The 57,671-nt window shown below is 70.8% G+C and carries 45 protein-coding genes and 1 pseudogene (1 of these 46 running past the window's edge); 20 read left to right on the top strand and 26 right to left on the bottom strand.

Annotated elements, in window-relative coordinates; genetic code table 11:
* Nucleotides 1-840: 840 nt before the first annotated feature.
* Nucleotides 841-1,368: a GNAT family N-acetyltransferase gene (locus tag Asi02nite_RS03465; RefSeq protein ID WP_239126435.1), complete on the top strand. Its 528-nt coding sequence runs from the start codon at nucleotides 841-843 to the stop codon at nucleotides 1,366-1,368.
* Here Asi02nite_RS03465 and Asi02nite_RS03460 read toward each other — a convergent pair.
* On the bottom strand, nucleotides 1,365-2,324 hold the full coding sequence (locus Asi02nite_RS03460; protein ID WP_203710638.1) for a D-alanine--D-alanine ligase family protein: 960 nt from the start codon (nucleotides 2,322-2,324) through the stop codon (nucleotides 1,365-1,367). The two genes, Asi02nite_RS03465 and Asi02nite_RS03460, sit on opposite strands and share 4 nt — an antisense overlap.
* An 8-nt stretch (nucleotides 2,325-2,332) precedes the next feature.
* Entirely contained in the window at nucleotides 2,333-3,649 is a 1,317-nt protein-coding gene (locus tag Asi02nite_RS03455; protein WP_203710637.1) for an aminotransferase-like domain-containing protein, read from the bottom strand.
* Between the two features lie 279 nt (nucleotides 3,650-3,928).
* Here Asi02nite_RS03455 and Asi02nite_RS03450 point away from each other — a divergent pair, with 279 nt between their 5' ends.
* On the top strand, nucleotides 3,929-4,585 hold the full coding sequence (locus Asi02nite_RS03450) for a GNAT family N-acetyltransferase (RefSeq protein WP_203710693.1): 657 nt from the start codon (nucleotides 3,929-3,931) through the stop codon (nucleotides 4,583-4,585).
* A 305-nt stretch (nucleotides 4,586-4,890) separates the two neighbouring features.
* Here the strand turns inward: Asi02nite_RS03450 and Asi02nite_RS03445 are convergent, their stop codons facing one another.
* The 8 genes from Asi02nite_RS03445 to murJ all read right to left on the bottom strand — a co-directional run bounded on the left by Asi02nite_RS03445 (nucleotide 4,891) and on the right by murJ (nucleotide 13,847).
* The gene (locus Asi02nite_RS03445) at nucleotides 4,891-5,484 is read right to left on the bottom strand and encodes a GNAT family N-acetyltransferase (RefSeq protein WP_203710636.1); all 594 of its coding nucleotides are present in this window, start codon (nucleotides 5,482-5,484) and stop codon (nucleotides 4,891-4,893) included.
* Nucleotides 5,485-5,508: 24 nt separating this feature from the next.
* On the bottom strand, nucleotides 5,509-6,690 hold the full coding sequence (locus Asi02nite_RS03440) for an N-acetylmuramoyl-L-alanine amidase (protein WP_203710635.1): 1,182 nt from the start codon (nucleotides 6,688-6,690) through the stop codon (nucleotides 5,509-5,511).
* 140 nt (nucleotides 6,691-6,830) lie between these two features.
* Complete coding sequence (trxA, locus tag Asi02nite_RS03435) at nucleotides 6,831-7,154, bottom strand: thioredoxin (RefSeq protein WP_203702045.1); 324 nt, start codon at nucleotides 7,152-7,154, stop codon at nucleotides 6,831-6,833.
* A gap of 98 nt (nucleotides 7,155-7,252) precedes the next feature.
* A complete protein-coding gene (trxB, locus tag Asi02nite_RS03430) occupies nucleotides 7,253-8,206 on the bottom strand; it encodes a thioredoxin-disulfide reductase (RefSeq protein ID WP_203710634.1) in 954 nt (317 codons plus the stop codon).
* 120 nt (nucleotides 8,207-8,326) lie between these two features.
* The gene (locus Asi02nite_RS03425; protein ID WP_203710633.1) at nucleotides 8,327-9,526 is read right to left on the bottom strand and encodes an RsmA family anti-sigma factor; all 1,200 of its coding nucleotides are present in this window, start codon (nucleotides 9,524-9,526) and stop codon (nucleotides 8,327-8,329) included.
* Nucleotides 9,523-10,230 carry an RNA polymerase sigma factor SigM gene (gene sigM, locus Asi02nite_RS03420; RefSeq protein ID WP_203710632.1) on the bottom strand — a complete coding sequence of 236 codons (708 nt, stop codon included), beginning with the start codon at nucleotides 10,228-10,230 and terminating at the stop codon, nucleotides 9,523-9,525. Before sigM ends, Asi02nite_RS03425 begins: the two co-directional genes overlap by 4 nt.
* A gap of 50 nt (nucleotides 10,231-10,280) precedes the next feature.
* Entirely contained in the window at nucleotides 10,281-11,849 is a 1,569-nt protein-coding gene (locus Asi02nite_RS03415; protein ID WP_203710631.1) for a protein kinase family protein, read from the bottom strand.
* 270 nt (nucleotides 11,850-12,119) lie between these two features.
* The gene (murJ, locus tag Asi02nite_RS03410; protein WP_203710630.1) at nucleotides 12,120-13,847 is read right to left on the bottom strand and encodes a murein biosynthesis integral membrane protein MurJ; all 1,728 of its coding nucleotides are present in this window, start codon (nucleotides 13,845-13,847) and stop codon (nucleotides 12,120-12,122) included.
* Between the two features lie 100 nt (nucleotides 13,848-13,947).
* Here murJ and Asi02nite_RS03405 point away from each other — a divergent pair, with 100 nt between their 5' ends.
* The 4 genes from Asi02nite_RS03405 (at nucleotide 13,948) to Asi02nite_RS03390 (ending at nucleotide 17,532) form a co-directional block, all read left to right on the top strand.
* Nucleotides 13,948-15,402 (top strand): CCA tRNA nucleotidyltransferase, encoded by a 1,455-nt coding sequence (locus Asi02nite_RS03405; RefSeq protein WP_203710629.1) that lies wholly within the window; start codon nucleotides 13,948-13,950, stop codon nucleotides 15,400-15,402.
* A gap of 33 nt (nucleotides 15,403-15,435) precedes the next feature.
* The gene (locus Asi02nite_RS03400) at nucleotides 15,436-15,996 is read left to right on the top strand and encodes a hypothetical protein (RefSeq protein ID WP_203710628.1); all 561 of its coding nucleotides are present in this window, start codon (nucleotides 15,436-15,438) and stop codon (nucleotides 15,994-15,996) included.
* 33 nt (nucleotides 15,997-16,029) lie between these two features.
* Nucleotides 16,030-16,515 (top strand): methylated-DNA--[protein]-cysteine S-methyltransferase, encoded by a 486-nt coding sequence (locus Asi02nite_RS03395; RefSeq protein ID WP_203710627.1) that lies wholly within the window; start codon nucleotides 16,030-16,032, stop codon nucleotides 16,513-16,515.
* Between the two features lie 87 nt (nucleotides 16,516-16,602).
* Nucleotides 16,603-17,532 carry a hypothetical protein gene (locus tag Asi02nite_RS03390; RefSeq protein WP_203710626.1) on the top strand — a complete coding sequence of 310 codons (930 nt, stop codon included), beginning with the start codon at nucleotides 16,603-16,605 and terminating at the stop codon, nucleotides 17,530-17,532.
* A 63-nt stretch (nucleotides 17,533-17,595) separates the two neighbouring features.
* Here Asi02nite_RS03390 and Asi02nite_RS03385 read toward each other — a convergent pair whose 3' ends face one another.
* Both Asi02nite_RS03385 and Asi02nite_RS03380 read right to left on the bottom strand, forming a co-directional pair.
* Complete coding sequence (locus tag Asi02nite_RS03385) at nucleotides 17,596-18,675, bottom strand: inositol-3-phosphate synthase (protein ID WP_203710625.1); 1,080 nt, start codon at nucleotides 18,673-18,675, stop codon at nucleotides 17,596-17,598.
* A 19-nt stretch (nucleotides 18,676-18,694) separates the two neighbouring features.
* Nucleotides 18,695-19,336: a PadR family transcriptional regulator gene (locus Asi02nite_RS03380; protein ID WP_203710624.1), complete on the bottom strand. Its 642-nt coding sequence runs from the start codon at nucleotides 19,334-19,336 to the stop codon at nucleotides 18,695-18,697.
* A gap of 161 nt (nucleotides 19,337-19,497) precedes the next feature.
* On the opposite strand from Asi02nite_RS03380, the gene Asi02nite_RS03375 reads away from it, so the two are divergent.
* The 3 genes from Asi02nite_RS03375 to Asi02nite_RS03365 all read left to right on the top strand — a co-directional run bounded on the left by Asi02nite_RS03375 (nucleotide 19,498) and on the right by Asi02nite_RS03365 (nucleotide 25,408).
* A complete protein-coding gene (locus Asi02nite_RS03375) occupies nucleotides 19,498-19,914 on the top strand; it encodes a DUF5318 domain-containing protein (RefSeq protein ID WP_203710623.1) in 417 nt (138 codons plus the stop codon).
* Between the two features lie 185 nt (nucleotides 19,915-20,099).
* On the top strand, nucleotides 20,100-22,856 hold the full coding sequence (locus tag Asi02nite_RS03370) for a transglycosylase domain-containing protein (RefSeq protein ID WP_203710622.1): 2,757 nt from the start codon (nucleotides 20,100-20,102) through the stop codon (nucleotides 22,854-22,856).
* Nucleotides 22,857-23,965: 1,109 nt separating this feature from the next.
* A complete protein-coding gene (locus Asi02nite_RS03365) occupies nucleotides 23,966-25,408 on the top strand; it encodes a glycosyltransferase family 87 protein (RefSeq protein WP_203710621.1) in 1,443 nt (480 codons plus the stop codon).
* A gap of 52 nt (nucleotides 25,409-25,460) precedes the next feature.
* Here the strand turns inward: Asi02nite_RS03365 and Asi02nite_RS03360 are convergent, their stop codons facing one another.
* Both Asi02nite_RS03360 and Asi02nite_RS03355 read right to left on the bottom strand, forming a co-directional pair.
* On the bottom strand, nucleotides 25,461-27,353 hold the full coding sequence (locus Asi02nite_RS03360; RefSeq protein ID WP_203710701.1) for a putative glycosyltransferase family protein: 1,893 nt from the start codon (nucleotides 27,351-27,353) through the stop codon (nucleotides 25,461-25,463).
* A gap of 1,957 nt (nucleotides 27,354-29,310) precedes the next feature.
* Complete coding sequence (locus tag Asi02nite_RS03355) at nucleotides 29,311-30,081, bottom strand: deoxyribonuclease IV (RefSeq protein ID WP_203710620.1); 771 nt, start codon at nucleotides 30,079-30,081, stop codon at nucleotides 29,311-29,313.
* Nucleotides 30,082-30,256: 175 nt separating this feature from the next.
* Here Asi02nite_RS03355 and Asi02nite_RS03350 point away from each other — a divergent pair, with 175 nt between their 5' ends.
* The 5 genes from Asi02nite_RS03350 (at nucleotide 30,257) to rplI (ending at nucleotide 33,070) form a co-directional block, all read left to right on the top strand.
* Entirely contained in the window at nucleotides 30,257-31,138 is an 882-nt protein-coding gene (locus tag Asi02nite_RS03350; protein WP_203710619.1) for a hypothetical protein, read from the top strand.
* A 282-nt stretch (nucleotides 31,139-31,420) separates the two neighbouring features.
* The gene (gene rpsF / locus Asi02nite_RS03345; RefSeq protein WP_203710618.1) at nucleotides 31,421-31,711 is read left to right on the top strand and encodes a 30S ribosomal protein S6; all 291 of its coding nucleotides are present in this window, start codon (nucleotides 31,421-31,423) and stop codon (nucleotides 31,709-31,711) included.
* 82 nt (nucleotides 31,712-31,793) lie between these two features.
* A complete protein-coding gene (locus Asi02nite_RS03340; protein ID WP_203710617.1) occupies nucleotides 31,794-32,342 on the top strand; it encodes a single-stranded DNA-binding protein in 549 nt (182 codons plus the stop codon).
* Between the two features lie 24 nt (nucleotides 32,343-32,366).
* The gene (rpsR, locus tag Asi02nite_RS03335; RefSeq protein WP_089250287.1) at nucleotides 32,367-32,606 is read left to right on the top strand and encodes a 30S ribosomal protein S18; all 240 of its coding nucleotides are present in this window, start codon (nucleotides 32,367-32,369) and stop codon (nucleotides 32,604-32,606) included.
* 14 nt (nucleotides 32,607-32,620) lie between these two features.
* On the top strand, nucleotides 32,621-33,070 hold the full coding sequence (gene rplI, locus Asi02nite_RS03330) for a 50S ribosomal protein L9 (RefSeq protein WP_203710616.1): 450 nt from the start codon (nucleotides 32,621-32,623) through the stop codon (nucleotides 33,068-33,070).
* Between the two features lie 64 nt (nucleotides 33,071-33,134).
* Here the strand turns inward: rplI and Asi02nite_RS03325 are convergent, their stop codons facing one another.
* Nucleotides 33,135-36,404 (bottom strand): hypothetical protein, encoded by a 3,270-nt coding sequence (locus Asi02nite_RS03325; protein WP_203710615.1) that lies wholly within the window; start codon nucleotides 36,402-36,404, stop codon nucleotides 33,135-33,137.
* A 540-nt stretch (nucleotides 36,405-36,944) separates the two neighbouring features.
* Here Asi02nite_RS03325 and Asi02nite_RS03320 point away from each other — a divergent pair.
* Nucleotides 36,945-41,021 (top strand): replicative DNA helicase, encoded by a 4,077-nt coding sequence (locus Asi02nite_RS03320; RefSeq protein WP_373312134.1) that lies wholly within the window; start codon nucleotides 36,945-36,947, stop codon nucleotides 41,019-41,021.
* Here the strand turns inward: Asi02nite_RS03320 and Asi02nite_RS03315 are convergent.
* The 5 genes from Asi02nite_RS03315 to Asi02nite_RS03295 form a co-directional block, all read right to left on the bottom strand.
* A complete protein-coding gene (locus Asi02nite_RS03315; RefSeq protein ID WP_203710613.1) occupies nucleotides 41,018-41,695 on the bottom strand; it encodes a maleylpyruvate isomerase N-terminal domain-containing protein in 678 nt (225 codons plus the stop codon). The two genes, Asi02nite_RS03320 and Asi02nite_RS03315, sit on opposite strands and share 4 nt — an antisense overlap.
* Nucleotides 41,696-41,768: 73 nt before the next feature.
* A complete protein-coding gene (locus Asi02nite_RS03310; RefSeq protein WP_203710612.1) occupies nucleotides 41,769-42,158 on the bottom strand; it encodes a TFIIB-type zinc ribbon-containing protein in 390 nt (129 codons plus the stop codon).
* A complete protein-coding gene (locus Asi02nite_RS03305) occupies nucleotides 42,158-42,814 on the bottom strand; it encodes a phosphoribosyltransferase (RefSeq protein ID WP_203710611.1) in 657 nt (218 codons plus the stop codon). Before Asi02nite_RS03305 ends, Asi02nite_RS03310 begins: the two co-directional genes overlap by 1 nt.
* A 4-nt stretch (nucleotides 42,815-42,818) precedes the next feature.
* A complete protein-coding gene (locus Asi02nite_RS03300) occupies nucleotides 42,819-44,078 on the bottom strand; it encodes a glycosyltransferase 87 family protein (RefSeq protein ID WP_203710610.1) in 1,260 nt (419 codons plus the stop codon).
* Nucleotides 44,075-46,480, bottom strand: a complete 2,406-nt coding sequence (locus Asi02nite_RS03295) for a putative bifunctional diguanylate cyclase/phosphodiesterase (protein WP_203710609.1) — start codon at nucleotides 46,478-46,480, stop codon at nucleotides 44,075-44,077. The genes Asi02nite_RS03300 and Asi02nite_RS03295 overlap by 4 nt, the downstream gene beginning before the upstream one ends.
* Nucleotides 46,481-47,269: 789 nt before the next feature.
* Between Asi02nite_RS03295 and moaC the strand changes: the two genes are divergently transcribed.
* The 4 genes from moaC to Asi02nite_RS03275 all read left to right on the top strand — a co-directional run bounded on the left by moaC (nucleotide 47,270) and on the right by Asi02nite_RS03275 (nucleotide 49,901).
* Nucleotides 47,270-47,755 (top strand): cyclic pyranopterin monophosphate synthase MoaC, encoded by a 486-nt coding sequence (gene moaC, locus Asi02nite_RS03290; protein WP_275410253.1) that lies wholly within the window; start codon nucleotides 47,270-47,272, stop codon nucleotides 47,753-47,755.
* Nucleotides 47,752-48,237 carry a MogA/MoaB family molybdenum cofactor biosynthesis protein gene (locus Asi02nite_RS03285; protein WP_203710608.1) on the top strand — a complete coding sequence of 162 codons (486 nt, stop codon included), beginning with the start codon at nucleotides 47,752-47,754 and terminating at the stop codon, nucleotides 48,235-48,237. Before moaC ends, Asi02nite_RS03285 begins: the two co-directional genes overlap by 4 nt.
* A gap of 78 nt (nucleotides 48,238-48,315) precedes the next feature.
* The gene (locus Asi02nite_RS03280) at nucleotides 48,316-49,494 is read left to right on the top strand and encodes a molybdopterin molybdotransferase MoeA (RefSeq protein ID WP_203710691.1); all 1,179 of its coding nucleotides are present in this window, start codon (nucleotides 48,316-48,318) and stop codon (nucleotides 49,492-49,494) included.
* Nucleotides 49,491-49,901, top strand: coding sequence for a molybdenum cofactor biosynthesis protein MoaE (locus Asi02nite_RS03275; RefSeq protein WP_203710607.1), 411 nt, complete (start codon nucleotides 49,491-49,493; stop codon nucleotides 49,899-49,901). Before Asi02nite_RS03280 ends, Asi02nite_RS03275 begins: the two co-directional genes overlap by 4 nt.
* An 8-nt stretch (nucleotides 49,902-49,909) precedes the next feature.
* Here Asi02nite_RS03275 and Asi02nite_RS03270 read toward each other — a convergent pair whose 3' ends face one another.
* Nucleotides 49,910-50,332: a MarR family winged helix-turn-helix transcriptional regulator gene (locus tag Asi02nite_RS03270; RefSeq protein ID WP_203710606.1), complete on the bottom strand. Its 423-nt coding sequence runs from the start codon at nucleotides 50,330-50,332 to the stop codon at nucleotides 49,910-49,912.
* An 86-nt stretch (nucleotides 50,333-50,418) separates the two neighbouring features.
* Here Asi02nite_RS03270 and Asi02nite_RS03265 point away from each other — a divergent pair, with 86 nt between their 5' ends.
* Nucleotides 50,419-51,411: a quinone oxidoreductase family protein gene (locus Asi02nite_RS03265; protein WP_203710605.1), complete on the top strand. Its 993-nt coding sequence runs from the start codon at nucleotides 50,419-50,421 to the stop codon at nucleotides 51,409-51,411.
* Between the two features lie 89 nt (nucleotides 51,412-51,500).
* On the opposite strand, the gene Asi02nite_RS03260 is transcribed toward Asi02nite_RS03265, so the two are convergent.
* From Asi02nite_RS03260 to Asi02nite_RS42670, 5 genes and pseudogenes are all read right to left on the bottom strand, one after another.
* Entirely contained in the window at nucleotides 51,501-52,970 is a 1,470-nt protein-coding gene (locus Asi02nite_RS03260) for a glycosyltransferase 87 family protein (RefSeq protein WP_203710604.1), read from the bottom strand.
* Between the two features lie 192 nt (nucleotides 52,971-53,162).
* Nucleotides 53,163-53,771, bottom strand: a complete 609-nt coding sequence (locus Asi02nite_RS03255; protein ID WP_203710603.1) for a DoxX family protein — start codon at nucleotides 53,769-53,771, stop codon at nucleotides 53,163-53,165.
* Nucleotides 53,772-53,826: 55 nt separating this feature from the next.
* Complete coding sequence (locus Asi02nite_RS03250; RefSeq protein WP_203710602.1) at nucleotides 53,827-55,032, bottom strand: ATP-binding protein; 1,206 nt, start codon at nucleotides 55,030-55,032, stop codon at nucleotides 53,827-53,829.
* Between the two features lie 123 nt (nucleotides 55,033-55,155).
* Entirely contained in the window at nucleotides 55,156-56,088 is a 933-nt protein-coding gene (locus tag Asi02nite_RS41385) for an LppU/SCO3897 family protein (RefSeq protein WP_239126434.1), read from the bottom strand.
* Nucleotides 56,089-56,205: 117 nt separating this feature from the next.
* Nucleotides 56,206-57,671: pseudogene (locus tag Asi02nite_RS42670) on the bottom strand (ATP-dependent helicase) (its annotated part continues 316 nt past the right edge of the window); the annotation flags it as partial.

Below are 57,671 nucleotides of genomic sequence, written 5' to 3'. Positions count from 1 at the left end.
CCTCCGCCGCCGCGGCTCGCCCGGCCCAGGGGGCGCCGACGCTAGGCTCGGTGGCCTCCACTGGTTCGGGGCCGCGGCCACGCGTCGCCGGCGCCACGCGACGACGGGCTAGCGCCGCAGCCGTGTCGGCTTCGCGCCCTCGCGCCCTCGCGCCGAGGCCGCAGCCCAAGTAGTGCTGACTGAGTCCGGCAAGCCGACGATGGGCGCCGGCCAGTAACTGTTCGAACGACGAGCGCGTCTGTTCCAAGACCCCGTCGGACAGTGCTGCGGTTAGGTCTCACCGGATCAGCGGGTCAAGCCGCTGATCCGGTTGTTCGTGTCGACCATGTGTGGCCAAGAGGAGGGAGGCAGCACATGCAGCGTGCACCCTGGCTCGAGCTTGTCGCCGCTCTCCACTTCGAAGCGCGCCCCAATGCATCGCGACATGGCAATCATTAGATGTCACGGCCTTTGCTGACCGGACAACCGCCCAGACCACCTGGTCGCCGCGGGCGGCGGGCACGTACGGAGCAGCACCGGGCTACCGCGCGCTGGAGATCGGACAGCACCCGCCCAAGCCCCCTGCCCGCGCGCGACCGCACACCGCCAGCGAACCCAGCAACCACGACGCCCCCGCATGGACGCGCCAAGAACTCACCACTCCCCGACGCTGCGGGACCGCAAAGCCGCCGGTGGACTCGTCGATGGGACAGCAGAACACGCCTGCGGTCGTAACAATGCCAGCCACACACCGTCCCACCCACCCGAGCAGCCGCGACCCACCAACGCCACCGGCGCACACCCAAACCCCGCCCGGCATTCTGGTTTCACGTGAAACGAGCACCCTTCAGAATCGGAAGAGTGTTGATCCGCCGGGCGCGACCAGACGACTTCCCCACCCTGCAGAACATCGAACGCGCCGCCGGCGAGATGTTCCGCGACATCGGCATGCCAGAAATCGCTGACGACGACCCGCCGGACCTCGCCGACCTAGCCCGACACCACCAGGCCAACACCGCCTGGGTCGCCGTCACCACAACCGACCACCCAGTCGCCTACCTCATCGCCGACCCGGTCGACGGCAACCTCCACCTCGAGCAGATCACCGTCCACCCCCACCACGCCCGCCAAGGCATCGGGCGGCAACTGATCGACCATGCGGCCGAAGCCGCAAGAGAGGCCAACCAACCAGCCCTCACCCTCACCACCTTCAGGGACGTCCCCTGGAACGCCCCCTACTACGAACGCTGCGGCTTCGAAACGCTGCAGGACCACGAGATCACTCCAGGCCTACGCGACATCCAGACGAGGGAGGCCGCACACGGCCTGGACCGCTGGCCCCGCGTCGCCATGCGGCGACAACTCGGCCAAGCGACGCAAGAAGACTAAGCCGCAGCCCGCCCCGCGGCCCGCGCCACCATCTCCGCCAGCACCTTCCCGAAGTCCAACCCCGCCGCCTGAATAGCCATCGGCATCAACGACGTCTCGGTCATCCCCGGCGCCACGTTGACCTCCAACACCTGCGGCGCCCCCGACTCGTCGACAATCAAATCGACCCGGGACAGGTCGCGCAGACCCAGAGCGTTGTGCGCCGCCACGGCCACCTCCGCGACAGCCGCGGCCACCGACGGCGACAGCCGCGCCGGCGTATGCCACGTCGTCAACCCAGCCGTATACCGCGCCGCATAGTCGTACACCCCATTCCGCGGCACGATCTCCACCGCCGGCAACGCTGAGGGCCCGGAGCCCAGGTCGATCACCGTGACCGCGATGTCCTTCCCGGTCACGTACCGCTCCACCAACGCAGTCGAGCCATAAGCGAAGCAACCCACCATCGCCGCCGGCAGCGCGTTCTCGTCACGAACCACCGCAGCCCCGAGCCCGGACCCACCCTGCGCAGGCTTGACCATCAACGGCAGACCCAACCGCGACGCGATCCGCTCCAGCACCGCCACCGCACCGAGCTCCGAGAACCGGTCATGCGGCAACGCCACCCAGTCCGGCGTAGGAATCCCGTGCTCCCGCAGCACCGCCTTCGCCGACGGCTTGTCCCACGCCAGCCGCGACGACCGCGCGTCACACCCCACGTACGGCACCCCGCACAGATCGAGCACACCCCGCAGCGACCCGTCCTCGCCGGTCGCACCATGCAGCGCGATCACGACCGCGTCCGGCGGGTCGGAGCGCAGCGCCGGCAGCAGCGACACGTCCGCGTCCCGCTGTTGCGCGTCGATCCCGGCGGTGCGGAGGGCGTCGATCACCCGCCGGCCGGACTTGAGCGACACATCCCGCTCGTAGGACAGGCCACCAGCCAGGACGAGAACCCGCAGATCGGTCGTACTCATGGGTCAGATCATGCCAAGTCGGGACCCGGAGTGTCGGCTCCGGCTTGCCCACGGCGGCGACTGGCGACCGCGCTGATCGCGCCGAACACCTGCCGCATCGCCAGGTCCTGCTCCATCACGCCGGCCAGCCGGCGCACACCCTCGCGGATCCGCTCGGGCGTCGGGAACGAGAAGTTGAGCCGCATGTTGCCGCCACCGGTGCCGTCGGCATAGAAACCGGTGCCGGGCACGTACGCCACCCGCGCCGCGATCGCCCGCGGCATCATCGCCTTCGAGTCGAGCCCCGGCGGCAACGTCGCCCAGACGAACAGGCCACCGTTCGGCCTGGTCCACGTGGTGCCCGGCGGCATCAGATCGGTCAGGGCTTCGAGCAGCGCGTCCCGCCGCTCCCGATAGACCTCGCGGTAGGTCTTTATCTGCTCCCGCCACGGCATCGTCGACAGGTAGGTCGTCACCGCCGCCTGGGCGTAAGCGCTCGGGCACAGGATCTGCGACTCCGACGCGATCACCAGCTTCTCCCGCACGGCGTGCGGCGCGAGAATCCACCCCACCCGCAGCCCGGGCGCGAACGTCTTCGAGAACGTCGAAAGGTAGAACACACCTTCACGCCGCCGGGCCCGCAGCGGCAACGGCGTCTCGCCGTCGAACGACAGCTGGCCGTACGGGTCGTCCTCCACCACCAGCAGGCCCGCCCGCGAGCAGATGTCGAGCACCTCGTCACGCCGCGCATCGCTCAACGTAACGCCGGCCGGGTTCTGGTAGTTCGGGATCGTGTAGAGGAACTTGGCCCGCCGCCCCGACCGCGCCACCTCCGCGATCGCGGCCTCCAGAGCGGCCGGAATCAGCCCGTCGGAGTCCATCGCGACGTGCACGACCTGTGCCTGCGCGGACTGGAACGCACCCAGCGCCCCGACATAGGTCGGCCCCTCGGCCAGCACCACGTCACCGGGGTCGAGGAACAGCCGCGACACGAGATCGAGGGCCTGCTGGCCCCCGACGGTGACAACCACATCGTCCGGCGAAGCGCCGGCGGCCGCGTCGATGCCGGAGAGCGCCATCACCTCGCAGATCCGCTCACGCAACTCGAGCGTGCCTTGGCCGATCCCGTACTGCAGCGTGCTCGTACCATGATCAGCAGCCAGGCTCCCGAGCATCTCGCCGACCGCGTCCAGCGGCAGAGCGGCGATGTAGGGAGCCCCACCAGCGAGCGAGACGACCTCCGGGCGGCTGGCGACGGCGAACAGAGCGCGGATCTCCGACGCGGTCATGCCGCGGACCCGCCGCGCGTAGCGGTCGGTATAGTCGTCAAGCGTCGTCCCGGTCATGCCCTACCTCGCCTTCGGACGCATCGCTGGTTGGTTGATGTTAGACCGCGACCCTGACCCCCACCTTCGGGTTACCGGAGGGCGGTCCATATCGCGGAACCCGGGGGTCCCCCGGCAGGTCACACCGCGAACGCGCGATGTCCGACCTCTCCCCTCCTGCGTCGTTCCGGCGTACGATCGCTGGTTGGGGGCAAGGCGGGCAAGGCGGGCGACAAACACGACCTCCACCGTGCTCCGATAACCGTGAACTGGCAAACGAGCGGTTTTCGAGGTTCTGTGATGTCTCGTCGTCTGGTGAGTTTGACCCTCGACACCCTGGAAGACCTGCCGCGCCCATGCCGGCAATGCGTCTACTGGGAACTCGACCCGGTCTCGGCCGAGCGCGCCTGCGCCGCCGGCGATCCGGGCCTGGAGAAGGAGGCCTGGGTCTCGCAGACCCTCCTCGAATGGGGCTCCTGCGGCAAGCTGATCTACGTCGACGGCATGCCGGCCGGCTTCGTCATGTTCGCGCCGCCGGCCTACGCCCCCCGCTCGATGGCCTTCCCGACCTCACCGGTCTCGGCCGACGCGGCCCTCCTGATGAACGCCCACGTGGTCACCGCCTTCGCCGGCGGCGGCCTAGGCCGCATGCTGGTCCAGGGCGTCGCCCGCGACCTGATCAAGCGAGGCGTCAAAGCGATAGAGGCCTTCGGCGACGCGAAGTTCGGCGACGCCCCCGAGGAGCCGGGTTGCCTGGCCCCGGTCGATTTCTTCCTCTCCGTCGGCTTCAAAACGGTTCGTCCACACCCGCGCTACCCGCGCCTCCGCCTGGAGCTGCGCACGGCCCTGAGCTGGAAGTCCGACGTCGAATACGCCCTCGAAAAGCTCCTGGGTTCGATGAGCCCGGAAAACATCCTCCGGCCCGTCCGCCCAGCCACCCGAGCCAGCAACAGCTAACGAAGCCAACCCAAGCCGAAGATCAAGATCCAGCAGCGGTCCCGGGTCCGCCGGGGGCACGACCGTCGCTCCCGCCGGACACCGCTCCGCTTCGCTCCGCTGCCAGGTCCGCGACACACAAACGATCATCAACGCCACCGGCCCACCCAGCGAAGAGCCACCGGCTAGCAGACCCGCTCGGGGCCTGGATCTGAACGCTGCGCTCGGCTGGTTCGAACCGCCGTTCTATCAAGGCCCCGACGCACAGAGCGCAGGGTCACCGCCTGCCGCAATCGATGCGGGCGTGAATAGGTATCGCGACTTCGCTAGTCGGACCGCCGGTCCGCGGCGATTAGGTGTTCTGGCCGGGATGGAGACGCCGCCGGGTCGGGGTGCCACTCCCGTTCGAGCACCCCGTAGACCTCCTGATCAGCCCACTCCCCGTCCAGCCGAAGGCTCTCCCGCAGCACCCCCTCCAGGCGCATGCCGAGCCGTTCGCAGACCCGCGCCGAAGCGACGTTGCGCCGATCCACCTGAGCCCACACCCGATGCAGCCCCAGCTCCCCGAAACCGAACCCGACCAGATAGTGGGCGGCCTCCGTCGCATAGCCCCGGCCGTGGTGGGCCGGGTGGAAAACCCAACCGATCTCGCCGGAGCGGTTCCGGAGCGATGCGACCTTCAGCCGGACCTCACCGATCACGCGGCCGTCTAGTTCGACAGCGAGCAGGACCCGGTCGCCGTCCCCCGCGATCCGGGTCGCCGACGTCCGTGCGGACACGAACGGACCGATCGTCGCCGCGGTGAAGGGCGACTCCTCCAGGTAGCGACACACGTCGGCCCGGCCGCGGTACGCCAACACATCGCTCTCGTCGCCGACGCGTAGTGGGCGCAGTATCAGCCGCTCGGTGATCAGACGCACCGACCGAACCCAGCCAAACGAAGATCAGGCCGATGCCGCCGCGGCGATTGCCGCTCGTAGCTCTCGCACGTCGATCGAGCCCGTCGGCACGTCCTGGTCGATCGGGTAGTACATCCGCTGCACCGCGGCCACCACCGCCTCGACCACCTGGTCGCGGAAGCGCGGGTCTACCAGCTTCGCCCGGTCGTCCGGCGAGGTCAGGTAACCGACCTCCACCCGTACCGCCGGCATTTTGGTCAGGCGCAGCAGTTCCCAGGTCTTCGCGTGGGTCTGGCAGTTGCGCAGGCCCGTCCGCACGACGATCTCGCGCTGCACCAGACCCGCCAGCCGCTCGCCCACCGTCGACGCCGCTCCGTGGTTGGTGCCGTAGTGGTAGGTCGCCACCCCGTCCGCCAGCGGGTTGGCGTGGCCGTCGATGTGCAGCGAGATGAACAGGTCGCCGCCCAGCTCGTTGGCGAGTTGCGCCCGATCCAGGTCGGTCAGCTCCGCGGTCGGCGCCGGCCCGCGGGTCAGGTGCACCCGCATCCCGGCGGCGGCGAGCCGGCCCTCGAGCCGGGCCGCCATGTCGTACGCGAGCTCCGACTCGGTCCACCGCAAAGCCCCGTCGGGGACGACCACGCCCAGGTCGGGACCACCGTGGCCCGGGTCGACGATCACCGTCTTGCCGACCAGGTTGGGGCCGGAGTGCCGGAACGCGTCGGACTCGCGCAGCCACTGCGGGCGCCCGCCGGTGACCTTGCGGCCGAGGCGGCGCAGCGCGTGCATGGTCTGCGGCCCGCAGGCCCCGTCGGGAGCGAGCCCGACCTCCCGCTGGAACTGCGCCACGGCCCGGGCGGTGCGCGCGCCGTAGACGCTGTCGGCGCGGCCGACGTCGTACCCCATCTCCAGCAGTCGTTCCTGCAGTGTCCGCACGTCCTCGCCGGTCAGCGGGTCGGGGATGGCCTGGTAGAGCGTGCGTGAGCCGAGCCGCCAGCGCGCCGCGACCAGCGCCCGCCAGGTCTCCGCGCCGACCGCGCCGTCGACGCTGAGGCCGCGGCTCTGCTGGAACGCCCGGATCGCCTGCTCGGTCGCCTCGTCGAAGTCGCTGGACTCGAACTCCGAACCCGGTGTGGCGGCGTGCGCGCCGGGCATCAACCCGAGGCCGACGACGATGCCACGGATCTCCGTGACCGCCGGCCCACGGTCGCCACGTCGGACAACTCGCACGGACTACCTCCTACGGGTGACGCAAGCGCGCTTCCGGAGCCTATCGTGGCCGCCTGGCCAGGGCCGGAAGGATCGGGAGAGCGACAACGACAACGCCCCCGCATCCGGTGGGAAGCGGGGGCGTCGCGGGAAAGCAGGGATCAGAACGCGGCCTCGATCAGCTTGACCAGGTCGCCCTTCGGGCGGGCGCCGGCCACGGACTGCACGGGCTCGCCACCCTTGAACACGGTCAGTGTCGGCACGGACATCACACGGTACGCGCGGGCCGTCTCCGGGTTCTCGTCGATGTTGAGCTTGACGATGCGAACCTTGTCGCCCATCTCGTTGGCGATCTCCTCGAGCAGTGGCTCGACCTTGCGGCAGGGCGCGCACCACTCGGCCCAGAAGTCGACGAGCACCGGCGTGTCCGCCTGCAGAACATCGTTGACGAAGTTGGCGTCCGTCACCGACTTGGTCGCTCCCACTTGAAAACCTCCTCTGGGCCAACGTTGGCTGAAACGAGTATGTAGTTTCCGGGAAGCCCCGGCGGCATGTCGTGTCCGGACTCACGCCCGGCAGAAGATCAGACCTCGAGGGCCGCGATGAACCGCTCGGCGTCGAGGGCCGCCGACGTGCCGGTGCCGGCGGCCGTGATCGCCTGCCGGTAGGTGTGGTCGACCAGGTCACCGGCCGCGAACACGCCCGGCAGGCTCGTGTGGGTGGTCGGCGCGCTCACCTTGACGTAGCCGTTCTCGTCCATGTCGACCTGGCCGCGGAACAGCTCGCTGCGCGGGTCGTGACCGATGGCCACGAACACGCCGGCGACCGCCAGCTCCTTGGCCTCGCCGTTGTGCGTGTTGTGCAGCTTCACGCCGGTGACCTTGCCGTCCTCGCCGAGGATATCGGTCACGATCGAGTTCCACTCGACCTTGATCTTCGGGTTGCTGAGCGCCCGCTGCGCCATGATCTTGCTCGCCCGGAACTCGTCCCGGCGGTGGATGATCGTCACGTTGGCGGCGAACCGGGTCAGGAACGTCGCCTCCTCCATGGCGGAGTCGCCGCCGCCGACGACCACGATGTCCTGGCCGCGGAAGAAGAAGCCGTCACAGGTGGCACAGGACGAGACGCCGTGGCCGAGGTATTCCTGCTCGCCCGGCACGTTGAGCGGCCGCCAAGCGGAACCGGTGGAGAGGATGACCGCCTTGGCGCGGTAGACGGTCTCACCGACGTAGACCGCCTGGGTCACGTCGGAGCCGAGCTGGCCGCTGTCGACGAGCTCGACGCGGGTCACGTCGTCGGTGAGGAACTCGGCACCGAACCGCTCGGCCTGCTTGCGCATCGCGTCCATCAGCTCGGGGCCGAGGATGCCGTCGGGGAACCCGGGGAAGTTTTCCACCTCCGTGGTGGTCATCAGCGCGCCACCTGACTGCACACCCTCGATCACGAGGGGGTTCAGGTTGGCCCGGGCGGCGTAGACCGCGGCCGTGTAACCGGCCGGACCGGAGCCGATGATGATCAGATTGCGGACCTCGTCCACTGCCGTCTCCCGAAGTTATGGCGTTCCTCGCACCTGGAAGAACGTCATGGTACGAGCCGAGGATTCCCGTGGGTGGACAACCTCACGCCGCGCGTCCGGTCTGTCCGGGGCTGTTGCCTATCACGCTACCCGGGACCGGAACAGCTCGTCTGTGCCGCCCGGTCCGCAATCGGGGCCGACGACCCAACCCCAGCGTCCCCCGGCGGAGTCGGTGAAGAACACCACAAGAGCGGGGCGGCCGTCGTACGCGGCGAAGTCGGCGACGTCCACCGTGATCGGCCCTTGGCCGTGCGCGCGTTGGATCGCGTCGACGCAGAGGTCGAGCGCCGCCGCGCCGCTGAGCCGCAGCAACTCGGGCGCGACCGCGGCACCGTCGGTGGCCATGTTCTGCCCCCCCTCCTCCGTGGCGAAGGGCGCGGCCGGCTTCGAGGACACCGACGACCGGCTGGCGGCGCCGGGGCCACCGGCGATGTCACCGGAGGTGTAGTCGCGCCCACTGGTCTGCCGCGGCACGGACCGCACATCGCCGCCCACCGCCGGCGCCTGGGCCGCGGTGTCGGCGGCGCCGGACTCGGCGTTGGTGAGGCCGGTGCCGACGGACTGGCTGATCCACACGCCGGCGAACGCGAGCATCGCGATCGCGACGACGGTGGGCGCGGCCCAGGTCAGCCACCGGTGCCGACGCCGACCCGCATCACCCGGTCGCGCGGGCGGCCGCCCGGCGGCCCCGCCCGGCCGCTGCCGAGGGGCCCGGTTGCCCCGAGCCGGCCCAGCAACGGTTTCCGCAGGGAATCGCGCAGAGGAACCCGACGCGTGGTCGGCCGCGGAGGCGGAAGCCCGCTCCGAAGCGGAGGCGGCGGCGGATGCTGAAGCAGCGTCCGAGTCGGAGGCCGCAACCGCCTCCGAGCCGTGGCCTGCGTCCGAAGCCGGATCCGAGGCGGAGGCCGAAGTGGAAGCCGCAGGGTCGGAGGCATGGTCAGCCGCAGAGACGGAAGCAACGTCCGAGGCGGAAGCGGAAGTCGCGGCCCAACCGGAGGCGTGGTCCGCCAAGGAGGCCGAAGCACGGTCCGAACCGGAGACCGCGCCCGGCAATGCGGCCAGCAGCCGCTCGGTCACATCGGCGGGCATCGGCTCCGCCGTCAGCTCTGCGAACACCGCCAGATCGTCCGCGGTCACCGCCAAGGCGGCGACCAGCAACCCGTGCTCCGCGGCCCAGTCAGGATCGGTGGCCACCAGCTCGGCGACCCGATCCGAGTCGGGCGTGCCCGTGAGCGCTCCGCCGACATAATCGGCCAGCAGGTCGTAGTCGACCTCGCTCATGACACCCCCTCCCCGCTGTTGTCGGCCACCCGGCCGCCCGACACTGATCGGACGTCACCGCCGGGCGGGCGGTTCCGTGCCGTGGGGGTCGGCACGCCGGCGGCGGTCGGCCCGGGTTTCAGGTGACCCAGCAGCATCGCCAGCCTGGCCCGGCCCCGGGAGCACCGGCTCTTGACCGTGCCCTCCGCGACGCCGAGCAGCACGGCAGCCTCGGCCACCGGATAGCCCTGCAGGTCCACCAGCACCAGCGCCGCCCGCTGGTCCTCCGGCAACCGGGCCAGTGCCTGCCGGACCACCAGCGCCGTGTCGTGGTCGGTGGCCGGCGCCGCGGGCTCGACGCCGCTCGGCCGGTCGGGGTCCGTGCTGCCGTCGGGCAGCGGCACGGTCGGGTGCGCCTGGCGCCGGCGGATCCGGTCCAGACAGGAGTTCACGACGATGCGGTGCAGCCAGGTGGTCACGGCCGAGTCACCGCGGAACCTGGGCGCCGCCCGATGGGCCGACAGCAGCGCGTCCTGCAGCGCGTCGGCCGCGTCCTCCCGGTCGCCCAGGGTGCGCAGCGCGACGGCCCAGAGCCGGTCGCGGTGACGGCGGAACAGCTCGGCGAACGCCTCGGGATCGCCGCCCACATGGGCGCGCAGCAGCGCCTCGTCGTCGGGGACGTCGAGGGGCTCGGGGTCGGCATGGTCGCGCCGGCCGGCGGTCACGGCTGCACCTTATCGTCGCGACGCCAAGCCGCGCGCTCCCCGGAAAGAAGCTAGCCGCGGGCCTGGACCGTGATCTCCTGGATCTCCAGCCGCATCTTGCCCTCCGAAGTGGTCGGCAGCTTGGTGAACCAGACCAGGAGGTACTGGTGCTTCTGGTCTTCCGGGAAGCCCTGGAAGGTCAGCGTGGTCGCCTCGTGGTTCTCGATCGGCTCGCCGATCCGGGTCTTGTAGTCGGTGACGATCTTCCGGTCGCCGGCCGCGGTGCTGCCGGTGTCGCCCTGGCCGCTGAACAGCTCGGCCGAGGCGCCGGTGCCCGACAGGTTGACCTGCACCGACCGGACGTCGATCGGCTCGGCGAACTTGATCAGCACGCCCATGCCGGACTTGTCGCCGAACGGCAGGTTCTTGTAGGTGTCGCTCTCCCAGGCGGTGTCGCGCTTGCCGTCGACCATCAGCGGCGCGTCGCCCAGCTCCCGGCGGTCACCTTCGGGGTCGACGATGCGCACCTGGTCGCGGGTGAGCGCGACAGGCTTCGGCGCGGCCGGCGCGGGAGTGTCGCCGCCCGGCTGCTCGGTGGTGGTCGCGGCGACGCCGGGGCCGGGGCCGGCCGTGTCCTCGGGGGTGCCCCGGTCGGCCAGCGCGTTGATGCCCAGCAACAGGCCGACGGTGGCGATGACGAGCAGGCTGGCCACGCCGATCACGAGCTTGCGCCGGGTGGCCAGGGGCTGCTCGGGCAGGCCCTCCTCGACCGCGGAGAAGCGCAGCGGACCGGCCTCGACCATGAACGGCTCGTCGGCGGCGACGTCGAGCCGGTCGAGTTCGGCCGCCAGCACGTCGGCCGACGGCAGCGCCAGCCGGTCGTCGATCAGGTCCATGGTCAGGTCGTCGAGGTACGCGGGCACGCCGGCCCGCACCATCCGTGGCGCCGCGATCGCGCCGGAGCCGTCGCGTACGGCGTCGGGCAGCGACGAGGGGCCGACCTCGGCGTGCGGCCAGTGCCCGGTCAGCGCGAAGTAGAGGATGCCGCCGATGGCCCGGACGTCGGTGTCGGGCGTGTCGCCGTCGGTCGCGCGGGCGTCGGCCAGCACGACCCGGCCGTCGTCGGCGACCATCACCGTGCCGGGGTGGACGTTGCCGTGCACCATGCCGGTGGCGTGCACGGCGGCCACCGCGCTGGCCACGGCGTGGGCGATGGAGGTGGCGCGCTCGGCGTCGAGCGGGCCGTCGACGACCAGCTCGCGGAGCGCCTCACCGGAGATCCACTCGCGTACGACGTAGGCGCGCGTGTCCTCGTCGATCGCGTCGTACACGCCCGCGAGGTTGGGGTGGATGACCCGGCTGGCCGTCACCGCGGCCTGCAGCATCTCCTGGGCGGAGTCGCCGCCCGGATAGCGCAGGACGACCGCGACCGGCCGTCGCAGCACCACGTCGACGCCCTGCCAGACCTGGCGGCCGGCGGCGTCGTCGTTGATGTGCTCGGCCAGCTCGTAGCGCTCAGCGAGCACCTCGCCGACACGCGGTGCACCGACGGTCAGCACGGGAGGTGTGGCCTCTTCGGCCTCCTGGCCCTCGCCGACCTGGGTCACCGGTCCTCCTTCGGTGCTATTTTCGCTCGCCATGCTGACTCGCTCGCCGTCTCGCAGTCACCCGGGCAGCGCGCTGCGCCCCGTGTGCAGGGCGGCGCCACCTCAATAGCGTAGGGGCTCGGCGCATCTGTCGGGAGCGACCTTACCTGGCACTGACCACACCTCCACAGGCCATCTTCACCCGTTACCGGGGATGGACACCGGGCCGTGAGCACCGTAAACGCCGTCAAATCAGCCTTTGCAGCGACATGATGAGAACCCGAAAAACGTACGATTTGTTATTCGGCGCGCCGCTCTGACCTGCTAGCGAGCAAGCCCCAGCCGCCGCCGGACCATGCCGACCACACTGGTCACCTCGGTGATCCGCAGTGCCATCGCGAGCGCCAGATAGGTCAGGCAGATGACCGCGCCGCCGACCACGAGCCGGGTGATGGCGATCAGCCGGTCCGCCGAGTCACCGTCGGGCAGCAGGAACAGCACCAGGTAGCCGACCAGCACCGAGCCGAGCGCGGCCACCAGCACCTTGCCGAAGGTCATCATGATCCGGCCGGCGCCGATCGGGCCGATCCGGCGGCGCAGCAGCATCGCGAAGACGATCGCCGCGGCCACGTAGGAGACCGCGTTGCCGAACATCAGCCCGGCCGCCACGGCCGACGTGGACAGGGCCAGGAAGAGCCCCACTTGTACGACCACCCGCAGTGCGACGACCGGGATGTTGACCAGCGCCGGCGTACGGGTGTCGGGCAGGGCGTAGAACGCGAACGTATAGAGCTGGCTGATCGCGAACGGCACCAGCGCGAGCGCACCCGTGACCAGCACGACGCTGGTGTCGGACGCGTTGTCCTCGGTGAACGCGCCGTAGCGGAAGAGCACGACCGAGATCGGCTGCGCGAGTACCGCGTAACAGACCGCGATCGGCGCCAGCACCGCGGTCACCGTGCGTGTTCCACGTGAAACGTCGTCCGCGAAGTCGTCGAACCGGCCCTCGGCGGCCGCCGCGCTCATCCGTGGCAGCAGCGCGGTGATGATCGAGACGGCGATGATCCCGTGGGCGGTCATCACCAGCAGGAAGACGTTGTTGTAGATCAGTGGACCGGGGTCGCCCGCGGCGCTCGCCGCGAGCGCCAGCTTGAAGACGACGATCAGGCCGAGCTGGCTGACCGCGACGTAGCAGAACATCCAGCCGCCGAGCCGGGCCAGCTCGCGCAGACCCAGCTCCCGCCACTGGCCGCGCCACCGGTAGTGGAAACCCACCTTGCGCAGCGCCGGGATGAGGCCGGCGACCTGGACGATGATCCCGAGCAGCGTGCCGCCGCCGACGAGCAGGATCATGCTGGCGCTCATGTCGCCCGAGACCAGCTCCTCGCGGGCCCCGTACAGCGCGATGAACAGCCCGAACGACGCGATCACGATGACGTTGTTGAGGATCGGGGTGAACATCGGGGCGGCGAAGTGACCGCGCACGTTGAGGATCGCGCTCATCAGCGCGGACAGCCCGCTGAAGAAGATCATCGGCAGCATCAGCAGCGCCAGCACGTTGATCAGGTTGCGGTCGTCGGCGGACGTGGAGCCGTCGACGTAGAGGAGGGTCAGCAGCGGCGCCGCGAGCAGCGCGAGGACGGTCGCGACGAACAGCGCGAGGACCACCAGGCTCAGCAGCCGCTGGGTGTAGAGCTCGCCGCGGTCCCGGTCGGTGTCGCGGCGGCGGACGAGCACCGGGATCAGCACGCTGGTCAGCACGCCGCCCATCAGGAACTCGAACACCATGCCGGGCAGGATCTGCGCGGTGGTGTACGCGTCGCCGACCGCGGCACCCAGCGCCGCCGTGATGACCAGGGTGCGTAGGAAGCCCGTGCCCCGGCTGACCAGGCTGCCGACAGCCATGATCGCGCTGTTGCCGGCGGCACTGCCACCGTCAGCGGACTCGATCGCCGGTGGGGCCGCCGGCGGCGGTATGTCGACCGGTTCGGCCCGGATGATGCCCTCGCCGCCGTGCGCCGAGTTCGCGCTCCGGTAAAGGCCGCTGCTCACGGGACCTCCAGACGAGGGAAACACGTACGCCCGACCCTAACCTTTGAAGTCCGCCCCGCGGAGCCGGCGGCCCCGTAGAGACAGATAGGCTGGCGGTCCCATGTCCGGAACATCCTCTCCCAGCCGCCTCACCCAGGCTCAGCGCACCGCCGTCGCGGAGTTGCTGCGGGTTTCGCCGGTCGCCGACGAGCTCGGCCGCCGGTTCGCCAAGGCAGGCCACGAGCTGCACCTGGTCGGCGGTTCGGTGCGTGACGCGCTGCTCGGCCGGCTCGGCGACGACCTCGACTTCGCGACCGACGCCCACCCCGACCAGACGCTCGCCCTGCTCAAGGGCTGGGCGGAGGCGACCTGGGAGACCGGCCGCGAGTTCGGCACGATCGGCGCCCAGCGCGACGGCCTGCGCCTCGAGATCACCACATTCCGGGCGGACGTGTACGACGGCGTCAGCCGCAACCCCACCGTCCAGTACGGCTCGTCGCTCGGCGAGGACCTCCGCCGCCGCGACTTCACCGTCAACGCGATGGCGGTCAGCCTCCCCGACCACGTCTTCACCGACGCCTACGGCGGCCTCGACGACCTGGCCAACCAGGTCATCCGCACGCCCGGGACGCCGGAGGAGTCGTTCGGCGACGACCCGCTGCGGATGCTCCGGGCCGCCCGGTTCGCGGCGCAGTTGCGGTTCGCGGTCGATCCGGGCGTACGCGCGGCGATGTCCGCGATGGCCGCCGACCTCGACCGGATCACCGCCGAGCGGATCCGCGACGAGTTCACCAAGCTGCTCAGCGGCGCCGACCCGGTCACCGGCCTGCGGCTGCTGGTCGACACCGGGCTCGCCGACCGGTTCATGCCGGAGCTGTCCGGGCTCAAGCTCGAGATCGACGAGCACGCGCAGCACAAGGACGTCTACGAGCACACGCTGATCGTGGTTGCCAACGCCGTACGCCTCGAAGGTCCCGACGGGCCCGACTTCCCGCTGCGGATGGCCGCGCTCATGCACGACATCGGCAAGCCGGCCACCAAGGCGGTCTCCCCCGACGGCCGGGTCAGCTTCCACCACCACGAGGTGGTCGGCGCGCGGATGACCAAGGCGCGGATGAAGGCCATGCGCTACCCCAAGGACGTCACCGCCGAGGTCGTCGAACTGGTCGCGCTGCACCTGCGGTTCTACGGGTACGGGCGGGGCGAGTGGACCGACTCCGCGGTGCGCCGCTACGTCACCGACGCCGGGCCGCTGCTGTCCCGCCTGCACAAACTGACCCGATCCGACGTGACCACCCGCAACCGGCGCAAGGCGGCCCAACTCGCCGCCGACTACGACGCGCTGGAGGAGCGGATCGCCCGGATCGCGGCCGAGGAGGACCTCGCCCGGGTCCGGCCCGACCTCGACGGCAACGCGATCATGGAGCTGCTCGGCGTGCCGCCGGGGCCGGTCGTCGGCCGGGCCTGGCGCTTCCTCAAGGACCAGCGGCTGGAGCACGGCCCGCTGGACCGCGACGAGGCCGAGGCGGCGCTGCTGCGCTGGGCGCGGGCGGAAGGCATCGTCGGCCCCGAATGACAGCGGGCGGCCGTGCTCGATACGGTCGCGGTCATGCAGCCGAACCCCGGCGCCACCGCCCGCTCGTACCGGGTGCCCATCGTGGTCCTGTCGGTCGTGCTGTTTCTCCTGGTCGGCGCGATCGTCGTGGTGCAGGCGGGACGGGCCGGCCGGCGCGCCGCCGACCCGTGCCCCGTCGGCGAGTGGGACGTGGTCAGCTACCGCGAGGCGGTGCGGGTTCGTGCGCTGCCGGACCCGGTGACCTTCGTCGGGGGCACGGGCACCGTGCTGACGCTGCGGGCCGACGGCGCGGGCGAGACCGACTACGGCGACCGCGTGACGTTCACGGCCGAGGCGCCGGACGGGCGGCCGATCCGGCTGGAGGCGGCCGGGCCGGTGTACTTCCGGTACACGCTGAGCGGTGCCGGTGACGCGGTCACCGTCAGCCCCGCCGGCAACGAGGCGACCAGCCAACTCTTCGTCGACGGCGTGGCGGTCGGGGCGCCGGCCAAGTTCGCCGACCCGGAGAGCCCGCGGACCTACCGGGTGGACTGCGCGGGCGACTCGCTGACCCAGGACGACGGCCGGCTGACGGTCGGATACCGCCGGCGCTGAGTTCTGTCGTACCCCCGAGGTTGAATAGGTGTCATGCGCTGGAGCGTCGTCGACTCGCCGATCGGTCCGCTGTCCCTCGCCGCCGACGAGGTGGGCGTGTGCGGCTTGCGGTTCGAAGCGGTCGAGGGTGTCGAGTTCGCGCCGCCCACCGGCGACCTGGCGGCGGCGGCCGAGCAGCTGTCGGCCTACTTCGCGGGTGACCTGACCGACTTCACGCTGCCGCTCTCGGTGCGCCGCGGCTCCGAGTTCGAGCGCGCGGTGTGGCACCGGATGACGACGATCCCGTTCGGTCGCACCGAGACCTACGGCGAGGTGGCGGCGGCGGTGGGCGACCCGGGCGCCGCCCGCGCCGTCGGGGTGGCCTGCAACCGCAACCCGATCGCGGTCATCGTGCCCTGCCACCGCATCGTCGGCGCCGGCGGCAAGCTGGTCGGCTTCGGCGGCGGCCTACCCCGCAAGAGCTTCCTGCTCGAGTTGGAGGCGCGGGTGGCCTTCCAGCGCGAGTGGGCCATTTCCTAATTCCGTCCGATCAGCCAATGCCGATCTCTGCGTTCTCCTTAGAAGATCTTGGGCGCTCCTCCCACCAACCAGACGGGGGCTACACCCATGTCCGAGGAAACCCAGAACAACATCGGCCGGCGGCGCCTCCTCCGCCGGGCGAGCACCGTCGCGGCGGGCGTCGTCGGCGCCGGTGCCGTGGGCGCCACGGTGAGTTCGCCGGCCCAGGCGGCGCCGGGCGACGCGCTGGTCGAGGGTGCCAACACCAAGATGACGCCGACCTCGTTCGTCGGTGACAGCGCCGACGCCCTGCTGACGCTGGAAAATGCCGGCGGCGCCGCGCTGCTGCTCGGGCCCAGCGGTGATCTCGGGGAGCAGATCGAGGCCGGGGTCAAGGTCCCCGTCGGGTCGATCAGCGTCAACGGTTGGGGTGATCTGCAGGTCATTCAATATCCCGGGCAGGTCGACTACCTCTACACGAGCCTCACGACCAGCCAGATGAACCCGATCAGCCCGCAGCGGCTGCTCGACACCCGCACGAGCGAAGGCCGGAAATACGTCATCAACCCGGGCGTCCTGGACTCCAGCGGTCGGATGAAACCCGACACGACGATCCACCTGCGGCTCGACTACTTCATCAGCGGGGCCTCGGCGATGCACGGCAACCTCACCGCGACGGGCGCGACCCGCAGTGGCTACCTGGTCGTCTTTCCCTACGGCACCCCGAAGCCGCCGACCTCGACGCTCAACTACCCGCCGAGCAGCACGCTGGGGAGCCTGGCCAACGCGTTCGTGGTCGGCCACGGCTGGAAGGGCGACTACCCGAACGGCGACGAGACCGACGCCATCTCGATCTACAACGCGGGTGGCCTGGCGCACGTGCTGCTCGACATCAACGCGTTCACCTACGCGGCCGGTTGGGCGGTCCTCGGCGAAGGGCTCGAGATCGGCTCCGACCCTGCCGCCCGCAAGGCCGGCGGCACCAAGCTGAAGGGTCGCGGGCCGGCTCCGCGCCCCGGCCAGCCGCGGCAGGGCTGAGCTGAAACGCCCGAGGGCGGGCACCCCGACCGGGTGCCCGCCCTCGTGGTTTTCCGCTTCGGGTCAGCGCTCGATGTCGCCGCGGATGAACGCCTCGACGGCGTTGTGCGCGTCGTGGTCGGCGTACTGCTCCGGCGGCGACTTCATGAAGTAGCTCGACGCCGACAGGATCGGGCCGCCGATGCCCCGGTCGAGGGCGATCTTCGCGGCGCGCAGCGCGTCGATGATGACGCCGGCCGAGTTGGGCGAGTCCCAGACCTCGAGCTTGAGCTCGGCGTTCAGCGGCGTGTCGCCGAACGAGCGGCCCTCGAGCCGGATGTAGGCCCACTTGCGGTCGTCGAGCCACGGCACGTGGTCCGACGGGCCGATGTGCACGTCGCTCTTGACCATCTCGTGCGGCACCTGGGACGTCACCGACTGGGTCTTCGAGATCTTCTTCGAGACCAGGCGGGTGCGCTCCAGCATGTTCATGAAGTCCATGTTGCCGCCGAAGTTGAGCTGGTAGGTGCGCAGCAGCTCGACACCGCGGTCCTCGAACAGCTTGGCCAGCGCGCGGTGCACGATGGTCGCACCGACCTGGCTCTTGATGTCGTCACCGACGATCGGCAGGCCGGCGTCGGTGAACTTCTGCGCCCACTCCGGGTCGGAGGCGATGAAGACGGGCAGGGCGTTGACGAACGCGCAACCGGCGTCGATGGCGGCCTGCGCGTAGAACTTGTCGGCCTGCTCGGAACCGACCGGCAGGTAGGCAACGACCACGTCGACGCGGGCGTCCCGGAGTGCCTGGGCGACGTCGACAGCCGGCGCGTCCGACTCTTCGATGATCTCCCGGTAGTACTGCCCGAGGCCGTCGAACGTCGGACCGCGCTGGACGAGGACGCCGGTCGGCGGCACGTCGCAGAGCTTGATCGTGTTGTTTTCGCTGGCGACGATCGCCTCCGCGAGGTCCATGCCGACCTTCTTGGCGTCCACGTCGAACGCCGCGACGAACTCCACGTCGGAGACGTGGTAGTCGCCGAAGGTGACGTGCATGAGACCCGGGACGCGGTCGTTGGGGTCGGCGTCGCGGTAATACTCCACACCCTGGACCAGGGACGAGGCGCAGTTACCCACACCGACGATGGCGACGCGAACGGAACCCATCGCGTTTGCCTCCTTCTTATTACGGCCGCTCGTCCTGGACGTGCGGGCTGGTTTCTCCTGTGCCGTCGCGGGTGGTCTCACCCTGCGACGCCTCCCGACCTTCCTGGGAGGGCTGCCGGCCGGAGCGCTCGTTGACGATGAGCTCCTCCAGCCAGCGCACCTCGCGCTCGCAGGCGTCCAAACCATGACGCTGGAGCTCGAGGGTGTACGCGTCGAGACGCTCGCCCGCCCGGGCGAGCACGTCACGCATGCTTTCGCGGCGCTCCTCGACCTTGCGGCGGCGGCCTTCGAGGATCCGGAGGCGGGTCGCCTGGTCGGTGCGTGCGAAGAAGGCGAAGTGGATGCCGAAGCCGGCGTCGTCGTAGGTCTCCGGACCGGCCTGGGCGATCAGGTCGGCGAACCGTTCCTTGCCCTCAGCGGTGATCTTGTAGACGACCCGGCCGCGCTTGCTGGTCAGCGCGGGCACCTCGGGGGTGGTCGGCGGGGTCTCGCCGGCCTCGGTGATGTAGCCGGCGGACTGGAGCCGGCGCAGCGTCGGATAGAGCGTGCCGTAGCTGATCGCGGCGCGGATCGACCCGAGCTTCGCGGCGAGCTCCTTGCGCAGCTCGTACCCGTGCATCGGCGACTCGTGGAGGAGGCCGAGGATCGCGAACTCGAGCAACGCCAGCCTCCCTCGTTAACGTCGATGTATCGGCTCGATACATCGCTTACCCCACGGTAGAGCACCCAAACGATCGCGCGCAATGCTCCGATTCGCGCCCGGGGAATCACGCTCCGTAGCGGTTGTCGCTCATGTCGCTTCGACCGCGTACCCTCTTCCGCATGCGCACGCAGCGCCAGGTCGTCGACTACTCGCTCCAGAAGCGAGCGGTCCTGCGTGACGTCTATTCGGGCCGCGTCGGGACCTACGAGGTCTGCGACGCCTCGCCCTACCTGAAAAGCGCCGCTCGCTTCCACGGCGAGCCCACCGACGAGCGCTGTCCGATCTGCCGGCGCGAAAACCTCACGCACGTCCACTACATTTACGGCGATGAACTCAAGCAGTCAGCGGGACAGGCGCGCGCATTGGCCGAATTGCCGGTGCTCGCGATGACTCTGCGTGAGTTCCAGGTCTACGTAGTGGAGGTCTGCGCGGGCTGCTCCTGGAACCACCTCGTGGAGCAGTTCCTGCTCGGGCGCGACGGCTTGGCGGCAGCGGAGGCGCAGACGAGCGCGCGAAGGCGAGAGGCTCAACGGTGACCACGATTCGCTCCTCGTACGCCGAATCTTCGGCCGATGGGCGAATCGTTAACCGGATAAGTCCGGTTTTTTCAGATATGTCGGTGGCGGACCGACTCAACCGGACGACCGCACGACGTGGTCCAACTCACGGCAACCCGGTGGCAGCGCTGACGTGCGCCACCGCGACCGGCAGGGTGTGACGAATGAACCCGTACGACGACTCCAGTTCTGCGCGCGGCCACGCCCGCCCCACGGGCCACAGTGGTAACAGCGGACGCGGGTCCGGCGACGACCAGTGGCAGGGCGGCGACGGCCTCGGCGGCTACGGCGGTGCCGCGCCGGCCCGGGGCGCTGCCTCGGGTGGGCGCGCCTCGGTGCCGCGGGCGTCGGCCTCGGTGCCGTCCTCGCCCGCCGGCGGCTCGGCGTCCGTCCCGCCGTCGTCGGCCGGCCGGGCGACCGTCGGTCGCGCCTCGGCCTCGGTTCCGGGTTCGTCGTCCGGAGGTCGGGCCTCGGTCGGCAGCGCGTCGGTCGGCTCCGCCTCCGTCGGCAGCGCCTCCGTGGGCAGCGCCGCTGTCGGCGGCGCGTCGGCCGGGCGGGCGCGGGTCGGCCGCGCCTCGGTCGGCGGTCCCGGCGGTCCTGGTGGTCCCGGTGGTTTTGACGGCACGGGTCCGGGTGGCCCGGGCGGTCCCGGCGGGCCGGGTGCTCGCGGCGGCGCGGGCGGCAAGCGGCCCAAGCGCACGCTGAGCCGCCGCCGCAAGATGATCAACTGGGCCATCGCGGGCTTCGCGGTCGTCGTTATGCTGGCCGGCGCCGGCCTGGTGGGCGGCACGTACTACACGACCAACGTCATCGTGCCTGACAAGATCAACTTGCCGCTGGCGAGCACGATCTACGCCGCGGACGGCAAGACCCAGATCGCCAAGCTGGGTGAGGTCAACCGCACGTTCGTCTCGATCAAGCAGATCCCGGACTACGTGCAGAAGGCGGTGGCCTCGGCCGAGGACCGCAAGTTCTACGAGCACGACGGCGTCGACTACGTCGGCATCGCGCGCGCCGCGTGGAACAACTTCACCGGCGGTGAGCGCCAGGGCGCCTCGACGATCACGCAGCAGTACGCGCGGAACGCGATCGAGGGCCTCGACGACGCGACCTATGCCCGCAAGGTGAAGGAAGCGGTCATGGCGTCGAAGCTCAACGACGAGTACGGCAAAGACCAGATCATGGAGATGTACCTCAACACGATCTACTTCGGTCGGGGTGCGTACGGGATCGAGGCGGCGTCGCAGACCTACTTCGGCAAGACGGTCAGCAAGCTCTCCGTCGCCGAGGGCGCGGTGCTCGCCGCGGTCATCAAGCAGCCGCAGCCGGCGTCGACCCACAAGGGCTTCGACCCGGGCTACAACATGCCGGACGCCAAGGAGCGGTGGACCTACGTCATCAACGGCATGGTCGAGAAGACGTGGCTGCCCGCCGACCAGAAGCCGACCGAGTACCCGGAGAAGTCGCTCAAGCCGCTGCCCAAGGACAACACCTGCTTCACCGACTGCGGCGTGAACACCCCGCTGGGCAACGTGATCAACTACGTCCGCGACGAGATGATCAACATGAACATCCCGGGCTGCGAGCCGGAGACGTGCGCGCGCCTGATCAAGGATGGTGGCTTCAAGATCAAGACCACCATCAACATCAACATGCAGCGCGACCTCGAGGCCGCGATCTGGCGCAAGAAGAAGGGCTCCGAACTCGAGGGCCAGCCGAAGAACATCATGGCGGCGGGCGTCGCGGTCGACCCGACCAACGGCCGGGTGCTCGCCTACTTCGGTGGTGACAACGGCACGGGTCACGACTACGCCGGCAAGAACGTCGAGGGCGGCGCGCTCACCGGTGGCCACGCCCCGGGTTCGTCGTTCAAGATCTACACGCTGGCCGCGGCGCTCGACTCGAACATCTCGCTGGACTCCCGGTGGGACGCGACCGACTACGACGTGCCGGGCACGAAGATCAAGGTCATCAACGCGGGCCGGAAGCCGGCGTGTGCGAAGAGCTGCACGCTGCGCCAGTCGACGGTTCAGTCGTACAACGTGCCCTTCTACCACATCGCCGACAAGATCGGCGCGGACAAGGTCATCGACATGGCCCGCCGCGCCGGCGTCACGACGATGTGGACCAACAACCCGGTCAAGCCGTACGACCTGAACAACAAGAACACCAAGATCGGCCAGAGCGACCCGTTCTACTACGTGGTCGGTTACGGCGCCTACCCGATCACGGTGCTCGACCACGCCAACGGCCTGGCGACGCTCGCGAACCGCGGCCTCTACAACAAGGCCCACTTCGTGGTCTCGGTCGAGCAGAAGAACCCGGCGGGCGAGTGGAAGAAGGTCGGCGGCGAGCAGCTCAAGCCGCGCCAGACCATCAAGCCGGAGGTCGCCGACGACGTCAACGACGTCCTGCAGGAGATCTCGGGCGGCCTGAACGGCGGCCGCAAGGCGACCGGTAAGACGGGCACCTGGGAGCTCAACGAGAAGAGCTCCGACAACGCGCACGCCTGGATGCTCGGCGCCACGCCGCAACTGGCCACCGCCATCTGGGTCGGCAACGTCGGCAAGGAACAGGCCCTCCGAGACGACGACGGCAACAAGATCCAGGGCGCCAGCCTGCCGAAGGACATCTGGAAGCGCTTCATGAACGAGGCCCTGAAGGGTGCCAAGGTCGAGAAGTTCCCGCCGGGCACGCACATCGGCGACCCGGACGCGGGCAACGGCGTCAAGCAGCAGGAGACGCCGCTCTGCTTCCCGGGCGAACAGTGCAACACGCCGGGCGGCTTCCCGGGCAACGCCGGCGGCGACGGCAACGGCGGCAATGGCAACGGAAACGGCAACGGGAACGGACCGGGCCGCGACAACAACGGCCAGACAAACCAGAACCCGTTCACAGTCATACCGCCACCAGGCGGTTGACCTTGGGGCTCGGCTTCCGCCGAGCCCGCAAGGCCTCGGGGCTCAGCTCGGCTTGAGCCCCGAGGCTCGGCGCGAGCCGCGGGGCGGACTTGCGCTCGGCGCGGTCTGGTCCCTGGGGCTCGGGTTCAGCCCGGACCACCTCGATCCGAGGCCGGGCGGCCGGCCCGGTCTTCGGACGAGCCTGGTCTTAGCCGTGGCGTCCAGGGTCTGGCTTGGTGCGCGCGATCTTGGGCCGCGGCCGGACCTTCTTGAAATGGCACGGTCTGTGCCTGGAGGCCTTGGTGCCTTTCGCCTGGCTTGGTCTGGATCAAACCGACCTTGCGCTCGGCCTCGCCACGTCGGGCAGGGCTCGGTCGGCCTTGGCAGGGCCCGGTCGACCTCGGGCGCGGCCCGGACGATCTTGGGCGCCGCCCGGTCGACGTTGCGCTCGGCGAAGCGGCCTCGGCGCGACTCGGACGACCCTTGGCACAGCCCGGACGACGGTGCTCTCAGCGAAACGACCTCGGGCGCGCCTCGGTAGGCCTCGGGCAGGGCCCGGTCGACCTCGGGCACGGCCCGGACGACGTCGCGCTCCGAAGGATCGCCGCCGCAGCTCGGACGACCTTGGGCGCGGCCGGTTGACGTTGCTCTCGGCGAAGCGGGCCTCGGCCGCGGCTCGGACGACCCTTGGCGCGGCCCGGACGACGTTGCGCTCGGCGAAACGACCTCGGGCAGGGCAGGGTCGACCTCTTGCATGGCCCGGTCGACCTGGGGCACGGCCCGGACGACATCGCGCTCCGAAGGATCGCCGCCGCAGCTCGGACGACCTCGCGCTCGGCCGGACGACCTCGGACACGGCCCGGACGACCTCGGACACGGCCCGGACGAACTCGGGCACGGCCCGGACGAACTCGAGCCGCGGCTCGGTGTGGGCTAGGGAGATGTCTCGGGCTAGGCTTCGCCTGATCCTTCGCGCCCAGACCGGCTGAGCCTCTGCGCCCCGCCCCGCCGAGACACCGTCGGCGCCGCGCAGGTGGCTGCGCGGGCCACCCGATGCGACAAAATCGGCGCTCCGGATGGGGCACACCGGGTGGCATGCGGAAAGATGCGTTTTCGTGGGTGCAAACCTGATGCGTGACGAAGCCGGGCCCGTCGATCAGCCGTCGCGATCCGACGGGTTCGTTCGTGGCCTTTCGGAAGCGATCGGTGGGCCGGTCGGCGATCATGCGGTCGAGCGCGCCGGCGGTGCGCGTACCCGTGATGGTTTCTGGACCGCGTCCCGGATCGTGTTGGCCCTGATCTGCCTCACCCTGGCGCTGCACTGGGTGCAGAAGTCACCGTGTCAGGACGGTGCGTGGTCGGAATACCGGCAGTACACGCGGTTCTGCTACACCGACGTGCTCGCCCTCTACTACGCCGAGGGGCTCAACGAGGGCAAGGTGCCCTACGCCGACCATCCGGTCGAGTACCCCGTGTTGAGCGGCGCCTTCATGGGCGTCCTCGGGCTGCCGATCCACGCGCTGGGCAAGGACAACCCGGGGATCAACCAGGGCCAGTGGTTCTACAACCTCAACGCCCTGGTGCTCGGTGCGATCGCCGTCGGTACGGTTGGTGCGCTGCTCGCCCTGCGCAAGAGACGACCGTGGGACGCGGCGATGTTCGCGCTGTCCCCCGCGCTCCTGGTCACCGCGACCGTCAACTGGGACCTGCTGGCGATCGGTCTCGCGGTGTTCGGGATGCTCGCCTGGGCCCGGCGCAAACCGGTCGCCGCCGGCGTCTTGCTCGGCCTCGGCTGCGCGGCGAAGCTCTGGCCACTGTTCATCCTCGGCCCGATCCTGGTGCTGGCGTTCCGCACCAGACGCTGGCGGGCGGCGCTGACCACGATCGGCGTCGCCATCGGCGCGGTGCTCGCCGTCAACATCCCCGTCGCGGTCGCGTTCACCGAGGGCTGGAAGCGGTTCTTCGACCTCAACAGCACCCGGCCGATCGACTGGGGCACATTCTGGTACATCGGCCGCTATCTGGACGGCAAGTGGTCGCCCAACGACGCCGGGCCGTTCCAATGGCTCAGCGATCACGTGTCGACACTCAACGTCCTGACGTACGCGTTGTTCGGTATCGCCTGTCTCGGCATCGCCGCGCTCGCCCTGTGGGCGCCGCGCCGCCCGCGCCTCGCGGCACTGGCCTTCCTGGTTGTGGCCGCGTTCCTGATCTTCAGCAAGGTGTGGTCGCAGCAGTACGTGCTGTGGCTGCTCCCGCTGGCCGTGCTGGCCCGCCCGCGCTGGGGTGCGTTCCTGCTCTGGCAGCTCGCCGAGGTCGGCTATTTCCTGGCCTTCTACGGCGAGCTGCTCGGCGCCTCCGGCAAGCAGGTCTTCCCCGAGGGCGTGTTCGTGCTGGCGGCGACGCTGCGGCTGGCCGGGGTCGTGGCCATGTGCTACTTCGTGATCCGCGACATCCTGCGGCCCGAGCTCGACCCGGTCCGCGCGACCTACGCCGACGACCCGGACGGCGGCGACTTCGACGGTGCACCGGACCCGGTGCGTACGCCGCCACGCGAGGTCGTACCCGTCTGACCGGTGGCCCGGACCGGACCGGACCGGGCCACCATGACCCGGTCCGGTTGGCTCACAGCCCGTAGACCACGACGTTGCCGACGTCCTGGCGGGTGATGCCCAGGGAGTCGACGGGCAGGTCGATCGCCGTCTGCAGCGTGGAGCCGCCCGGGATCAGCTCGCGCACCACGATGACGTTGCGCACCCCGAGCTGGCGCAGGTAGGCGATGCTGCTCTGGTCGGGGAACGTCGCCGTCGCCTGGCGTACCTCGTCGAGCTTCTTCGGCACGAAGCCACTGCCGCCGTTGACGATGTCCTGGAACTTCGTCGTCGACCAGAGCATGAAGTTCTCGTCGTGCAGCTGGTCGCTGGGCAGCACCAGGAGCGGCCCCTCGACCGTCCGCATCGCCGCGGGCTGCGCGGGGACGATCGGGTGCTGCGTCGTGTTGATGCCCTCGACCAGCACGAGCGCGAGCGGGATCAGCGTGACGATCCGCAGCCACGGGCTCGGCCACGGCGGCACGCGGTTGGCCGAGATGTCCTTGACGCGGTCGACGAACGCGCAGACCGAGCCGGCGGCCAGGACGCCGAGCATCAAGGTCACCCAGATCATCAAACGGCCAGGTGTACGGATGCCGTCCCAGCCAGGCGCGTGCTCGAGCAGCGGGATGTAGGTGAAGCGGCCCTCCTGGAACTCGCTGCCCATCGCGAAGATCGTCGTCACGACGATGGCGAGGAGCAGCAGCAACCGCTGCCGGAGGGTCCAGATGCTGAAGAACAGGCCGGCCAGGGCCAGGCCGATCAGGGCGAACCCGGGCAGCAGCGTCATTTCCGGCGGCCAGCCGAGCGAGTCGCGCAGCGGGGCGTGCGCGTCGCCCCAGAGCCACGACTCGGGCGGCGCGGTGAAGAAGCCACTCAGCGGCGGCGAGTAGAGGTCGATCTCCTCGACCCCACGGCGGGCGTACGGGTGATCGGCGGCGACCTCGAAGTACGGGATCGACAGGAGCCCACCGACGGCGGCGAAGACGGCACCGCCACCGAGGTCGGCGAAGAACAGCTTGCGCCCGAACGGCCGGCGGACACCCCAGAACCAGGTGCGGCGGATGAACCAGCCGACCAGGGCGCCGATCGCGAGCACACCCAGCGCGTACGCGAAGACGAGGCCGATGCCGAACCCGAGGCTGAGCTGCCACGCGGCGACGAACCACCCGGCCAGCGCCCAGCCGGCGTGCCGGCGATGCGGCCGGTAGCCGTGCCGGAACGAGAAGCCGTGCCCCCGGGCGAGCATCGCGAGCGCCAGCGGAATGCCGCCGTTGGAGATGATGTGCAGGTGGCCGGCCTGGGCGAGCAGCCACGGCGCGTAGGTGTAGCCCGCCGCCGCCACGGCGCTGCCGGTGCGACCGGCGCCGAGCTGGCGGACGAGCATGTAGGCACCGAACGTGGCCAACGCGTGGGCGAGCACGAACACGATGTTGTAGCGGACGACCGCGGCGACGGGCCCTTCGCCGATCATGCCGAGCGGCGCGTAGCCGAGCAGCGAGTCCGAGAACGCGAAGCTCCACAGCTCCGGGAAGAAGGCGTTGGAGTGCCAGAGCCGGCCGGGGTTGGTCAGCAGGCTGTGCCCGGACCAGGACATCTGCCAGGCTTGCAGGGTCGGATCCCAGATGTCCTGCGGGATGGTGTGTCGCGGATACCGCAGGGTGGGCCAGGTCATGACGACCGCGGTGGCCATGGAGATCAGCGCGGCGATGGTCCACTCGTGGCGCAGGAAGCGCCCGACCCGCCGCCCGACGCGAAGCGGGACGCTCGGCGGCGGCTCGGTCCGCCCGGCGAACTCGGCCCAGCGGTCTGGTTCCTTGGTGCCGTCTTCGTTGGTGTCGTCGCCGTCCTTGTCCTTCTCGGCTACGGCGACCCCACCCGCGGCGGCCGTCGCACCGTCGCTCTTCGCGCTGACGTCCGTTTTCACGGCGTCGGTGGCGGTCTTGCTGCCAGTCGGTGCATTGGCCGGGGTCCCGGTCGCGGACGAGGTGGATGCGGGGGTCTCCCCCGCTTCAGCCTTGGTGTCCGCGGCGGCGCCCGTGCCGGTGGGGATGGAGCCGGCCGCCGTGGCACCGGCCGCCGGGTCCTTGTCAGAGGGCTCGTCGGCCGCGTGGCGGCCACGCCGTTCTGTGCTGGGCTCTGTGGTCGTGCCGGCGTCGTTCTTGACCGCGTGCCGGCCGGTCGGACCTTCGCCGGCCTGCGCGGCATCCTCGGTCGCCGGGGCTGGATCCGCTGCGTCCCCGCTGCCAGCCGCGGCAGGAGCCGCCGGCTGTGATCGCCAGAATGCCCACCACGGCCGCGGCTTGGCCTTGGTCGCCGCGCCCGTCGACGAGTCGCCGGTAGGTGCGGCGGCGGTCGGCCCTGTGCCGGCGCCGGCGGGTGCGGCTGTCGGCTCCGCACCGGATCCGAGGCCTGCTGCCGAATCGTCGGTCTTGCTCGCGTCTGGCTTGCTCGCGTCTGGCTTGCTCGCGTCTGGCTTGCTCGCGTCTGGCTTGCTCGCGTCTGGCTTGCTCGCGTCTGGCTTGGCCGCGTCAGGCTTGGCTGCGGTTGCCTCGTCGTCGCCAGACGGGGTCGCAAGGTCCGCGATTGCCGTTGACGGCTCGACACTGGCCGTCGACGCGGCGCGGTTCTCCTCGCCGTCTTGAGGCGTGTGGCCGCCGCTCGCGCCTTCGGCATCCGTGCCACGTCGCTGCGGCGGAGCCGGCGTCTGCGACGCCACCGCGGTATCGCCGGGATCCGTCGTCACGGTCTGGTCGGCGTCTGACTGCGCCCGGGAAACGGTGGCCCGGCGGCCGCGCCCTCGCGCCTTCGGCGCAGCCGGCGCGGCGGAGGCTTCGCCGCTCTCGGCGCTCGCTCCGGCCCCGGCGGCCGCGACCAGGCCCGCGTCGCTGTCGTCGGCCGGCGCCGCAGCGGACTCGCCGCTCGCGGCAGAGGTCGACGTGGCGCGCCGGGCACGGCTACGCGCCTTCGGCGCCGCACCGCGACCCGCCGCCTCACCTGACTCGGTCGACGTCTCGGCTTGACCCCCGGCCGCACCCGCGACGCCTCCCGCCAACGCGCCAGCGGCAAGCCCCGCCCCGGCGACCTCGGCGCTCACATCTCCCGACGGAGCCGAACGCTTCCGCCCACCACGACGCGACGACCCGGCTTTCGCGGCGCCGGCGCCGCCTTCAACAGCCGCGTCGCGGTCGGATTCGCCTCGGTCGCCCACCACAACGGACCCGCCGCCGGCAGAGGCCGCGCTCTCGACGGTCGCTTCGCGCCCCGAAGCGGCTGCGTTACCGCCGACCGCGTCCCCGGCACCTTCAGCTTGATCGGCGGCGTCGGCCCCCCGCGCGGCGCGATCAGAGGCGTGCCCCTTGCCGGCGGAGGCGTCCGCGCTGGTTGCGGTGCCGACCCCAGGGGCATGGGCGCTTGGGTCGTCGCCCTTGCCAGCGGAGACCTCCGCGCTCGTGGCGCTGCCGACCTCAGGTGCGCGGGCGCCTGTGTCGTCGCCCTTGCCGGCGGAGGCGTCCGCGGTGCCAACTTCAGGCGCGTCTGCGTCCTCTCCCCGGCCGGTGGCGGCGTCGGATTCCGGCGCGCTGGCCCCCGCGGCATGGCCGTTGCCGGCCGTCTCGCCCAGCGACGGCACGCCGCCGGGCGCTGGCGCTGCTTCGTGCGACTCGGCCACGTAAGGCTCGTCGGGCTCCTCCTCACTGGCGATGGAGGGCCTGCGGGTGGGCTCGGGTCCGGGTGCCGCGCGTCGTGCGGACATCGGCGGTTGTTCCGAGTTCATGCCGCTCTTTCTCTCGACCGACCGGAGGCCGGGTCTCGCGAGGGACCGCACCACCGCCGCGTCGCGGTCGCGCCGTCACCCACAAGACACCCCCTAGTGGCGCCTAACGTCACACCTTGCCGCGTAGAAACGCGATGTCGGTAGCTTGGCCGTCGGCTTCGTCCGGGGTTTCGACGATGACCGGTGCGCCGGCCGCGCGCACGACCGCGATGAGCAGCTCAGGGTCGATCATTCCGGAACCTAGGTTGTCGTGTCGATCCCGGCCCGAGTCGAACGGGTCCTTGGAGTCGTTGCAGTGCACCAGGTCGATCCGGCCCGTGATCGCCTTGACCCGGTCGACCAGGCCGAGCAGGTCCTCGCCGCCCGCGTGGGCGTGGCAGGTGTCCAAACAGAAGCCGACCTCGTATTCGCCGACGGCGTCCCACAGCCTGGCCAACATATCCAGCTTGCGGGCGCACGCGTGATCGCCCCCGGCGGTGTTCTCGATCAGCACGGGAGTGGCGAAGCCGCCTTGCTCCTGCGCGTACGCGAAGGTCTTGCGCCAGTTGTCGAAGCCCGTGGCCAGCTCGTCGACCGAGCCGACGTGTCCGCCGTGGACGATCACCGCCTTGGCGCCGACGTCGGCCGCGCCGGCGGCGTGGGCCAGCAGCAGCTTGCGGCTCGGGATGCGGATCTTGTTGTTCAGCGTGGCGACATTGATCAGATAGGGCGCGTGAATGTAGACGTCGACCTCGGCCGACTTGAGGGCCTCGGCGTCGGCGCGCGGCTTGGGCGACTTGTAGCCCTGCGGATCGGTGAGGAAGAACTGCACCGCATCGGCCCCGCGGGCTGCCGCGGCCGACAACGGGTCGGTCGAGTCGACGTGAGCTCCGATACGCATGGGGGCGAGCCTACGTCGCGGGTACGACAACCGCGCACCGGCGCCCGCTCCCGGAATTCGTCGCAAATCGCCCAGTGGCCCGCGTCACCGCGACGCGCTCCGCCTCGTTACCCCGATAGACCAGCCGGGGGCGCGCAGCCGCCACGGCACCGGCCGAGAACGGGAGTTGTGAACGTTGCACGCCATCCGACGCCGTACCGTCGCGTCCGCTGTCGCCGCCTTCTTCGTCGCGGCGCCGCTGGCCATCGGTGGCGCCGCCTTCGCGGTCGACGCCGCGCAGGAGGCCAACAGCCAGGTGGTCTTCACCGGCGATGGGCTGCTGGGCGTGGCCTGCGGCGCCAAGCCGAGCGCCGCCTCGGTGACCGTGCCCGCCGAAAGCACACTGCGGGTGGTCAACAACACCGGCCGTAAGGCGAAGCTGCTGCTCGACGGCGCGACCCGCGGTGAGGTGGCCTCCGGCGCGACCGCCGACGTGCTCTTCCACCGCGGCCCGGTCGAGTTGGCGCTGAAGCCGGACTGCATGCTCGCCGACGAGAAGGCGGTCCGGGTCGAGGTGCTGGCGGCGCCGCCGCCGCCCGCCGCGACCGGCAACGACGCCCCGGCCAACCCGCCGGTCCCGCCGTTCGGCGGCGGCAACGACAACAGCGACAACGGCGGCTCCGCGGACGACGGCGACGACGAAGCGCCGGCGGGCCAGGACCGGCAGGGGCGCGACCGGCAGTCCGGCGACGACGACCCGGCGACGGGGGCTTCTCCCGCCCCGGGCGACCCGGCGAACCCGGACGCCGATCCGGCGAACCCGGACGACCCAGCCAACCAGGACGCCGCGGCGCTCGCGGGGGACAGCTTCGTCGACCCCAACAGTGGTACGCGGCTGGACGGCGCGACGACGATCGCCGGCGCGGCCGCCGAGCCGCTCGCGTCGGTCGACCCGGTCAGCGAGAGCGGTCCGACGGGTCTGCTGGCGCTGATCGCGACGGTCTGCGTGGTGGGTGTGTCTGCTGGTGCAATTCGGGCGATTATCGCTCAACGTGCAAGTCGGACTCGGGCCGCGTAAACTAAATAAATAGGCTCCGCGGGGCGCCTGCGTCCAACCTCGTCGGTGTGGTCGTTCCTCCCCAGGTCCCACCCAAAGAATGCGGATTCAAGGCGCTCCGCGGCTCTGCACCAGAGGGCCCCTTCCATGTGGAGGGGCCCTTACCACGCCCGGAGAAGGCGTACGACATCGCTCCGGTATTGTGGTGGGGTTGTCCGGCACCAGCAGGGTGCTGGGCGACGACGCACGACCTCCTGCCGCGGAAGGACCGCGGCCGCTTAGCCCACAGGAGGTGAGCACGTCTTGCGTCATTATGAAGTCATGGTGATCCTCGATCCCAGTCTCGAGGAGCGCACCGTCGCCCCGTCGCTCGACACGTATCTCAACGTGATTCGGACCTCGGGTGGCTCGGTGGAGAAGCTCGACGTGTGGGGCCGCCGGCGCCTCTCGTTCGAGATCAACAAGAAGGCCGAGGGCATCTACGCCGTCGTCGATCTGCAGGCCGAGCCTGCGGCGGTGGCGGAGCTGGACCGTCAGCTGCGACTCAACGAGTCGGTGCTGCGCACCAAGGTCATCCGGCCCGAGACGCGCTGAGCGCGTCTGTAGGCCAGTCCGAACCAAGCCTCACAAATACTGTCGTACGGCTCTGAGAGCCTGTACGGCAGTGACTCGATGAGTGCACGAGGAGACGGTCATGGCAGCAGGAGACACCACTATCACGGTCATCGGGAACCTGACCGACGACCCCGAGTTGCGCTTCACTCCGTCTGGCGCGGCGGTCGCCAAGTTCCGCGTGGCTTCGACCCCGCGGATCATGGATCGCCAGACCAACGAGTGGAAAGACGGCGAGCCACTCTTCCTCTCTTGCACCGTGTGGCGGCAGGCGGCCGAAAACGTCGCCGAGTCGCTGCAGCGGGGCTCCCGGGTGATCGTCTCGGGGCGGCTCAAGCAGCGGTCCTACGAGACCCGTGAGGGCGAGAAGCGCACCGTCATCGAGCTCGAGGTCGACGAGATCGGCCCATCGCTGCGCTACGCCACGGCGAAGGTGCAGAAGATGTCCCGCTCTGGCGGCGGTGGTGGCGGCTTCGGCTCCGGCGGTGGCGGTGGCCAGGGAGGCGGCGGAGGCAACAACTTCGACGACCCCTGGGCGACGGCCGCGCCGGCGGGCGCCTCCAGCGGTTCGGGCCGGTCGAACAGCTACTCCGACGACGAGCCCCCGTTCTAACGAGAATCACCAGGAGCACGAGCAATGGCTAAGGCTGCTGCACTGCGCAAGCCGAAGAAGAAGGTGAACCCGCTCGACAAGGAGGGGATCACCTACATCGATTACAAGGACACCGCGCTGCTGCGCAAGTTCATCTCTGACCGGGGCAAGATCCGTGCCCGCCGGGTCACGGGTGTGACGTCCCAGCAGCAGCGTCAGATCGCCCGCGCCGTCAAGAACGCGCGGGAGATGGCGCTGCTGCCTTACACGGCCACGGCCCGCTGAGAGGAGGCACCGATATGAAGGTCATCCTGACTCAGGAGGTGTCCGGCCTCGGCACGCCGGGCGACGTGGTGGAGGTCAAGGACGGCTACGGCCGCAACTACCTCCTGCCGCAGGGCTTCGGCATCCGCTGGAGCAAGGGCGCGGAAAAAGAGGTCACCAACATCAAGCGGGCCCGCGGGGCTCGTGAGATCCGCGACCTCGGCCACGCCAACGAGGTGAAGGCCCAGCTCGAGGGCCTCAAGGTCACGCTGCAGGTCCGCGCCGGCGACGGCGGCCGCCTGTTCGGCTCGGTGACCCCGGTCGAGATCGTCGACGCGGTCAAGACCGCGGGCGGCCCCTCGCTGGACCGCCGCCGCCTCGAGCTGCCGGGTCACATCAAGTCGACCGGCAGCTACCCGGTGAAGGTCAAGCTGCACCCCGAGGTGACCGCCACCTTCGACGTGACGGTCAACCGCAGCAAGTAAGGCACCACGAACCAGGGCGTCGCACCAACCGGTGCGGCGCCCTGTTCGCGTTTACGAGGGCGGGTCAGCCCAGGGGTTGGCCGGTGAAGACGCTGTTGAGCACCGCGGAGAGGCCGCCGCCGACTACCGCGGCGGCTAGGCCTACGCTGCCGGCTCGCCAGCTGTGGCCCAGCCAGCGTAGGGCGATCGCGGCTATCAGGCTGATGCCCAGTGCGATGCCGAACTGTGGCACGCCCGAGAGCAGGCCCTCCAGCGCCTGGGCGCGGGGCGACTCGCAGCCGCCGCCGGTCACGTCGCTGATGCAGTCGTCGATCGCTACCGCCGGCAGGGTCATCAGCCAGATGCCGAAAGCCAGCACGGGTACGGCGTACCAGGCGGCGGCGTACAGCACCGCGGCGAGGAAGCCGCCGTTGTCCGTGTCGAGTTGCTCGAACTCCTCCTGCTGCCACATCCCACCGCGCTGCGGCGTGTACTGCCGTTGCGGTGCCGCCGCCCGTGCCGGCCGGGTCGGCGCCGACTCGCGGCGCGTGGCGCGGGCCGGTGCGCCCCAGCCCGGATCCGTGGCGTCCAGGGCGGGCGGCATCGCCGCGCGGGCCAACTCCTCGTCGGCCTGCGTCCGGCCGCGGCGGGAGCCACCGTCGTCGTAGGCGTCCGGCTCCGGCCGGCGCGGCTCCGGCAGGCCGACCGCCGGAGACCGCGGTGCCGTCGCGGGCGTCTCCACCCAGCGCGGGTCGTCGCCGGCCAACCGGTGGCCCGACCAGAAGGCCTCGAACTTCTCCTCGGCCTCCTCGTCCTCGATGCTTCCGACCAGGCGGTCCCACTCGCTCGTCGAGGTGGTGCTGTCGTACTGGCCCGTGTCGGTCATCCGCTCCCACGAGCCGGTGTCGTCGGCCGGCCCGCCCGGGCGGTGCCCGGAGTCCGCGTCCCGCCGCCGGCGGACCGGGTCGTCGGTGCGCCAACCGCCGGTCTGGGCGGCGTCGTCGCGGGCCGCCTCCCGCCGGTCGCGCCGCCCGGCGTCCTGGCCCGGGCGGAGGTCCCGACCCGAGGCCGGCCGATCGTCGCGACGCGAGTCCGGCCGATCGTCGCGACGGGAGTCCGGCCGAGAGTCCGGTCGGCTGTCGCGGGGCGGGGCCGTGCGGTCCTGCGGCTGGTCGAGCGGGGCCATCGCCCGGCGGGACCACTCGCCGGTCATGTCGGGGTGCCGCCAGCGGTCCGCGTCCGGCTCGCCGGCCCACGAGCCGCGGCGCCGCCCGTCGCCCGTCGCTTCGTCGTCCCGGCCGCGGCGCTGCGTCGGCACGTCGCCGTTCGCCGGGTCGCCACGCCAGCCCCGACCGTCGTCCTCGGTGTCCGGCTCGGCCGCCCGCGCGCGGCGGCCGCGACTCATCGGCTCGTCCGGCTCCTCGGCCCGGCCACGCCGCCCACGGCTGGGTGGCGCGTCGGTCGGCTCGTCGTCGGCGTGCCTGCGGCCGCGGTTGCGGGTCGCGGTGTCGTCGAGGCCCGCGCTCCAGGTGCCGCCGTGGCCGGTCGTTTCCCGCGGGTCGGCCTGGTCGCCGTGCCGGGCCCGCCGCCCGGGCTGCTCGAGCGCGTCCGGTTCGTCGCGGCGGTACCGGCGCCCGCGGGTCGGGGCGTCGTCGCGATCGAGTCGGGTGCCGGTGACCTCCGGGTACGCGACGCCCGTCGCCCCCGTGGACCAGCTCGGACGGTCGCTCTCGGGCTCCTCGGTCTCCGCGCGCCGGGATCGGCGGCCGTATCCGTCGCCGTACCGTGTCCGGCTCGGCTGTGTCAGCGGGTCCGCGTCGTCGGTGTGCCGGCCCGCGCGGCCGCGCAGCGGCACCTGGATCGAGCCGGTGTCACCGCGCCGGCCCAGGTCGGGCAGCTCGGTCTCGGTCGCCTCGGTCTGCCAGCTGGGCGATCCGCTCTCGGCCTCCGCGGCGCGCCGACGGCGGCGTCCCCGGCTGACCGGCTCGCTCTCGGTGCTGTCGTCGCCGCGGCGCCGGCCGGGGACATCGGCGCCGGCCGCGTACCCGACGCTCGGTAGCTCCGTGTCCGTCGCCTCGTCGCGCCAACTCCTGCCGGACCCGGTGTCCTCGACCCGGCGGCGACCGCGGCTGACCGGCTCGGACTCGGCGGCCCGCCGCCGCCCGCCGCTCGTCAGCTCGGGGTCACCGTCCCAACGTCCCGCGCGGGAGTCGGCGACGCCGTCACCGCGGCGACGTCCGCCGCTGGACAGCTCGATGTCGGTGGAACCGCTGCTCCAGTCGCGCCCGGCGCGGGAGTCGCCCACGTCGTCGCGCCGCCGGCGTCCGCCGCTGGACAGCTCGATGCTGCCGGAGTCGCTCGCGTCGTCGCGCCGGCGGCGTCCGCCGCTGGACAGGTCGATCTCGTCGTCCCGGTCGCGCGCGGGCCGCGCGTCGGCGACGCCGCGACCGCGCCGGCCACCGCTAGCCAGCTCGACGTCCGCGTCGCGAATCCCACCGGTACGGGAGTCCGACACGTCCCGCTGCCGCCGCCCACCGCTCGACAACTCGATCTCGTTGTCGCGCGCGGCCCGTGAGTCGGACACGTCCCGCCGACGGCGTGCGCCACTCGACAGCTCGATCTCGTCGTCGCGGTCACGCAGCGCGCGCGAGTCCGAAACGTCCCGCCGGCGTCGCCCGCCGCTGGACAGTTCGATCTCGTCGTCGCGGAAGCCGCGCGAGTCGGTTACGTCCTGGCGGCGTCGCCCGCCGCTGGACAGCTCGACGTCGTCATCGCGGTCACGCAGCGCCCGTGAGTCCGAAATGTCCCGCCGACGCCGCCCGCCGCTGGATAGCTCGATCTCGTCGTCACGACTGCGCGCCGCGCGTGAGTCCGAAATGTCCCGCCGCCGACGCCCGCCGCTGGACAGCTCGATCTCGTCGTCACGGAACCCGCGCGAGTCCGACACGTCCTGCCGACGGCGCCCGCCACTGGACGTCTCGATCTCGTCGTCGGCTTCGTCCCGCCGGCGCCTCGCCCGTACCGGCGGCTCGTCGGTGTCATCACGCCGGTTGCCTCGACCGCCGCCGGTCTCGACGACCACCATGTCGTCGTCGGCGGGCTCGTCCTTCCAGAACTCCTTGGGCAGCTTCAGCGACGCGGTGTCCTCGAGCTGCGTGATCGCGGCCAGCTCACCGCCTGACGCACCCAGCGGGTCCCATTGCGACACCGCGTCGGGCTTGGGCTCGGCGGCCGTCGGCCGGACACCGCGCCGCGCGCCACTGCGGCGCGGCCGGTCCTCGGCGGACCGGGACGAGCGAGATCTCGGCGACGACGCGGGGGCGTCATCACCGCGCGACCAATCCCGATAGTCCACGGCGGGGGCGTGACCTTCCTGATTTCGGATCGCAATCGTCCGTGTCGTGAACACAACAACGGACGCGTCGATGGTAGTCGACCCGGAGACCGGTGGCTGGTCCTGGATACGGCGGATTTCTTTCGTCCACACATTGGGGACCGAGGAACAGCACGTCAAACGCCCGTTGCGGGCACCGGAACGACCGTCGTACACAAGCTGTACACAGGTCTGCACACACCCTCTGGCCTGCTTTCCACAGGTTGTCCAAAGGTTCGTCCACGCGCCTCTTTGCCCTGCGGGCGCAGGGACTCCTATCGTTGCCAATCGGTTCGTGACGGAACCGACGCGGCGTCCCCCGGTCGTGTCGGGGCGGTCGGGTTCATATTTCGGTTATAGTACATCCGTACGAGAGGGGGCTCCGTGTCGATCACCGACGACGTGCGCGGGGGCCGCCCCTCGGGCCCGCCGCAGGACGCTCAACCTCCCCCGCAGCGCGAGGGCGGCTACGACAAGACGCCCCCGCAGGACGTCGCGGCCGAGCAGAGCGTGCTCGGCGGCATGCTGCTCTCCAAGGACGCGATCGCCGACGTCGTCGAGATCCTCAAGACCGGCGACTTCTACCGCCCGATCCACGCGACGGTCTTCGACGCGATTCTCGACTTGTACGGCCGTGGTGAGCCCGCCGACGCGGTGACGGTGTCGGCAGCGCTGGCCGACTCCGGCGACCTGCTGCGCATCGGCGGCGCGCCCTACCTGCAGACGCTGATGGCCAGCGTGCCGACCGCGGCCAACGCCGGCTACTACGCGCGCATCGTCGCCGAGCGTGCCGTGCTCCGCCGCCTGGTCGAGGCCGGCACCAAGATCGTCCAACTCGGCTACGGCTCCGCCGCCGGCGGCGGGCGCGACGTCGACGACGTGGTCGACCTGGCCCAGCAGGCGATCTACGACGTCACTGAGAAGCGGGTCAGCGAAGACTTCGCGATCCTCGCCGACATGCTGCAGCCGACCCTCGACGAGATCGAGGCCGTCGGCGCCCAGGGCGGCGTGATGACCGGCGTCCCGACGGGCTTCACCGACCTCGACCGCCTGCTCAACGGCCTGCACCCTGGCCAACTCGTGATCGTCGCGGGCCGACCCGGTCTGGGGAAGGCACTGGCTCTCGACACACCCCTGCCCACGCCTGCGGGCTGGACGACCATGGGCGAGGTCCGCGTCGGCGACCTGCTTCTCGACGCGTCGGGCCGACCTACCCGAGTCACGCACGCATTCGACGTGATGCACGACCGACCGTGCTTCGAGGTGGAGTTCTCGGACGGATCCGTGCTGGTCGCCGATGCCGAGCATCTGTGGAAGACCACCACGCGGGCTGGCCGGCGACAGCGTGCGGAAGCCAAGCGGGTGCCGCGGTGGTCGCCGGCCGCACGCGCCGCTGTCGCTGACGTCGTGGCCGCCTCGGCGGCACAGCCGGACCAGCTCGTCACCTACGGCGAGGCGGTCTCGCTGGTCGGTGACCGATTCCGGCACGTTCTCCACGGTGTTGCCGCCGAGGTGGGCATCGGCGGCCGGGTCACACGTGAATATGTCCGTCGGGACCAGCCCTGGCGGCGCCAGATCGACGCATACTCACGCCGCGAGTTGCTGGAGACCCTTCTGCGCCGGGTCAACCGGCCGGCCAATGTGGAGACCACGCTCACACACTCGCTGACGGCGACGACCAGCGAGATTCGCGAGACGCTGCGGTGTCCGGGAGACGGTCGGCTGAACCACGCCATCGAGAACACTCGGCCGTTGTCGCTGCCAGAACGAGCCGATCTCGTCGTCCCCCCGTACACGCTGGGTGTGTGGCTCGGCGACGGCCACGCCGAAGGCGGCCGGTTCACCTCCGTTGACCCCGAGATCGCCACCTACGTCGAGGCGGACGGTTTTGCCGTGCGCCCAGGCGCCGATCTGACCTATTCGATCCATCTGTTGCCGGGAGAGTCGCTGGCAGCACGTCAGTGCATCGTCTGTGACAAATCCTTCACCCCGCGCGCCAGCAGTGTGCTGACCTGCGGTCGCAGCTGCGGCAGCACCACGGCATCGCGAACCCGCCGGCGGACGCGGCAGGCATGCGCTGGTTGCGGTGAGGTCACCAGCGGCACTGCCAACGGCTCGCGCCTTTGTGCCGCCTGCTACCACTCCTCCGGCTCATTCACCGGGCTGCTGCGCCATATCGGGGTGCTGGGCGACAAACACATTCCCCAGCACTACCTCCGTGCTTCCGAGCGTCAGCGGCGTGCGTTGTTGGCGGGTCTGCTCGACACCGACGGGACCGTGACGACGACAGGCAACGCTCAGTTCACCTCAACCTCGCGGCGCCTGGCTGACAACGTCCATGAACTCGTCGTCAGCCTCGGCTACCGCTGTTCGATCACGACGCGTCGGGTCAACGGCCGCCGACCGGAGACGTCAACGGCTTACACGCTCAACTTCACCACCACGGACGATGTATTCAGGCTGGCGCGCAAGCGCCTGGCGCACGACGAACGGCGCCGGTCATCGACATCCTCGCGCACCGGCTCCCGCTACATCGTCGACGTTCGCCCAGTGGCTTCTGTGCCGGTGCGCTGCGTTACGGTCGACAACGAAGACCACCTCTACCTCGCCGGCCGCGCGATGATTCCGACGCACAACAGCACCGCCTCCATGGACTTCGCCAGAAATGCCGCCATTCGCCACAACTGCGCGAGTGCCATTTTCTCGCTCGAAATGAGCAAAGTGGAAATCGTCATGCGGCTCCTCTCCGCCGAGGCGCGGGTGCCGCTGCACGTGCTCCGCTCAGGGCAGCTCTCCGACGACGACTGGACCAAGCTGGCCCGCCGGATGGGCGAGATCAGCGAGGCGCCGCTGTTCGTCGACGACACGCCCAACATGAACCTCATGGAGATCCGGGCCAAGGCCCGCCGGCTCAAGCAGCGCCACGACCTCAAGATGATCGTGGTCGACTACCTGCAGCTGATGAGCTCCCCCAAGCGCACCGAGAGCCGTCAGCAAGAGGTCGCCGAGCTGTCCCGTGGCCTCAAGCTGCTCGCCAAAGAGGTCGAGTGCCCGGTGATCGCGGTGTCGCAGCTCAACCGCGGTCCCGAGCAACGCACCGACAAGCGGCCCCAGCTCTCCGACCTGCGAGAGTCTGGCTGCCTCACCGCAGAAACCCGGCTCATTCGCGCGGACACCAACGCTGAGGTCACCCTCGGCGAGTTGATGGCGTCGCAAGCGCGGGACGTTCCGGTCTGGGCGCTGGACGAGCGGCTCAAATACACCCCACGGACGATGACCCACGTGTTCCCGAGCGGTCGCAAGGAGACGTTCCGGCTGCGCCTGCGGTCGGGCAAAGAGATAGAGGCGACCGCCAACCACCCCTTCCTCACCTTCGACGGGTGGCGGGCCCTCGGTGACCTCTCCGCCGGCTCGCGAATCGGTGTGCCCCGACATGTCCCCGCGCCTACGACGGTCGCGCCGGCATGGGCGGACGCCGAGGTCGTCATGTTGGCCCATCTCTTGGGCGACGGCTCGTTCGTCAAACGCCAACCGATCCGGTACGCGAGCATCGACGAGCAGAACCTGGAAGCGGTCACGGAAGCCGCGCGCCACTTCGGTGTCGCGGCCGTGCGTGACGAGTTCCCCGCCGCACGGGTGACGACCCTCCGGTTGCCGGCGCCGCACCGCGTCGCGCGCGGTCGGCGGAACCCGATCGCCGAATGGCTTGACGACCTGGGCCTGTTTGGCCTCCGCTCCCACGAGAAGTTCGTCCCGACCGTGCTGGCGGGCCTCGAGAAGCGGCAGCTCCGCCTCTTCCTCCGGCACATCTGGGCCACCGACGGCTCCGTGACGATGACGCGGGGCGGTCGAGGCGGACGGATCTACTACGCCAGCACCAGCCGACGCTTGCTCGACGACATCAGCCGGTTGCTGCTGCGGTTCGGCATATCCGCGCGTATCCGCACCGTTCCGACCAAGACGGTCAGGGCGCAATACACGCTCGACATCTCGGGACGTGACGACCAGTTGCGTTTCCTCCGCGAGATCGGCGTTCATGGTGCTCGCTCCGCCAACTGCACGCTGCTTCTCGCGGCGCTCGAGGGCGTCATCGGCAACACCAACGTCGACACCGTGCCGGTCGAGGTGTGGTCCCGCGTCCGTGCGGTGCTCACCGAGCGGGGTCTGACGCAACGCCGGTTCGCGGACGCGATGCAGACCCAGTTCTGCGGCAGCACCCTCTGGAAGCACGCACCGAGCCGCCAACGGCTGGCCCGGGTGGCTCAGGTGCTCGACGACGCTGAGCTGGAACTCCATGCCACGAACGACATCTTCTGGGACGAGATCGTGGCGATCGAGTCGCTCGGTGAGCGGGACGTCTTCGACGCGACCGTCCTGGGCACGCACAACTTCATCGCGAACGGCATCGCCACTCACAACTCGATCGAGCAGGACGCCGACGTCGTGATCCTGTTGCACCGCGACGACTACTACGACAAGGAGTCGCCGCGGGCCGGCGAGGCCGACTTCATCGTGGCCAAGCACCGAAACGGGCCGACCGACACGGTCACCGTCGCGGCCCAACTCCACCTGTCGCGCTTCGTCGACATGGCGATCTAGGAAAGCAACGGAAACCAGCCCGCCGCCTCACCTAGGGCGAGCCGGTCACGCGGCGTCAACGCCTCCCGCCCACTGGCCTTCAGCAGATATTCGGTCCGCGACCAGCTCACCGGCCGCACCACCTCGTCACTGAGCAGACCATCCATCGTGGACACCGCGACGTCCAGCGCGACCTCCGGCGGGTCCGCCGCGGCCGGCAGGTCGACGCAGAGGTCGAGATGGTGCACGACCGCCTCGGTGACCAGCGTCGCGATGAAGTCGGGCACCGCCAGCACGTGGCCCTGCGTCGCCACGAACGACCCCGGATCGGCGGCCGCGGCGGCGCGGCCGGCCGCCGGCGCGGTCTCGACCCACACCGCCGCGATCGCCGTGGGCCGCTCGAAAGCGCTCGCCGCGCGTCGGGTCAACCACGCGCTGTGCCGGCTCGCCACCGGGTCCGGGCTGCCCGGGAACGCCGACCAGTACGACACGTGGTCCACATCGGATGGACCGGGTACGTTGCTGGCGAACGTGATCAGCGCCCGCTGCGCGTCGGAGAGCAGATGGTGCAGCACGTCGGCGACCACCCAGCCGCGGCACCGGGTCGCCCGCAGCAGGTCGTCGTCGCTCAACGGGAGCACCGTGGCGGTGATCGCGTCGTACGCCCCGACGAGAGCGTCGGCGGGTGCCGTCATAACTAGACGATCTCACGCGAAGCGGGGGCCGGCAGCCGACAACGGCCACCGACCCCCGCGGACGGGCGACGGATCAGTCGAACAGTTCGCCCAGGAAACCCTTGTGGCGCTTGTTGCGGTAGTGGCCGTGGTAGCCGTAATGCCCGCCGTGACCGCCGTAGGCGGGCTGCGGCGGGTAGTGCGCCGGCGGAGGCGGCGGCACGTGGCTGGGCTGCCCGTACCCGGGCTGGCCGTGCCCACCCGGCGGCGGCGGGGGCGGCGGCGGGTAGCCGGCAGGCGATGGCTGGCCCGGCGCCGGTGCGGACTGCTGACGGTTCCAGTTGGCCTCGGCCTCGAAGATCTTCTCGAGCTCGCCACGGTCGAGGAAGATCCCGCGGCACTCGGTGCACTGATCGATGGTCACGCCACTGCGTTCGTACGTACGCATCTCGCCACGACACTTCGGACAGGTCATCTGCATCACTAGACGGTACCGGGTGGACGCACATCGGCCGAGTCGAGCGCCTCGGCCACCTCCGCATCGGTCACCTGGTGGAAGTCGTCGTAAAACTCGGAAACCGCACCGAACACGGGCGGCCGCAACGGACAGACGAGCTCGTCGACCAGCGGTTCCAGCGCCCGCAGGGCCCGCGTCGACCCGACCGGCACCGCGAGCACGACCCGCGCGGCCTCGAGCGCCCGGGCCACCGCCACCGCCGCCCGTGCCGAGGCGCCCGTCGCCAGCCCGTCGTCGACCAGCACGGCGACCCTGTCACGCAGCGTCAACGCGGGCCGCCCACCGCGGTAGCGCGCCTCGCGCCGGACCAACTCGGCGGTCTCCCGCGACAGCACCGCGTCGATGTCATCCCGCTCCAGCCGTCCGGCCACGTCGTCGTTGCGCACCACGATGCCGCCGGGCCCGAGCGCCCCGAACGCGACCTCGGGCGCCCACGGCACGCCCAACTTGCGGATGACCAGGGCGTCCAGCGCGATGCCGAGTCGGGCGGCGACGGTCGCGGCCACCGGCATGCCGCCGCGCACCAGCCCGAGCACGACGGCATCGCGCCGCCGCGCGTAGCCGGACAGCGCGTCAGCGAGCGCCGCGCCGGCCGCCGCCCGGTTCGGGAACGAACCCTCCACCCATTCAGGTGTACGCCGTCGCCCGCCCGTCCGTCGCCTCTTCCACGCGAACACGCGGGTCAGACGGCTGATCGGCAGCCCAGGCCAGCATGTACCCCCACGCCAGCAGCGCCACCGGGTACAACAGGTAGCCGAACCGCGTCGCGGGCATCAGCAGGATCGCCGCCAACAGCCCGTACCCGCTGATCATCGCCGTGGCGGCCGCGGTCCGCGGCGGTCGCCGGATGATCCAGACGGCGATCACCACCCCGGCGAGCAGGAGCAGGCCGGTGGCGATCACCCGCCCGCCGGGCAGGCCGGAGGCGATCAGGTGCCCGGGAAACGGCGACGCCGCCGGGCTGGTCACGACGCCGTGCCCGAGCGGGAACCCGATCACGTTGTCGAACAGGGCCCGCGGATCGCGCAGCAGCGGCGGCACGATCGCGAGCACCGGCAACCCGATGGCGCCGATCGCGAACCGCCCGAGCCGCCCGCGGACCAGCGCGTGGATCAGCAGGACGGCGATGATCGGCAGGGCGAACAGCTTGAGCGCGGCGGCGAGCCCGGCCGCGACACCCGCCCAGCCCCAGCGCTCCCGGTGGCAGAGCACCAGCGCCAGCAGGCAGAGCGCGAGCACGGGAATGTCGTCACCGCCGGTCGCGACGGTCAGCGCGCACACCGGCAGCACCGTGGTGAGCTGCACCGCGCGCAGCAGCCGCGGCCCGCGGACCAGCGTGACGGCGACGGCGAGCGTGGCCACGGTGGCGAGCAGGAACCAGATCCGGGCGTCCGTCCACCAGGCGTCACCGAAGAGGGCGCGCGGCAGACCGAACAACGACATGCCCGGCTGGTACGGCAGATAGCCGAGCAGCCGTTCGTCGGCGGGCAGCCGGGCGATGGTGTCGTCGGAGAGGTACGGCGTCGCGTGCTGCAGCAGCCTGCTCCCGCCGTCCTCGACGACCAGCACCTCCTCCTGCGCGCGGTCGGTGCGCCCGCCGGCCCGTTCGACGCTCTGCACGAGCATCGGCACCCACGCGGTGGCGATCCAGGCGAGCCCGGTGATCGCGGCGCGCAGCCGCGGGTCACGGTTGCCGACCAGCCACTGCACGAGCACGGCGAGCGCGGCGGCCGCGTACCCCCAGGCCGCGATCGCACCCCAGGCGCGGTGCGGCAGCAGCGTCGAGGTGACCGCGGTGATCGCGGCGAAGCCCGCGGACAGCGAGTAGAGGCCGAGGTCGAAGGCCAGCCCGCCGGCCGCGCGGTCGAGCCGGGACCAGGTGATCATCCGCCCAAGTGTGGCAAACGCTCGCCGCGCTGTCGCGGCACCGGGCGCCGGTGCGGGCTGAGCCGGATGACGGCGCCCTCGTCGTGCAGCGCCGGTGCGAGCGTGCCGGGCCGCCCACCGGAGCCGCGGTGCAGCGACGCGAGCAGTCGTGCGGCGGTCATCGGCCGGGCGAACAGCTGGCCCTGGCCGGCGGTGACGCCGAGCTCCCAGAGCGCGCGCCGCTGCGGCTCGCTGTCGACGCCCTCGGCCACCACCGCGAGGTCGAGGCTGCGGCCGAGGTCGACGGTCGAGCGGATGACCGCGCCCGCCTCCGGCGAGGTCTCCATCGACGTGACGAACTGACTATCGATCTTCAGCTCGTGTACGGGGATCCGGGACAGCACCGACAGCGACGAGTAGCCGGTGCCGAAGTCGTCGAGCGCCAGCCGCACGCCCTCGTCGCGGAGCCGGCCGAGGACCTGGTCGACCACCTCGAGCTGGCTGATCGTCAGCGTCTCGGTCAGCTCGAGGATGAGCCGGTCGGGCGGCAGGTCGTGAGTCCGCAGCCGGGTCATCACCGAGCCGGGGAACCGCGGGTCGAGCAGGCTGCGCGGCGCCACGTTGACGGCGACCGGCAGGTCGAAGCCGGCCTCCCGCCAGGACACACAAGCCAACAGCGCCTGATCGAGTACGGCCTCGGCGAAGGCGGGCAGCAGACCGTTGCGCTCCACGGTCTCCAGGAATCGCAACGGGTCGACGGTGCCGTGGTCAGGATGGTGCCAGCGGGCCAGCGCCTCGGCCGTCAGCACCTCGCCGCTGGCCAGATCGACGATCGGCTGGAAGTCGACGGTGAGGGTGCCGTCGGCGACCGCGCTGGACATGCCGCCGGCGATCGCGAACCGCCCGATGTCGGCGGTGTCGCGCGCGTGCGAGTAGGTGGCGATCCGCTGGCCGGACCGCTTGGCCTGGTACATCGCGACGTCCGCGCGGCGGAGCAACTCGGCGATGCCACCACTGGACGGCACCGCGGCGATGCCGCCGCTGGCCTCGATGCTGATCCGCATGCCCTCGACCTCGATCGGCTCACGCAGCGCCGCGATCAGCCGATCGGCCCGGTAGGCCGCGATCGCCGGCGCGGGCAGCCCGGTGAGCAGCACCGCGAACTCGTCGCCGCCGAGCCGGGAGACGAGGTCGCCGCCGTGGGCGGCCGCCTTGAGCCGGTCGGCCACCTGCTTGAGCACGTCGTCACCGGCCGCGTGGCCGAGCGTGTCGTTGACTTCCTTGAAGTGGTTGAGATCCAGGAGCAGCAGGGCGATCACGCCGTCGGAGTGCCCCTCGGCGATCAGCCGCTGACCCTGGTCGAGCAGTTGGCGCCGGTTCGCCAGCCCAGTCAGCGCGTCGTGCGCCGCGTCGTGCGCGTGCACGATCGCGATGCGCTCCAACTCGGCGTACGCGGAGGCGTTGTGGATCGCGGTGTTCAGCGCCGAGGCGAAGGTGCGCAGCTTGTAGATCTCCATCTCGTTGAGCTGCACCGGGCCGCTGAAGCGCAACCGCAACTCGCCGATGGCGTTCTTGTTGATGCGGTCCTCTAGCACCGTGGTGATGACGTAGGCGTCGCTCGGCCATTCGCCGTCGCCGGCCGGGTCGATCTTGCCCCCGGTGCCGCGCACCCGGGTCGGCGGATGGAAGACCTCGACCTCCGCACCATCGGCCGAGAAGAGGTCTGGGCTCCACTCGACCGCGACCTCCATGACCCGGCGCAGGTCGACGTCGTTGAGCGCCTCGGCCGAACTGGCCAGCCGCTGCCACGAGGTGCGCTCGTCGCGCTTGCGGATGCGACTCGAGTACCACAGGTGCAGGGTCAGGATCAGCAGCGGCGCGACCAGCAGCACCTGGGCGTCACGGTTGACCGACAGGAGCCAGACGATGAAGACCGTGACGAGGAGCCGGGCGAGCGCGAGCCAGATGCGGATGTCGAGATAGCGCCGGAACTGCTGGCTCAGCGGCGTCCTGGTGGCCAGCGCGACGACGGGGTGGACGAGCAACTCGTCGAGGACGGTGACGGCGACGAACGCGAGCACCATCGCCCCGAGATGGAATTGCGGGTAGGTGCCCGTGAACGCGGCACCGCTGGCGTAGACAACGGCCGCGCCAGCCGCCGCGGACAAGGTGTCCTTGGCGGCGCCGAATGCCACCTTCATCGGACTGAGTCGATTGAGGATGCGACCGATCAGGATGCCCACCGCGGTGGAGACCACCACCCACGGCGGTGGGACGACGGCCAGACCGACGAGCGTGACGATCTCGGTCCACGACTGGCCGTATCTGTTGGAGCCGATACGCACGTTCAGCATTGCCCGGTTGGAGGCCGTTGCCGCGACGATCAGCGTGCCGATCACCAACGACGACGGATATTCCACCATTTTCGTGACAATGGCATAAACGGACGCCGTGACCGCGATAGCCGCCGCAAACACCACGAGACCGACGAGCAGCCTCAGCTGCCGATCGGTCGCGTTGTGGTGAGATCTTGGTTCGCCGGTCAATCGGTCCCCATCAGAACGCCACCCACGAGTGACGACATCCTACCGGACCGTGACCTCGCTGATCGGGGTCAGTTCCAGTCGTTCGCGTACATAACCCGCTCCAGGTCTCCGGCCGGCTTGTTCCGGCGATGGGAGCAGACTAAGTTGATCGCGGCCTGATTTGAACCGAGAAATGTCGATATGAGCAGTATTCGCTAACTGCACGGCGTTTTGTAACGATGCGTTCGCTGACGAATGCATAGCGCATTCACGTCAGTGCGGTTTGTACGATTCGGTCCGAACCGCTCTATGGAATCGGAACCGAGCGGGCAGTCAGCGATTGTGTGCGGTGCGTGGGCAATGGGTGGCACTGCATATTCTCGGCCTAGAAGCGGTAAGGGACCACCCCTGCTCGCGTGACTTATGTCAACGCTCCGCATCTGCATACTTGGACCAATCCCGATAAGGCCGGATCAAACCCCGGTGACTGACCATCGAACTGACACGCTGCGTAGCCGATCGGACAACGGTCTATGCTCCTTCCGGGCGAGCGGCGAATGCATTCAGGGTGCATTAACAAACCGTCCGAGCAGCGGACAAAATTTGTGCGATACTACGAGATCGATATAACTGCGGGGGAAACCGTTGGTACCGCACGGTGCCCGCTGGTCCCGATAGGCTCACAGCGTGGGTGAGACCAACCTGACGCACGTCGACGAGAGCGGAGCCGCTCGCATGGTCGACGTCTCCGCGAAAGATGTCTCCGCCCGGCGGGCCACCGCCGCCGGCCGGCTGCGCACCACCGCCGAGGTGATCGACCTCCTGCGCCGCGAGGGCCTCCCCAAGGGCGACGCGCTGGCGGTCGCCCGGATCGCGGGCATCATGGGCGCGAAGAAGACACCCGACCTGGTGCCGCTCTGCCATCCGATCGCCCTGACCGGGGTGACCGTCGACTTCGAGATCGGCGAGACGACCGTGGAGATCACCGCGGTCACGCGTACCGCCGACCGCACCGGAGTCGAGATGGAAGCGCTGACCGCCGTCGCGACCGCCGGGCTGGCCCTGGTCGACATGGTCAAGGCGGTCGACCCGGCCGCGGCGATCACCGACATCCGGGTGCTGCGCAAGGAAGGCGGCAAGACCGGCCTGTGGGACAGGGAGGACGAGCAGTGATCCGCGCCCGTGTGATCGTGGCTTCCAACCGTGCGGCCGCCGGGGTCTACGCGGACACCAGCGGCCCGATCCTGGTCGAGGGCCTGCGGCAGATCGGCTGCGAGGTCGGCGAGCCGATCGTGGTGCCCGACGGCGAACCGGTCGCGCAGGCGCTGCGGATGTCCATCGCCGAGGGCATCGAGGTCGTCGTGACCAGCGGCGGCACCGGCATCACGCCGACCGACCAGACGCCCGAGATGACCAAGCTGCTGCTCGACTACGAGGTGCCGGGCATCGCCGAGGCGATCCGGGCCCACAGCCGCGAGCAGATCCCCGCGGCGGCCCTGTCCCGCGGCGTCGCCGGCGTGGCCGGCCGCACCCTGGTGATCAACCTGCCCGGCTCGAAGGGCGGCGCCCGCGACGGCCTCGCGGTGCTGGGCCCGATCCTGGTGCACGCGGTCGACCAACTCCGCGGCGGAGATCATCCCGCGCCCAACCTCTAGAACACGTCGCGGCGATAGGCTCGCAGGGTGACCGCCGAAACTGTCGCGACCACCACCTGGGCCGCCGCCCGCACGATGATGCACGAGGCCGGGCGTGCGGCCGCGGTGCCGCCCGTCGAGGTGCCGGTCGACGAGGCCGACGGCCTCACGCTCGCGCAGGACCTGGTCACGCTGACCACGCTGCCGGCCTTTCCGACGTCGAGTGTGGACGGCTACGCCGTCCGTGGCCCGGCGCCCTGGCGGCTGGTCGGCGCCGTGCTCGCCGGCAACTCCTCCGCGCCGCTGCCCGACGACGGCACGGCCGTCGAGATCGCCACCGGCGGGATGCTGCCGCCCGGCGCCGAGGCGGTGCTCCGGGTCGAGGAGTCGGCCCGCACCGACGACGGCCGGATCACCGGCCGGCTGCGGGAGACCGTCGAGTGGCGCCGGCCCGGTGAGGAGGCCGAGCTCGGCGAGCTGCTCGTCCCGGCCGGCACGCCGGTCGACCCGGGTGTGCTCGGGCTGGCGGCGTCCTGTGGCTACGACACGCTCGCCGTGCGGCCCCGGCCGCGGGCGGCGCTGCGGGTGTTCGGCGACGAGTTGCTCACCCAGGGTCCGCCCGGCGACGGCCGTGTGCGGGACGCGCTTGGTCCGAACGTCCCGGCCCTGCTCCGGCGGTACGGCTGTGCGATCGCACCCGGAGCCGTGGTCGGCCCGGTCGAGGACACGCTCGACGCGCACGTGGCGGCGATCCGCTCGGCGCTGGCCGACGCCGACCTGGTCTGCACGACCGGCGGCACCATGCACGGCCCGGTCGACCACCTGCACCCGGCACTCGCGGCACTCGGCGCCGAATACCTGGTCAACACCGTCGCGGTGCGGCCGGGCTTCCCGATGCTGGTCGCCCGCGTGACCGGCGACGACGGCCGGGTCCGGTTCGTCGCGGGCCTGCCCGGCAATCCACAGTCGGCACTGGTCGCGCTCGCCTCGCTGGTCGAGCCGCTGCTCGCGGGCCTGCGCGGGCGCGCGCTGCCCGAGCTCGGCTCGGTCGAGCTGGCCGAGCCGGTGCCGGGCCGGGGCAACTACACGCACCTGGCCCTCGTACACGTCGACCCGGCCTCGGGCACGGCCCGCCCGCTGCGCCACGTCGGTTCGGCGATGCTGCGCGGGCTGGCGATGGCACACGGTTTCGCCGTGATCGCGCCGGGCACCACGGGCGAGCCGGGCGCGCGGGTACCGTTCGTACCGTTGCCGCTACTCCCGGGAGAACGACCGTGATCGTCACCGTGACGTCCGACCCGCTCGACCTCGCCGCACACGAGGCGGCGGTCGCCGACCCGCGCGCGGGCGCGGTGGTCTCGTTCCAGGGCGTGGTCCGCGACCACGACGGCGGCCGCGCGGTGGTCTCGCTCGACTACGAAGGCCACCCGTCGGCGCTCGAGGTGCTGCGCGAGGTCGCGGCGGAGATCTCCAAAGAGCCCGAGGTTCACGCGGTAGCGGTGTCCCATCGCGTCGGCGCCCTGAAGATCGGCGACGTGGCCCTGGTGGCCGCGGTCAGCACGGCCCACCGCGGTGCGGCGTTCGCGGCCTGCGGCCGCCTGGTCGACGAGGCCAAGGCCCGCCTCCCGATCTGGAAGCGCCAGGTATTCGCCGACGGCACCGAGGAATGGGTCAACTGCCCGTAGGCGCCGGCTCAGCCCAGCGCCTTTCGCAGCAGCGCCGTCAACAGGTCCTGTTCGTCGGGTGACAGCCGGCCGACGGCCGTGCGGGCGAACGTGAAGGCCGTCGCGAACCGTCGATTGACCTCGTCTCCTCGGGGGGTACGCGCGACGAGTCGTCCGCGGCGATCCGCGGGATCCGGTTCGCGAGCCGCGAGGCCGAGTGCCTCGAGCCGCACGACGATCTGGGTGATGTTGGAGGCGTCGCAGCCGAGGTCCTCGGCCAGGGCGCCCATCCGGCGAGGCGTGTCCAGCCGCCCGAGCACGCATGCCTGCGCGGAACTCAGCGACAGCTCGGCCGCGGCTGCCTCGTAGGCGCGGTCGTACACGTCGACCAGGTCGAAGAGGACGGTCTCCGCCTCGGACGAGGCGGTAACGGGGCCGTTCGGTAGCGCCATGGCCATCAGTTTAGGGGATTACTTGATCCGCTCAACTACCTGTGATCCAATGATCCTTGATTAACTCAAGTAAATTGGGAGGATCGATGGGCGGCAGTGGCTCGACGATGAACGCGGTGGTTCTGGACCGGTTCGGCGGAGTCGACGAACTCTCGCTGCGCCGGATACCAGTCCCTGAGGTCGGTGCCGGCGACGTCCTCACGCGGGTCGAGTTCGCCGGGGTCGGATCGTGGGACGCGGCCGAGCGGAACGGTGACTACGACGGCGTGTTCGGCGTCCCGTCGTCCTTCCCCTACGTCCTCGGCTGGGACGCGGCGGGCACGGTCGCCGCGGTCGGCCGCGACGTCACCGGGTTCGAGGTCGGCGAGCGTGTCTACGCGGCCACGATGCCGCTGCCGCGGGGTGGCGCCTACGCCGACTACGTCGTGGTGGCGGCGGAGTTCGTGGCGCGTGTGCCCGCCCGGATGCCGACCGAACAGGCCGGCGCGATGGCCTGGGACGCCCTCACGGCCTTGACCGGCCTCGACCGGCTCGACCTGCGCGCGGGTGACAGCCTCATGGTCTTCGGTGCCAGCGGCGGCATCGGGCACCTGGCCGTGCAACTCGCGCGGCACAGCGGCATCCGCGTGTTGGCCGTGGCCTCCGGCGCCGACGGCGTCGCCCTGGCCCGGCGGCTGGGCGCCGACGGCGTCGCCCTGGCCCGGCGGCTGGGCGCCGACGCGGCCATCGACGGTCGCAGGGACGACGTGCCGGCCGCGGCGACCGAGTTCGCGCCCGAGGGACTGGACGGGGCTCTCGTCACGGTGGGCGGCGAGATCGCCGAACGCGCCCTGCGCGCGGTCAAGGCCTCCGGACGGATCGCCTGGCCGAACGGCGTCCTGCCCGTGCCCACGACATCGAAGGTCGTCGGTTACGACGGGGACCGAAGCCGAACCGCCACGGACCGGCTGAACGCCATCATCGAGTCGGGCGCGTTCGAGGTCCACGTCGCGCGGACCTTTCCGTTGGAGCGAGCCGCCGACGCGCATCGCGCGCTGAACGATCACTACCTCGGGAAGCTCGCGCTGAAAGTCGGATAAGCCTGACCACCGCGGGCCTGGCAGCGAAGCGGAGCGAGCGGTGCCCGGCGGGAGCGACGGTCGCGCCCCCGCCGGGCCCGGGCAAGGATCTAGCTCTTGACCTGCTGTTGGTGAATCGCGCGGCGGTCGACGCGGAAGCGCTCCGGGTAGAACGCCGGCTCCGCGCCCGGGCGCCACGGCAGGGTGGCGACCAGGATGATCAGCGCGAGTGCCAGCGAGTTCTCCATCAGGGCGCCCCATAGGCCGTCCTCGTAGTGGGAGAACTCGGGCAGTTGGTGCTCGTACGGCCAGATCGGCGAGACCAGGAACAGCACGTAGACGGCCAGCGCGGCGCTCGCGTGGCGGAGGCCCGTCAGCGCCGGGAACCAGATCGGTGTGCGGAGTTGGGCCGGGCCGCTCATGCCCGCGCTCGGGGTCAGGCCCCGGCGGGTCAGGCGGCGGCCGCTCTCCAGGCCGCGGCTGGCGTCCCGGCGGCGCATCGCCGCGTCGGCCAGGACCACGATCGCCGGGATCACGAAGACCAGGTGGTGCGACCACGAGATCGGGCTGATCACGTTGGCCGTGAGGCCGACCAGGGCGAACGCCGTCAACTCGTCGCCGTCGGCGTGGGCGCGGGCCGCGCGGGACAGGCCCACGGCGAGCATCAGCACCGCGAACGACAGCCAGAGCAGCGTCGGCGCCTCGGCCGTGTCGTAGAGACGGGCCAGCACGCCGGCCAGCGACTGGTTGGGCGTCATGTCGGCGGCGCCGACGCGCTCGGTCTCCCAGATCACCCGGAGGAAGTACGCGGCCGAGTCCTTGCCGGCCACCAGGAACGTGGCCGCGCTGACGCCGATCGCCGTCGCGACCGCCGTGGTCGCGGCGCGCCACTGGCGGGTGACCAGCAGGTAGACCACGAAGAGCGCGGGGGTCAGCTTGATCGAGGCGGCGAGGCCGATGCCGACACCCGCCCACGAGCCGCCGCGGATGAAGCGGACGAGCGCGCCACCGGTCGGCACGAAGCCGGCGCTGGCCCGGGCGCGCCAGCGCAGCGCGACCATGTCCGCCATGATCAGCAGGAACAGCAGCAGGTTGATCTGGCCGTAGCCGAAGGTCTCACGCACGGGCTCGATGGCGGCGGCCGCGGCGACCGCGAGCCCCGTGGCGAACCAGCGTGACCAGCCGTAGCGGCGGGCGATCGGGCCGAGCAGCGCCCACATGACCACCGCGAGCGCGAGCAGGCTCGCCGCCACGTTGATCCAGGCCGCGGCCCCGAACGACACACGCGACATCGGCAGCATGAGCACGCCGGCGAAGGGTGGGTAGGTGAACCCCAGCCCGGTGTCCGGCGCTGCAAATGCGTAGAGATCGCGTCCGCTCGCCCACCACACAACCGCGCCGTGGTAGATCTTCATGTCGAAGAAGTTGTACGGCCGTCCGAACGCACCGATGGCGTACCAGGCCGTGATGAACGCGCCGGCCAGGAGGCCGAGGCGCACAACGTTTCGACGATAGATCCCACGGACAGGGCTGCTGGTCGGGACGAGGCGGTCGGTCCGTCTTCCGACGGTCGCCGGCATGGCGTGGCCACCCCCGTACCCTTTGTAACGTGCCGTCCAGGTCTGTATCGAGCCTAGAGGGGCTCGTGTGACGTCACCCGGCGCGTTATCTGACCGTGTCCGATCCCACACTAGTTCGCGACATTTCGTCCGCGTTAACGCAGGGCGACTGGTTCATACGTTTCGGGTCGTTGTTGTCGGATTCAGCTGGCGTTAGCTGGGCAACCGCCGCCCGGCCGCCGCGGCGCGGTACGCGATCCTGGCCTCGCGGCGCGCCGTCTTGGCCGCCCGGCGCACCGACTGGCCGCTCTGCCCGATCGAGTGCAGCCCGTGCTCCAGGTTGTGCCGGCCGTGCTCGAGGGCGTGCCGGCTGTGCCCCGCGTAGTGGCTCGCGCGCCAGGCCAGGCCCGGACGACCCTTGGTGTCGGCCGCGGCCATCAGCAGCCCGCCGAGCAGACCCACGTTCTTCAGGAAGTGGGTCTCCTGGTGGCGGCGCTCGACCGGGTCCTTGACCGTCCAGAACGGATGCGCGACGAGGGTCGTCGGCACCAGCGTGCCGGCGAGCACCAGCGCGGCGGGCCGGGTGAAACGGCCGGTCGCGAGCATGAACCCGGCCGCGACCTGGGCCGCGCCGGCGATCCGCACCAGCGACTCGGCGTCGGTCGGCAGCTTCGGGCTGGCCTTCTCGAAGAGCGGGCCGACCTTCTCGCTCACCTTCTGGGCCCTCGGCACCCACGGCGTCGGGCGGGCGATGGAGCGGGCGCCACTGACGACGAAGATCGTGCTGAGGAACAGGCGCGCGACCGTACGTACGGGACTCATGCCATAACTCTTACCCCGTCACGCGGGCGTGTATCCCCCAAACGGTGCGACGCGGTCAAGGTTGCGTGCGCAGATACCGTCCGAAGTGGGGCACCGTGAAGGCGACCGTGCCGCGCTCGCCGGAGTAGATGAGGCCCTTCTTGATGAGGGCGTCACGGGCCGGTGACAGGCTGGCCGGCTTGCGGCCGAGCGCCTGGGCGACCTCCGCCGTCGCGACCGCGATGTCCATGTCGTCGGAGCCGCTGTTGACCGAGAGCCCGGCCATCGCGCGCATGTATTCGCGTTCCGCCGGCGTCGCGCGCTCGAAGCGGGACCCGAAGAACCCGACCGCCAGCTCGGCCTCCGCTTCGGGCGCGGCCACCTTGACGTCGTCGGCGGTGATGGGGGTACGCGGGGCGTGGTCCCAGGTCGCCTTCCCGTACGCCTGGACGAAGTAGGGGTATCCGCCCGACTTCTCGTAGAGCAGGTCGAGCGCCTTCGGCTCGTAGTCGACCTCCTCCCGGGCCGCCGGCGCGCCGAGTGCCTGGTCGGCCGCGATCCGGTCGAGCCGGTCGATCCGCTGGTAGCGGAAGAGTCGCTCCGAGTAGGACTTGGCGGCCGAGAGCACGGCCGGCAGGTGCGGCAGGCCGGCGCCGACCACGATCAGCGGGGCGCCGAGTTGCGACAGCTCGTGGCACGCGGCGCAGAGGGCGGAGATGTCGTCCGGCGGGACGTCCTGCATCTCGTCGATGAAGAGGGCGACGCCGGTGCCCACGTCGGTGGCCACGGCGGCCGCGTCGGTGAACAGCTCCACCAGGTCGATCTCGATGTCGCCGGAGTCGGCCCGGCCGTTCTTGACCGGCACGTCGATGCCGGGTTGCCAGCGGTCGCGCAGCTTGGCGTTGGCCTGGTTGGCGCGCAGCGCGAACGCCTTCAGCACGCCGAGGAAGTCGTCGATCCGGTCCGGCGCGCGGTGCCGGGGCGCCAGCTCACGCACGGCCATGTGCAGCGCGGCCGCGACCGGGCGGCGCAGCGACTGGTCGGGCCGGGCCTCGATCTTGCCCGTGCCCCAGAGCCGGCCGATGGCCTGGGAGCGCAACGAGTTGAGCAGCACGGTCTTGCCGACGCCGCGCAGGCCGGTGAGCACCAGGCTGCGCTCGGGCCGGCCGCGGGCGACCCGCTCCAGCACGACGTCGAAGACGTCGAGCTCACGGTCGCGACCGGCCAGCTCGGGTGGACGCTGGCCGGCGCCGGGTGCGTAGGGGTTGCGCACCGGATCCATGTCGATGACCGTATCGGTCGATCTAGGAAAGACCCTAGAAACGCGTAGATGCGGGTACGGCGTGTCGCGGTCTCGCGTCGTCTAGGACTCTCTACGTTTTCAGCTAGATGGCGCTAGCTTCGCCTAGGTGTTACGTAGCTTCAGGCAGAGCACGTAGTCGTTGAGGTCGAGCGGGCTGTCGAAGAAGTACCAGTCGGTGTAGCCCTCGACCTCTTTGCACTTCTTCTCCGCGTCGTCCTGGCCGGTCGTGGCCGCGTCGAAGCGGGCCAGCACCTGGTAGGTCTTCACGCCGCACTTGGCGATCTCGAGCTTGGGGTCGCTGGTGCTGCCGACGTTCTTGACGCACTGCCCCTTCTTGACGAAGCGGGCGTCGGCCGACGACTCCGGGTCGGGCTTGGCGCTCTGCTCCGCGGCCTTGGTCGCCTCGGCCGACGCGGTTGGCTCGCCGGCGGTGGTGACCGGGGGCTTCTCCTCCGGGCGGCCGGCGTAGTAGACCGCCGCCGCGCCGCCGCCGCACACCAGCACCGCGAGCGTGATGACCAGGGCGAGGACCGGGCTGAAGCGCTTCTTGCGCGGCGGTTCCTCGGGCGTGGTCCAGTTCGGCTCGGTGCCGTACTGCGGGAAGTTCTGGTCGTACTGCTGGGTGGGCTGCCCGTAGCCGGGCTGGCCGGCGTAGGTGGGCTGACCGCCCCCGTAGCCTGGCTGCCCGTAGTTCGGCTGGTCGTAGCCGGGCTGGCCGTAGCTCGGTTGGCCGCCGTAGCCGGGAGGGTTGTCGTAGCCGGGGTTGCCGCCGTAGCCGGGGTTGCCGCCTTGCCCGTAGCCGGGATTGCCGCCGCCCTGGCCGTAGCCGGGATTGCCGCCGCCCTGGCCGTAGTCGGGGTTGCCCTGGCCGTAGTCGCCGCCGCCGTAGCTGGGTGAGCCCGGTCCGCCGGGTGGGCTGGACTGCGGCTGACCGCCCCATGGGTCCTGGCCACCCCACGGGTCCGATGGCTGGCCGTACGGGTCGTTCGGCTGGCCCGCGTACGGCCCACCGTTCGGCGGTCCGTAGTTCGACATGGACGTTCCTCCTGGCCGAGGGAGTTCTCATCGCTGGCTCTGGTCACCGTAGCGGCTAACCGGGCAGGGCTCACCTCCCGGAACCGCGCCAAACCTACCCCTGGCGTGCCGCGCGACTCAGATCAGGCGGAGCTGACGGTCCTTGGGCCGGCGTTCCTCGGTCGCGCCGAGCCGCTCGAACAGCCCGGCGTCGATCGCATCGAGGAACGGCGACGGCCCGGTCTCGCGTTCGGCGCCGAGCCGGAAGCGGCGCTGGGCGTGCGAGACGTAGAGCCGGTCCTGTGCCCTGGTCAGGCCGACGAAAAACAGCCGGCGCTCCTCGGCGAGGTCGTCGTCGCTGGTGCGGCCGTCGAACAGGCGCAGCGGAAGCAGGCCGTCCTCGCAGCCGACGAGGAAGACGACCGGGAACTCGAGGCCCTTGGCCGCGTGCAGGGTGAGCAGCGTGACCGCCTCGGCGCGCGAGTCGAGCGCGTCGACCTCGGCGCCGGTGGCGAGCTGGGCGAGGAACTGCTCGAGATCGTCGCCGCAGCGGCGGGCGAGCGGGGTGAGCACCTCGACGGCTGACCAGACGTCGGCCGGGCTCGGTGTGCTGCTGCTGTCCAAGGTGGGCGTGGCGAACCGGTCGGCCAGGAGCTGACCGGTCTGGCGTACGCGGGTGGCCAGGTCGTGGGTCTGGCTTGCTGGGTTTGTCTGGCTTGTTGGGTTTTGCGTGGCCAGGCGTAGCTCGCGGGCGATGGCGGCGACGCCGGCGCGGTCGCGGAGCCGGTTGTGCGAGCGCTTCTGCACCGGGATGCCGGCCCGGGAGAGCGCGTCGAGGATCGGCGCCGACTGCTGGTCGGTGCGGTAGAGGACGGCGATGTCGGAGAACGAGACGCCGGCGGCGTTGCCGCTGATCCGGCCCGAGTCGAGCGAGCGGTGGGACAGGCCACCGACCAGATCGTCGATGGTACGGGCGACGAAGTCGGCCTCGTCCGTGGCGGAGACGGCGGGATAGCGGCCGACCAGCGGGGCCTCGGGGTCGAGGCGGGCGGGGTCGAGGCGGCGGCCGCGGACCAGGGAACTCGGCGCGATGGCCTGCACGGCGGCGGCCAGGATCGGCGCGGAGGACCGGTAATTGCGGGTCAGGCGGACCGGCCGGGCGTCGGTGAAGTCCTCGGCGAAGCGCAGGAAGTAGCCGACGTCGGCACCGCGGAACGAGTAGATCGCCTGGTCGGGGTCGCCGATCGCGCACAGGTTGCCGTCGGGCGGGCAGAGCAGGCGCAGCAGCTCGTACTGGGTCTCGTCGACGTCCTGGTACTCGTCGACGAAGATCCACCGCCAGCGGGCCTGGTAGCGGTCGACCAGGTCGGGGTCCTGGCGCAGCAGTTCCAGCGGCAGGGTGACCAGCTCGTCGAGGTCGACCAGGTCTTGGGCGCGGAGGAGCTTCACGTAGCTCGCGGCGTCGTCGCCGGCTTCCTTGCGGGCCGTTTCCCGTTCGGTGTCGTCGGCGATCCGGAAGGTGGGCGGCAGGCCGACGGCGGTCGCGTTCTCGCGCAGGATGGTGAGGCCGAGCGAGTGGAAGGTCGCGACGGTGACGTCGGCGG

The sequence above is a fragment of the Asanoa siamensis genome (assembly GCF_016862555.1).
GTDB lineage: Bacteria > Actinomycetota > Actinomycetes > Mycobacteriales > Micromonosporaceae > Asanoa > Asanoa siamensis.
The sequence above is the reverse complement of the archived record's forward strand: the minus strand, read 5'-3'. Positions and strand labels throughout refer to the sequence as shown.

Coding starts and splice junctions, on each gene's coding strand:
- Asi02nite_RS03405 (WP_203710629.1), top strand. CDS start 13,948: ATGTCCGGAACATCCTCTCCCAGCCGCCTCACCCAGGCTCAGCGCACC.
- Asi02nite_RS41385 (WP_239126434.1), bottom strand. CDS start 56,088: ATGTCGAACTACGGACCGCCGAACGGTGGGCCGTACGCGGGCCAGCCG.
- Asi02nite_RS03375 (WP_203710623.1), top strand. CDS start 19,498: ATGCGCACGCAGCGCCAGGTCGTCGACTACTCGCTCCAGAAGCGAGCG.
- Asi02nite_RS03265 (WP_203710605.1), top strand. CDS start 50,419: ATGGGCGGCAGTGGCTCGACGATGAACGCGGTGGTTCTGGACCGGTTC.
- Asi02nite_RS03320 (WP_373312134.1), top strand. CDS start 36,945: ATGCTGCTCTCCAAGGACGCGATCGCCGACGTCGTCGAGATCCTCAAG.
- Asi02nite_RS03425 (WP_203710633.1), bottom strand. CDS start 9,526: ATGAGCGAGGTCGACTACGACCTGCTGGCCGATTATGTCGGCGGAGCG.
- Asi02nite_RS03460 (WP_203710638.1), bottom strand. CDS start 2,324: ATGAGTACGACCGATCTGCGGGTTCTCGTCCTGGCTGGTGGCCTGTCC.
- Asi02nite_RS03300 (WP_203710610.1), bottom strand. CDS start 44,078: ATGATCACCTGGTCCCGGCTCGACCGCGCGGCCGGCGGGCTGGCCTTC.
- Asi02nite_RS03455 (WP_203710637.1), bottom strand. CDS start 3,649: ATGACCGGGACGACGCTTGACGACTATACCGACCGCTACGCGCGGCGG.
- Asi02nite_RS03390 (WP_203710626.1), top strand. CDS start 16,603: ATGTCCGAGGAAACCCAGAACAACATCGGCCGGCGGCGCCTCCTCCGC.
- Asi02nite_RS03260 (WP_203710604.1), bottom strand. CDS start 52,970: ATGCCGGCGACCGTCGGAAGACGGACCGACCGCCTCGTCCCGACCAGC.
- rplI (WP_203710616.1), top strand. CDS start 32,621: ATGAAGGTCATCCTGACTCAGGAGGTGTCCGGCCTCGGCACGCCGGGC.
- Asi02nite_RS03280 (WP_203710691.1), top strand. CDS start 48,316: ATGCACGAGGCCGGGCGTGCGGCCGCGGTGCCGCCCGTCGAGGTGCCG.
- Asi02nite_RS03415 (WP_203710631.1), bottom strand. CDS start 11,849: ATGGCGAGCGAAAATAGCACCGAAGGAGGACCGGTGACCCAGGTCGGC.
- Asi02nite_RS03250 (WP_203710602.1), bottom strand. CDS start 55,032: ATGGATCCGGTGCGCAACCCCTACGCACCCGGCGCCGGCCAGCGTCCA.
- Asi02nite_RS03395 (WP_203710627.1), top strand. CDS start 16,030: ATGCGCTGGAGCGTCGTCGACTCGCCGATCGGTCCGCTGTCCCTCGCC.
- Asi02nite_RS03365 (WP_203710621.1), top strand. CDS start 23,966: ATGCGTGACGAAGCCGGGCCCGTCGATCAGCCGTCGCGATCCGACGGG.
- Asi02nite_RS03385 (WP_203710625.1), bottom strand. CDS start 18,675: ATGGGTTCCGTTCGCGTCGCCATCGTCGGTGTGGGTAACTGCGCCTCG.
- rpsR (WP_089250287.1), top strand. CDS start 32,367: ATGGCTAAGGCTGCTGCACTGCGCAAGCCGAAGAAGAAGGTGAACCCG.
- Asi02nite_RS03400 (WP_203710628.1), top strand. CDS start 15,436: ATGCAGCCGAACCCCGGCGCCACCGCCCGCTCGTACCGGGTGCCCATC.
- Asi02nite_RS03315 (WP_203710613.1), bottom strand. CDS start 41,695: ATGACGGCACCCGCCGACGCTCTCGTCGGGGCGTACGACGCGATCACC.
- Asi02nite_RS03295 (WP_203710609.1), bottom strand. CDS start 46,480: ATGGTGGAATATCCGTCGTCGTTGGTGATCGGCACGCTGATCGTCGCG.
- Asi02nite_RS03355 (WP_203710620.1), bottom strand. CDS start 30,081: ATGCGTATCGGAGCTCACGTCGACTCGACCGACCCGTTGTCGGCCGCG.
- Asi02nite_RS03255 (WP_203710603.1), bottom strand. CDS start 53,771: ATGAGTCCCGTACGTACGGTCGCGCGCCTGTTCCTCAGCACGATCTTC.
- Asi02nite_RS03270 (WP_203710606.1), bottom strand. CDS start 50,332: ATGGCGCTACCGAACGGCCCCGTTACCGCCTCGTCCGAGGCGGAGACC.
- Asi02nite_RS03450 (WP_203710693.1), top strand. CDS start 3,929: ATGTCTCGTCGTCTGGTGAGTTTGACCCTCGACACCCTGGAAGACCTG.
- Asi02nite_RS03370 (WP_203710622.1), top strand. CDS start 20,100: ATGAACCCGTACGACGACTCCAGTTCTGCGCGCGGCCACGCCCGCCCC.